The sequence below is a fragment of the Candidatus Manganitrophaceae bacterium genome (assembly GCA_016200325.1).
Lineage (GTDB): Bacteria > Nitrospirota > Nitrospiria > SBBL01 > Manganitrophaceae > Manganitrophus.
The window spans coordinates 230,297-286,674 of sequence record JACQEZ010000020.1 but is presented as its reverse complement, the minus strand read 5'-3'; the positions used below and the strand labels follow the sequence as shown (position 1 = coordinate 286,674).

57 protein-coding genes (1 of these 57 cut by a window edge) are annotated in these 56,378 nt (G+C 57.1%); 18 read left to right on the top strand and 39 right to left on the bottom strand.

What is annotated here, in order from left to right; all coding sequences use genetic code 11:
• Positions 1-92 precede the first annotated feature (92 nt).
• Positions 93-1,535 carry an HD-GYP domain-containing protein gene (locus HY282_18455; GenBank protein MBI3805738.1) on the bottom strand — a complete coding sequence of 481 codons (1,443 nt, stop codon included), beginning with the start codon at positions 1,533-1,535 and terminating at the stop codon, positions 93-95.
• Positions 1,536-1,549: 14 nt separating this feature from the next.
• Positions 1,550-3,286 carry a HEAT repeat domain-containing protein gene (locus tag HY282_18450; GenBank protein ID MBI3805737.1) on the bottom strand — a complete coding sequence of 579 codons (1,737 nt, stop codon included), beginning with the start codon at positions 3,284-3,286 and terminating at the stop codon, positions 1,550-1,552.
• Between the two features lie 98 nt (positions 3,287-3,384).
• Here HY282_18450 and HY282_18445 point away from each other — a divergent pair, with 98 nt between their 5' ends.
• From HY282_18445 to mtnA, 7 genes are all read left to right on the top strand, one after another.
• Positions 3,385-3,990: a DUF98 domain-containing protein gene (locus tag HY282_18445; protein MBI3805736.1), complete on the top strand. Its 606-nt coding sequence runs from the start codon at positions 3,385-3,387 to the stop codon at positions 3,988-3,990.
• 125 nt (positions 3,991-4,115) lie between these two features.
• Entirely contained in the window at positions 4,116-4,850 is a 735-nt protein-coding gene (locus HY282_18440; protein MBI3805735.1) for an SUMF1/EgtB/PvdO family nonheme iron enzyme, read from the top strand.
• 43 nt (positions 4,851-4,893) lie between these two features.
• A complete protein-coding gene (gene ubiA / locus HY282_18435; GenBank protein MBI3805734.1) occupies positions 4,894-5,784 on the top strand; it encodes a 4-hydroxybenzoate octaprenyltransferase in 891 nt (296 codons plus the stop codon).
• Between the two features lie 72 nt (positions 5,785-5,856).
• Positions 5,857-7,323, top strand: a complete 1,467-nt coding sequence (locus HY282_18430) for a menaquinone biosynthesis decarboxylase (protein ID MBI3805733.1) — start codon at positions 5,857-5,859, stop codon at positions 7,321-7,323.
• On the top strand, positions 7,320-8,384 hold the full coding sequence (locus HY282_18425) for an SUMF1/EgtB/PvdO family nonheme iron enzyme (GenBank protein ID MBI3805732.1): 1,065 nt from the start codon (positions 7,320-7,322) through the stop codon (positions 8,382-8,384). The genes HY282_18430 and HY282_18425 overlap by 4 nt, the downstream gene beginning before the upstream one ends.
• A 34-nt stretch (positions 8,385-8,418) precedes the next feature.
• Positions 8,419-9,204 carry an SUMF1/EgtB/PvdO family nonheme iron enzyme gene (locus tag HY282_18420; GenBank protein MBI3805731.1) on the top strand — a complete coding sequence of 262 codons (786 nt, stop codon included), beginning with the start codon at positions 8,419-8,421 and terminating at the stop codon, positions 9,202-9,204.
• Positions 9,205-9,277: 73 nt separating this feature from the next.
• On the top strand, positions 9,278-10,306 hold the full coding sequence (mtnA, locus tag HY282_18415) for an S-methyl-5-thioribose-1-phosphate isomerase (GenBank protein ID MBI3805730.1): 1,029 nt from the start codon (positions 9,278-9,280) through the stop codon (positions 10,304-10,306).
• Between the two features lie 174 nt (positions 10,307-10,480).
• On the opposite strand, the gene HY282_18410 is transcribed toward mtnA, so the two are convergent.
• The 11 genes from HY282_18410 to HY282_18360 form a co-directional block, all read right to left on the bottom strand.
• On the bottom strand, positions 10,481-10,693 hold the full coding sequence (locus HY282_18410; GenBank protein MBI3805729.1) for a PEP-CTERM sorting domain-containing protein: 213 nt from the start codon (positions 10,691-10,693) through the stop codon (positions 10,481-10,483).
• Between the two features lie 452 nt (positions 10,694-11,145).
• A complete protein-coding gene (gene nfi, locus HY282_18405; GenBank protein ID MBI3805728.1) occupies positions 11,146-11,835 on the bottom strand; it encodes a deoxyribonuclease V in 690 nt (229 codons plus the stop codon).
• On the bottom strand, positions 11,832-12,821 hold the full coding sequence (gene sucD, locus HY282_18400) for a succinate--CoA ligase subunit alpha (protein MBI3805727.1): 990 nt from the start codon (positions 12,819-12,821) through the stop codon (positions 11,832-11,834). Before sucD ends, nfi begins: the two co-directional genes overlap by 4 nt.
• Positions 12,822-12,943: 122 nt before the next feature.
• The gene (gene sucC / locus HY282_18395) at positions 12,944-14,104 is read right to left on the bottom strand and encodes an ADP-forming succinate--CoA ligase subunit beta (protein ID MBI3805726.1); all 1,161 of its coding nucleotides are present in this window, start codon (positions 14,102-14,104) and stop codon (positions 12,944-12,946) included.
• Between the two features lie 40 nt (positions 14,105-14,144).
• Positions 14,145-15,734 (bottom strand): FAD-binding protein, encoded by a 1,590-nt coding sequence (locus HY282_18390; GenBank protein MBI3805725.1) that lies wholly within the window; start codon positions 15,732-15,734, stop codon positions 14,145-14,147.
• A 69-nt stretch (positions 15,735-15,803) separates the two neighbouring features.
• Positions 15,804-16,508, bottom strand: a complete 705-nt coding sequence (locus HY282_18385; GenBank protein ID MBI3805724.1) for a (2Fe-2S)-binding protein — start codon at positions 16,506-16,508, stop codon at positions 15,804-15,806.
• A 35-nt stretch (positions 16,509-16,543) separates the two neighbouring features.
• The gene (locus HY282_18380) at positions 16,544-17,227 is read right to left on the bottom strand and encodes a (2Fe-2S)-binding protein (protein ID MBI3805723.1); all 684 of its coding nucleotides are present in this window, start codon (positions 17,225-17,227) and stop codon (positions 16,544-16,546) included.
• A gap of 60 nt (positions 17,228-17,287) precedes the next feature.
• A complete protein-coding gene (locus HY282_18375; GenBank protein MBI3805722.1) occupies positions 17,288-19,537 on the bottom strand; it encodes an aconitate hydratase in 2,250 nt (749 codons plus the stop codon).
• A gap of 128 nt (positions 19,538-19,665) precedes the next feature.
• A complete protein-coding gene (locus HY282_18370; GenBank protein ID MBI3805721.1) occupies positions 19,666-21,537 on the bottom strand; it encodes an ATP citrate lyase in 1,872 nt (623 codons plus the stop codon).
• Positions 21,534-22,760: an ATP citrate lyase gene (locus HY282_18365; protein ID MBI3805720.1), complete on the bottom strand. Its 1,227-nt coding sequence runs from the start codon at positions 22,758-22,760 to the stop codon at positions 21,534-21,536. Before HY282_18365 ends, HY282_18370 begins: the two co-directional genes overlap by 4 nt.
• A gap of 470 nt (positions 22,761-23,230) precedes the next feature.
• Positions 23,231-23,578 (bottom strand): hypothetical protein, encoded by a 348-nt coding sequence (locus HY282_18360; protein MBI3805719.1) that lies wholly within the window; start codon positions 23,576-23,578, stop codon positions 23,231-23,233.
• A gap of 396 nt (positions 23,579-23,974) precedes the next feature.
• On the opposite strand from HY282_18360, the gene HY282_18355 reads away from it, so the two are divergent.
• Positions 23,975-24,562, top strand: coding sequence for a molybdopterin-dependent oxidoreductase (locus tag HY282_18355; GenBank protein ID MBI3805718.1), 588 nt, complete (start codon positions 23,975-23,977; stop codon positions 24,560-24,562).
• 112 nt (positions 24,563-24,674) lie between these two features.
• Here the strand turns inward: HY282_18355 and HY282_18350 are convergent, their stop codons facing one another.
• The 9 genes from HY282_18350 to HY282_18310 form a co-directional block, all read right to left on the bottom strand.
• A complete protein-coding gene (locus HY282_18350; GenBank protein ID MBI3805717.1) occupies positions 24,675-25,277 on the bottom strand; it encodes a hypothetical protein in 603 nt (200 codons plus the stop codon).
• A complete protein-coding gene (locus tag HY282_18345; GenBank protein ID MBI3805716.1) occupies positions 25,274-26,143 on the bottom strand; it encodes a lysophospholipase in 870 nt (289 codons plus the stop codon). Before HY282_18345 ends, HY282_18350 begins: the two co-directional genes overlap by 4 nt.
• Complete coding sequence (gene miaB, locus HY282_18340; GenBank protein MBI3805715.1) at positions 26,121-27,392, bottom strand: tRNA (N6-isopentenyl adenosine(37)-C2)-methylthiotransferase MiaB; 1,272 nt, start codon at positions 27,390-27,392, stop codon at positions 26,121-26,123. Before miaB ends, HY282_18345 begins: the two co-directional genes overlap by 23 nt.
• Before the next feature lie 29 nt (positions 27,393-27,421).
• The gene (gene mtaB, locus HY282_18335) at positions 27,422-28,795 is read right to left on the bottom strand and encodes a tRNA (N(6)-L-threonylcarbamoyladenosine(37)-C(2))-methylthiotransferase MtaB (GenBank protein MBI3805714.1); all 1,374 of its coding nucleotides are present in this window, start codon (positions 28,793-28,795) and stop codon (positions 27,422-27,424) included.
• A gap of 87 nt (positions 28,796-28,882) precedes the next feature.
• Positions 28,883-29,212, bottom strand: coding sequence for a (2Fe-2S) ferredoxin domain-containing protein (locus tag HY282_18330; protein ID MBI3805713.1), 330 nt, complete (start codon positions 29,210-29,212; stop codon positions 28,883-28,885).
• Between the two features lie 4 nt (positions 29,213-29,216).
• Entirely contained in the window at positions 29,217-29,687 is a 471-nt protein-coding gene (locus HY282_18325; GenBank protein MBI3805712.1) for a hypothetical protein, read from the bottom strand.
• Positions 29,654-30,013, bottom strand: coding sequence for a sulfurtransferase (locus tag HY282_18320; protein MBI3805711.1), 360 nt, complete (start codon positions 30,011-30,013; stop codon positions 29,654-29,656). The genes HY282_18325 and HY282_18320 overlap by 34 nt, the downstream gene beginning before the upstream one ends.
• Positions 30,014-30,086: 73 nt before the next feature.
• The gene (locus tag HY282_18315; GenBank protein MBI3805710.1) at positions 30,087-31,115 is read right to left on the bottom strand and encodes a molybdopterin molybdotransferase MoeA; all 1,029 of its coding nucleotides are present in this window, start codon (positions 31,113-31,115) and stop codon (positions 30,087-30,089) included.
• 39 nt (positions 31,116-31,154) lie between these two features.
• Positions 31,155-31,373, bottom strand: a complete 219-nt coding sequence (locus tag HY282_18310; GenBank protein ID MBI3805709.1) for a hypothetical protein — start codon at positions 31,371-31,373, stop codon at positions 31,155-31,157.
• 211 nt (positions 31,374-31,584) lie between these two features.
• On the opposite strand from HY282_18310, the gene HY282_18305 reads away from it, so the two are divergent.
• From HY282_18305 to HY282_18290, 4 genes are all read left to right on the top strand, one after another.
• Positions 31,585-32,061 (top strand): MogA/MoaB family molybdenum cofactor biosynthesis protein, encoded by a 477-nt coding sequence (locus HY282_18305; protein ID MBI3805708.1) that lies wholly within the window; start codon positions 31,585-31,587, stop codon positions 32,059-32,061.
• A gap of 54 nt (positions 32,062-32,115) precedes the next feature.
• Positions 32,116-32,286, top strand: coding sequence for a hypothetical protein (locus HY282_18300; protein ID MBI3805707.1), 171 nt, complete (start codon positions 32,116-32,118; stop codon positions 32,284-32,286).
• A 67-nt stretch (positions 32,287-32,353) separates the two neighbouring features.
• Positions 32,354-33,010 carry a sulfite oxidase-like oxidoreductase gene (locus HY282_18295; protein ID MBI3805706.1) on the top strand — a complete coding sequence of 219 codons (657 nt, stop codon included), beginning with the start codon at positions 32,354-32,356 and terminating at the stop codon, positions 33,008-33,010.
• 79 nt (positions 33,011-33,089) lie between these two features.
• The gene (locus tag HY282_18290; GenBank protein ID MBI3805705.1) at positions 33,090-33,830 is read left to right on the top strand and encodes a hypothetical protein; all 741 of its coding nucleotides are present in this window, start codon (positions 33,090-33,092) and stop codon (positions 33,828-33,830) included.
• Positions 33,831-33,905: 75 nt separating this feature from the next.
• Here HY282_18290 and HY282_18285 read toward each other — a convergent pair whose 3' ends face one another.
• Both HY282_18285 and HY282_18280 read right to left on the bottom strand, forming a co-directional pair.
• A complete protein-coding gene (locus HY282_18285) occupies positions 33,906-34,286 on the bottom strand; it encodes a VOC family protein (GenBank protein ID MBI3805704.1) in 381 nt (126 codons plus the stop codon).
• A gap of 35 nt (positions 34,287-34,321) precedes the next feature.
• Positions 34,322-34,849, bottom strand: a complete 528-nt coding sequence (locus HY282_18280) for a VOC family protein (GenBank protein ID MBI3805703.1) — start codon at positions 34,847-34,849, stop codon at positions 34,322-34,324.
• A 220-nt stretch (positions 34,850-35,069) separates the two neighbouring features.
• Between HY282_18280 and HY282_18275 the strand changes: the two genes are divergently transcribed.
• Positions 35,070-35,837 (top strand): SUMF1/EgtB/PvdO family nonheme iron enzyme, encoded by a 768-nt coding sequence (locus tag HY282_18275; protein ID MBI3805702.1) that lies wholly within the window; start codon positions 35,070-35,072, stop codon positions 35,835-35,837.
• Positions 35,834-36,631: a sulfite exporter TauE/SafE family protein gene (locus HY282_18270; GenBank protein ID MBI3805701.1), complete on the top strand. Its 798-nt coding sequence runs from the start codon at positions 35,834-35,836 to the stop codon at positions 36,629-36,631. The genes HY282_18275 and HY282_18270 overlap by 4 nt, the downstream gene beginning before the upstream one ends.
• 195 nt (positions 36,632-36,826) lie before the next feature.
• Here the strand turns inward: HY282_18270 and HY282_18265 are convergent, their stop codons facing one another.
• The 3 genes from HY282_18265 to HY282_18255 all read right to left on the bottom strand — a co-directional run bounded on the left by HY282_18265 (position 36,827) and on the right by HY282_18255 (position 39,617).
• Positions 36,827-37,705 carry a multicopper oxidase domain-containing protein gene (locus HY282_18265; protein MBI3805700.1) on the bottom strand — a complete coding sequence of 293 codons (879 nt, stop codon included), beginning with the start codon at positions 37,703-37,705 and terminating at the stop codon, positions 36,827-36,829.
• 31 nt (positions 37,706-37,736) lie between these two features.
• On the bottom strand, positions 37,737-38,372 hold the full coding sequence (locus tag HY282_18260; GenBank protein ID MBI3805699.1) for a MarR family transcriptional regulator: 636 nt from the start codon (positions 38,370-38,372) through the stop codon (positions 37,737-37,739).
• Between the two features lie 354 nt (positions 38,373-38,726).
• Entirely contained in the window at positions 38,727-39,617 is an 891-nt protein-coding gene (locus HY282_18255) for a DMT family transporter (protein MBI3805698.1), read from the bottom strand.
• Positions 39,618-39,925: 308 nt separating this feature from the next.
• On the opposite strand from HY282_18255, the gene dinB reads away from it, so the two are divergent.
• Positions 39,926-41,134, top strand: a complete 1,209-nt coding sequence (dinB, locus tag HY282_18250; protein MBI3805697.1) for a DNA polymerase IV — start codon at positions 39,926-39,928, stop codon at positions 41,132-41,134.
• Between the two features lie 112 nt (positions 41,135-41,246).
• On the top strand, positions 41,247-42,026 hold the full coding sequence (locus HY282_18245) for a cytochrome b/b6 domain-containing protein (GenBank protein MBI3805696.1): 780 nt from the start codon (positions 41,247-41,249) through the stop codon (positions 42,024-42,026).
• 36 nt (positions 42,027-42,062) lie between these two features.
• On the opposite strand, the gene HY282_18240 is transcribed toward HY282_18245, so the two are convergent.
• The 10 genes from HY282_18240 to HY282_18195 form a co-directional block, all read right to left on the bottom strand.
• Complete coding sequence (locus HY282_18240; GenBank protein MBI3805695.1) at positions 42,063-42,302, bottom strand: glutaredoxin; 240 nt, start codon at positions 42,300-42,302, stop codon at positions 42,063-42,065.
• Between the two features lie 227 nt (positions 42,303-42,529).
• Entirely contained in the window at positions 42,530-42,946 is a 417-nt protein-coding gene (arr, locus tag HY282_18235) for an NAD(+)--rifampin ADP-ribosyltransferase (protein ID MBI3805694.1), read from the bottom strand.
• A gap of 414 nt (positions 42,947-43,360) precedes the next feature.
• A complete protein-coding gene (locus HY282_18230) occupies positions 43,361-43,837 on the bottom strand; it encodes a VOC family protein (GenBank protein MBI3805693.1) in 477 nt (158 codons plus the stop codon).
• Positions 43,838-43,964: 127 nt separating this feature from the next.
• Positions 43,965-44,390 carry a hypothetical protein gene (locus HY282_18225; GenBank protein MBI3805692.1) on the bottom strand — a complete coding sequence of 142 codons (426 nt, stop codon included), beginning with the start codon at positions 44,388-44,390 and terminating at the stop codon, positions 43,965-43,967.
• Between the two features lie 1,370 nt (positions 44,391-45,760).
• Positions 45,761-46,828: a zinc-binding dehydrogenase gene (locus HY282_18220; protein ID MBI3805691.1), complete on the bottom strand. Its 1,068-nt coding sequence runs from the start codon at positions 46,826-46,828 to the stop codon at positions 45,761-45,763.
• A 282-nt stretch (positions 46,829-47,110) separates the two neighbouring features.
• Positions 47,111-47,881: a hypothetical protein gene (locus tag HY282_18215; GenBank protein MBI3805690.1), complete on the bottom strand. Its 771-nt coding sequence runs from the start codon at positions 47,879-47,881 to the stop codon at positions 47,111-47,113.
• Positions 47,882-48,040: 159 nt separating this feature from the next.
• Positions 48,041-49,351 carry a hypothetical protein gene (locus HY282_18210; GenBank protein ID MBI3805689.1) on the bottom strand — a complete coding sequence of 437 codons (1,311 nt, stop codon included), beginning with the start codon at positions 49,349-49,351 and terminating at the stop codon, positions 48,041-48,043.
• Positions 49,352-49,753: 402 nt separating this feature from the next.
• On the bottom strand, positions 49,754-51,985 hold the full coding sequence (locus tag HY282_18205) for an NADP-dependent isocitrate dehydrogenase (GenBank protein ID MBI3805688.1): 2,232 nt from the start codon (positions 51,983-51,985) through the stop codon (positions 49,754-49,756).
• 561 nt (positions 51,986-52,546) lie between these two features.
• Positions 52,547-53,086 (bottom strand): hypothetical protein, encoded by a 540-nt coding sequence (locus HY282_18200; GenBank protein ID MBI3805687.1) that lies wholly within the window; start codon positions 53,084-53,086, stop codon positions 52,547-52,549.
• A 301-nt stretch (positions 53,087-53,387) separates the two neighbouring features.
• The gene (locus HY282_18195) at positions 53,388-53,741 is read right to left on the bottom strand and encodes a hypothetical protein (protein MBI3805686.1); all 354 of its coding nucleotides are present in this window, start codon (positions 53,739-53,741) and stop codon (positions 53,388-53,390) included.
• A 332-nt stretch (positions 53,742-54,073) separates the two neighbouring features.
• Here HY282_18195 and HY282_18190 point away from each other — a divergent pair, with 332 nt between their 5' ends.
• Complete coding sequence (locus HY282_18190) at positions 54,074-54,457, top strand: hypothetical protein (protein MBI3805685.1); 384 nt, start codon at positions 54,074-54,076, stop codon at positions 54,455-54,457.
• A gap of 83 nt (positions 54,458-54,540) precedes the next feature.
• Here HY282_18190 and HY282_18185 read toward each other — a convergent pair whose 3' ends face one another.
• Positions 54,541-54,996 (bottom strand): GNAT family N-acetyltransferase, encoded by a 456-nt coding sequence (locus tag HY282_18185; protein ID MBI3805684.1) that lies wholly within the window; start codon positions 54,994-54,996, stop codon positions 54,541-54,543.
• 63 nt (positions 54,997-55,059) lie between these two features.
• On the opposite strand from HY282_18185, the gene HY282_18180 reads away from it, so the two are divergent.
• The gene (locus HY282_18180) at positions 55,060-55,629 is read left to right on the top strand and encodes a DUF4124 domain-containing protein (GenBank protein MBI3805683.1); all 570 of its coding nucleotides are present in this window, start codon (positions 55,060-55,062) and stop codon (positions 55,627-55,629) included.
• Positions 55,630-55,633: 4 nt separating this feature from the next.
• On the opposite strand, the gene aroC is transcribed toward HY282_18180, so the two are convergent.
• Positions 55,634-56,378: the 3' portion of a chorismate synthase gene (gene aroC, locus HY282_18175; GenBank protein MBI3805682.1), read on the bottom strand. Its footprint extends 314 nt past the window's final position; only the last 745 of its 1,059 coding nucleotides appear in the window; its start codon lies off the right edge, out of view; it ends in the stop codon at positions 55,634-55,636.

Here is a 56,378-nt window from a genome sequence, read left to right as displayed (position 1 = left end):
GACGACCTCATTTTGTCTCTGTTCTTTATCGTAGAGGCATCAAAGGGGATTGTCAAGCAATGAAAAGGGGCAAACGGCGGTAAATAAAGGGGTTAGACGAAGTATCTTGCAACGTCGATTTTATACTGGGTCGCATCGATCATCTTTACAATCTCATACTTAAAATGGCCGTTCTCATCTTGTTCACAGAGATCAATTATTTCACCCTCCGTCTCGTTCCCGGAGGCGTCAATCACCCGCTTGATCTTGGGGCGATCGCCCCGCTCCGGATTGGGATTGGAGGAATAGACCACCCCCACCTCGCGGGTATTCAGGAGAACCAGCGTTCCGATTGGATAAACCCCGATGGCATTCACGAAAAGCTTCATCAAAATCGGATCGAACGCCTTTCCGCTCTTGCTCAGCATAAACCGGAGTGCTTTATCGGGAGCGAACGGCACCCGATTATAGACCCGTGAGGAGGTGAGCGCATCGTAACAATCGACGATACAGATGATCCGGCCGATGAGGCTTAAGTTTCGCTTGGTCGCCAGCTTCGGGTAGCCGGAGAGGTCGTAATTGAGGTGATGTTCGAAGGCGCCGATCATCACGCGGATCGCCATATCATTCACCCCTTTTAGCCGGACCAACTCTTTGACGGAAAAGATCGGATGACGTCGCATGATTTTCCACTCTTCTTCGGTGAAGTCGCTCGGCTTGTTTAAGACATCGAGGGGGATGCCGAATTTTCCGAGGTCATGAAAAAGGCCCGCCATTCCCAGTTCACAGAGCCGTTTTTTGCTGTATCCAAGCCGCTGCCCAATCGCCAGCGCCAGGATGCAAACGTTTACCGAGTGGTTATACGTATATTCATCGTGGCTTCTTAATGTCGTCAATCCCAACAAGGTCGAATCTTCCTGCAAAAGCAGATCAACCATCGATTGAACCACCCGCTTGGCCCGCTTGAGGCTGACCGCTTGGCGGAGCTTGACACTGTCCATCACCTCGCCGACCGCCGTCACCGTATTAAAATAGGTCTTTTTCGCCAGCTCTTTATTGTCCTTGAAGAGATCCTCACTTTGTTCTTTAAGTTCTTCGTTCTCCTCTTTCTCCTCCCAGAGGAGGATTTGAGGATTCTGAAGCGAGGCACGCTCCATCTCCTTCTGCAAGCGCTCAAACGGGTCGGGAAGCCGTGGGTCGAGGCAGGAAAAGAGCGAGGAAAACTTTCGAATCTCCCCCTCGCCGATTCCCCGTGAGAAAACCATTCCCCCTACTTCCCGTTTCTTCATCTCTTCACTGATCAACATGAAATTGGTGAAAACGTCAATATCGAGCTTCAGCTTCATGTCGCCCAGGTAGAGGGTATCCCCTTCAAGGTTGAGAGAGACCTCCGGGTCGTCGACAAAAAGATCGTCTAATGTTTTACAAAAATTTTCGGCCGGCTGTTTCAGAGCAATGTTCCCGGCATCATGGATCTGAGAAGTTTTAATTAAAATGGCCAGCTGATTGATCAAATGCTTCCCCAGCTGGGCGCGCTCTTCGTCATATGTCCGCACTGCCCTGTTTGCGCTCATCTCTTTCCGTCCCCCAACAGACCGAGGGATTTGATGCAAGCATCCCGGATCACCTTGCTTTTTGAGACACTCCCCTCTCGAAGCGCTTCCACCGCCGGCGGGGTTCCGATTCGTTGTAACGCAGAGGCCGCGCAAAGCCCCATCTCTTCGACATGCGCATTTTTAAATAAGCTCCATCCTGTTTTCAAAAACCGCTGCACGCGTGGAACCACTTCATCGCCGCCGATACGGGCAACGGCGTCAAAGATCTCTTTTTTTTCCTGAAGCTCTTTGACTTCGAATTCTTTGGAGGAGAGCATGCCGATCAGGGGCTCCAGCGCCGGTCGGGCTTTTCGCTTCGCCAGCGCGCGAACGGCAAAGAGCCGGTTTGAGAGCTCGGGGTCGGCCACCATCTTCAGCAAGAGGTCGGTGGTCTTCGGATCTTCAATTGTCTCGAGAACGTGGAGCAGCTCCTTCCTGATTTTTGCATCTTTGTGATGGATCAGCCGTGGAAAGCTTTTGAGCACCCGCCGGTCGCCGATTTTTCCCAAAATATAGATCAGGTTGCGCACCAGGTACCAGCGATCATCCTCCAATTTTGAGATGAGGAAATCGACTTGTCCTGCACCGATCTTAATGAGCGCTTCACAAAGGACCCGCCGCGGCTTCATTTTATTGAGCGTTCCCAAGAGCTCCACCAGAGGAGGGACCGCCTGCGGATCGAAAAGGAGGAGAAAGGAATAAAACGCCTCCAGACGCTCCGGCTCACATTCATCGAGCATCCCCTCAAGCGTCATTACTTTTTTCGAGCTCACCGCCTCGATTTTTGCTTTCTCAATCTGCTCGATCAACACCGGGGAAAGACCCTTCGACGGATCCCTCATCTCCTCAAAGAACTCCAGGATCGTCTGGGCATGGCGAAAGTCCCCCTTTATCAGAAGTCCCTCGAAGATCTGGTCGATGATCCCAAGGATCTCGGCGAAAAGAACCGGATCCCGCTCAATCCGCAAAATGTCGAAGAGGATTCCTTCCAGTTCCGCCACCACATCGAGATCTTCTTCCTCCTGCACTTCTCCTTTGATCTTCCGGATCTCTTCCTCCGTCAGTCGGAAGATGTGGAGCGAGGGGATCTCAACCCCCTTCGGAGCACTTAAAACCATCCGTGGAGAAACGGGGGCGGCCTCCTGGATAAAGACCTCCTTTAGCCGATCCGGGCTCGGAGCGACCGTTTGCATTTCCTTGCACTCCTCCGCCTGAAAATCCCCCTGAAGGTCGTCGACGACCAAATACTTTATATGGACAAGATGTCTTTCCCAAAGGAGGGTCACCACATCATCGTCTTTGGTCTCCTCTCCTCCCCGGTTTCCGATCACCTCCAGGAAGAGGATCACCTCCTCTTTCTCAATCCCGGGGTGGAATGACAGCTCTCTCAACCCGTCGATAAAGAGTTTAAAGGCAAGGCTCTCCAAGCGGTTTGCGTTTTCGTAGACCGGCTGCCCCGCCCAGAGCAGCTCAAACTGCTTGATGCGCAATCGGAGCATCCCGAAGGTGGAGAGATGCTGGCTGAGCCGGTCGAACAATTCACTGATGAATTTTTGATGGATTTGATTATTCGGAAGGTATATTTGAACGGTCTTAGACGTCTTGGTCAGAGATTGAATAATTTCTTTGACCGATTTGAGCTCCTCTTTGTCGAGCGCTCCCTCGTCATCGATTTCCTCATCGGCCATGCGCGTATCAACTGGATTATCCATGTTGCCCACCCTGAAAAAGGCATTGAAAGTATATCCGACGATGGTGATAAAGTCAAAAACTTGACATGAAATTTCGATTTGAGTAAGATTAAGATTTCATGAAAAATAAATGGATGAATCGGGAGGAATTTCGAACGCATTGTCGATCGCACTCCGTCGATCCGCTCCTTCGTCTTCTCCTCACGTCGGATGGAACGCTGATTCAGCATCTCGAGTCGCTTTTGCTCGGACCGATCGGAATCACGGTCGAAGCGCAGCGAGAAGTATCGATCGACACCGAGCCGGCCGCATCGATGGGGGTTCCGGCCGGTGAAAAAGGGATCGAGCGGACGGTTTGGTTAACATCGCGGGCGCCGTCAAAAGCGTCGGCCTCCGGCGCTGAGATCGGCGAATCGGTCTCCCCTGGAAAGGGTGAGCGGAAAATATTCGCGGTCTCCCTGTTCCCCCTCTCTAAATTGAAGCCCGACCTGTCTCAGGAAATCTTGCTCGGCCTAAAACCGATCGGTCGAATCCTCGAGATGCAGCGCCTTCCGACACGCCGGGATCAATTGGAAATCTCGCAGCTTGCCCTTCCCGAAGTCGCCGAAGGATTCGGGCTGCCGCGAAATGAGTTATTGTGGGCAAGACGTTACCGACTAAATATTTCCGACCAGGTCCTGGGGGTCCTCTCCGAGGTCTTCTCACCCTCGCTCTCTTCTTTTTAGCGATCGCTCTCCTTTCTTGCACGACCCAAGCCGGAAGGCCTTTCGAATCGGAACCTCGAAAGACGGACGAGCCGGTCACGGCGAGAAAGCCGGTTCAACTGGATCAGGAAACCGACCCTCCCGAAATGGCATGGATTCCGCCGGGCGAATTCATTTTCGGCTCGGATGAAGAGGACGAAAGCGGTGAAGCGATGCAGTTGGGATTTCCCCGGCCCTGGTTTGAAGACGAACATCCCCGGCAGAAGCTATCCCTTCCCGGTTTCCACATCGACCGGCAGGAGGTCACACAGGGGGAATACGCGCGGTTCGTCCAGGCGGCCGACCACCCCCCTCCCGACGACTGGCCTGGAGGACGCTTTGAAAGGGAAAAAGAGCGGCATCCCGTCACCCATGTCGACTGGTACGACGCAAACGACTACTGCCGCTGGGCCGGGAAGCGGCTGCCGACCGAAGCGGAGTGGGAGAAAGCGGCGCGCGGCACCGACGGCCGCCGCTATCCCTGGGGGGAATCATTCGATCCCAGCCGCGCCAATCTCTCCGCAGGTCCCGACGCCAACCAGACCGCCCGGCCGGTCGGAAGCTTTCCTTCCGGGAAGAGCCCCTACGGCATCGATGACCTGATCGGCAACGTTTGGGAGTGGACCGACAGCTGGTACCTTCCCTATCCGGGAAGCACCCTGAAGGGAAAAGACTTCGGAATGAAATCCCGTGTTGTTCGCGGGCTCTCTTTTCTCGGGTTGGGGCACTACCCGAAGGGGGCCTATCAGCGGGTCTTGGAAGTGTACGCCCGTGCGTCGGCCCGGGCCTATGACCCCCCGGGAGAAAAATTGGACGACCTCGGTTTTCGATGTGCGAAGTAAACCGGCCCAAGCAGACCCAACCCAACGGAGCCAGATCCATCTCATGAAAAATCTCTGGCAAAAGCGAAAAGAGATTTCGAACCTCATCCGGCTCGACAAGCAGTACGGCACCCTGCTCCTCCTCTTTCCGACCCTCTGGTCGCTCTTTGTCGCCTCCGAGGGAAAGCCGACCCCCCTTCATCTCGTCATTTTCGTCTTCGGCTCTTTTATGATGCGGAGCGCCGGCTGTGTAATGAACGACATGGCCGACCGAAAATTCGACGCGCAGGTCGAGCGGACGAAGGATCGGCCGCTGGCCCGAAACGGCCTGACACTGGTAGAAGCGATGACCGTCCTTTTTGTTCTATTGGCCCTCTCTTTCTTTTTGGTTCTCTTGCTCAACCCGCTGACGATCCTCCTGAGCTTCGCCGCGCTGCTGACGGCGGCCCTCTATCCCTTCGCAAAGCGATATACCTATCTGCCGCAAATTGTCTTGGGGGTCGCATTCAGCTGGGGGGTGATCCTGGCCTGGACGGCGGTCCGAAACGAGCTGGCGGCCACCCCCTTTTTGATACTGCTCGCCAACCTTTTCTGGGCGACCGGTTACGATACGGTCTACGCCTTGATGGATCGGGACGACGACCTCCGGATCGGCGTGAAGTCCACCGCCGTCCTCTTCGGCGCGCGAAGCTGGATCGCGATCGGAATTTTCTATGCCTTGGTCATTCTCTTTCTGAGCCTCGCCGGAAGAACGCTCCGGATGGAGCCGGTCTATTACATCGCCCTGACCGGGGCGGCCCTCTTGTTTTCAACGCAGGCGGTCCTCCTTCGCGGAGCGCCGTCGCGAGCCGCCCTCTTTACGATTTTCCGATCGCACGTCTGGATTGGATTGATTATTCTGGCGGGAATTGTATTAAATTATCATTTTAGAAGTTCGCTCAATAAGGGAGGTTAGCCGAGTTACAGGCGTGATACGCGTGATTAAGAGTGATACTAAACCGGTTCCGTAAAAAAGAGTGGAGGAGAGATGCCATATTACGATTTGCGCGAGTTCATGGAGATGCTCGAGAAAAGGGGGCTGCTCGTTCGGGTGAAGGCAGAGGTCGATGCCAAGCTCGAAATCACCGAGATCTACAATCGCCTCCTGGCGAAGCAGGGTCCCGCCGTCCTCTTCGAACGGGTCAAAGGATATTCCATGCCGGTCTTGATCAACCTCTATGGAACGATCGAGCGGGTCGCCTTGGGGCTCGATACCGATGAAGCCGGGTTGTTGGAAATCGGCGAGTTCCTCGCCTTCTTACAACACCCGGAACCGCCGAAAGGATTCATCGACGCCGTCAAACATCTCCCCTTCTATGGACGGATTCTGCATCTCTCTCCCAAGCGGGTCGGACGGGCCCCTTGTCAGGAGGTTGTCTGGGAAGGAGACCAGGTCGATCTCGACCGCATTCCGATCCTTCACTGCTGGCCCGACGACGCCGGACCGCAGGTCACCTGGCCTTTGGTGATCACCAAGCCGCCGTCCGGCGATGAGGGAAAATACAATATCGGAATTTATCGGATGCAGAAGATCGATAAGCGGACGACGATCATGCGCTGGCTCGCCCACCGGGGCGGCGCCAAGCACTGGCGGCAATGGATGGCGCTGGGGAAGACGATGCCGGTCGCGGTTGCGCTCGGCTGCGATCCGGCGATGACGATCGCCGCCGTCACCCCCGTCCCCGATCAGATCGGCGAATTCCACTTCGCGGGGCTTCTCCGCAAAAAGCCAGTCGAGCTCGTCCGCTGTCGGACGGTCGACCTCGAGGTGCCGGCGACCAGCGAGATCGTCATTGAAGGAGAGATCCACCCCGGCGAAATGACAGACGAAGGCCCGCACGGCGACCATACCGGCTTTTACAATTCGGTCGAGCCGTTTCCGATCTTTCGCATCAAATGCATCACCCATCGGCGCGACCCGATCTATCTCACCACGACGACCGGCCGGCCGCCCCGGGAAGACGCCGTCGTCGGCCTGGCGCTCAACCGGGTCTTCCTCCCCTTGTTGCGGCAAAATTTCTCCGAAATCGTCGATTTTCACCTGCCGATGGAGGCCTGCTCCTACCGGATCGCGGTCATATCGATGAAGAAAGAGTACCCAGGGCATGCCAAGCGGGTGATGATGGGTATCTGGGGCTTCCTAAAACAATTTCTTTATGTTAAATACATTATTGTGGTTGACTCTGATATTAACGTCCGAAAGTGGGAGGATGTCATCTGGGCGATCTCAACGCAGGTCGATCCGGCGCGCGATACCTTCACGATTGAAAATACGCCGATCGATTACCTCGATTTCGCCTCACCCGAATCGGGACTCGGCTCCAAAATGGGGATCGACGCCACCACGAAGATTCCCCCCGAGACGCATCGAGAATGGGGAAAGCGGATTGTCATGGATTCAAAGGTGGTCGAGCGGATCGACCGAATCTGGAACGATTTAGGAATTGACCGATGAAGCCGTTTTTTTCTTTGCTTGCAATCCTCTCGGCCCTCTTATCTCTTCTCTTTTTCGGTGCCCGGACGGCCCCCGCTCAAAATCTTTTCTCAGGGCCATCCTCTTTCTCCGAGAGCCCCACCCCCCGTGCGACTCCCCTCCCGGGTCATCGCGCGGTGACCGACCCTCGCTGCCTTCACTGCCACGCCAATCGCGCCGCCCTCCAGACCGACACCTCGAAGCCGGAGTGCCAAGAGTGCCACGGCAGCCACCCCAACTCGCCCCCTTATGATTTTAAACCGGCGCCGGTACAGGTTCAGATGCAAGAAGAAAAAATCACCGAGCAGCGGATGGTGCTGATCCCGGCGGGATCGTTCATCATGGGGAATAACGGCCGCCCGACCGGGGAAGGAGCAGGAGATGAGGACGAGCAGCCGGAGCACAAGGTCTTCGTAAAAGCTTTCTACATTGATGCCTATGAAACAACGAATGCACAGTATAAACGCTTCGTCGACGCCACCGGCGCGGAGCCGCCGGTCCATTGGCGCAACGGCAGCTATCCTCCCAACAAAGCAAACCATCCGGTGGTTTATGTCAGCTGGTACGATGCCGACGCCTATTGCCAATGGGCCGGGAAACGCCTCCTCACAGAAGAGGAGTGGGAGAAGGCGGCCCGCGGCACCGACGGCCGCCACTTTCCCTGGGGAAACCCGTTCGACTTCAAAAAGGCAAACACCCCGCAGTACTGGCTCTCCAAGGGAATTGATGTCTCCAAGGGGGACACGATGCCGGTCGGCAGCTTTGAGGAGGGAAAGAGCCCCTATGGTCTCTACGACATGGCGGGGAATGTCTATGAGTGGGTCAGCAATTGGTACCTTCCCTATCCCGGTAATCAAATTCCCAATATCCACTACGGAAACAAAAACAAAGTCTTAAGGGGAGGATCGTGGTATGATTGTCTCTCATACGGCTGCGGCCTCTCGGCTCCCTCTTACAATCGAAGCCGCTTCACCCCAGAAATCAGGAACAAAGGCTTCGGCTTCCGCTGCGGGAAAGATGCAAGCGGAAAAAACGTGAAATGAATCGGATAATAAAATTCTAGAGGTTTAAGCGCCAATGAGACCGTTCTCGAAGTCGAAATGGACACCGGCCCTCTTCTTTATTATCCTCCTGGCTTCCTTGATCACCCGCCGTCTCAAAAAAGAAGATCCCACGCCGTATGACATGGTGCAGGTTCCTGCCGGCGAATTCGTTATGGGAACCAACGAGACGAGCCATGAAATCAATCTCGCTTCGATCTTTCCGAACAAACCGCTCTTAACCGACGAGCGCCCGGCGCACACGATTTATCTCGATTCGTTCTATATCGATCGGGACAAGGTCCGCAACCGAGCGTATCAAAAATATGCAAAAGCGACCGGACGTCCCCTCCCCCTCAAGGTGGACAAGACCACCGCCGATCGGCCGGTCACCCATCTCACCTGGCAGGAGGCGTCCGACTACTGCCGCTCCCTCGGCAAGCGCCTTCCAACGGAAGAAGAGTGGGAGAAAGCGGCGCGCGGCACCGACGGCCGGATCTATCCCTGGGGAAATCAATTCGATCCCGAGCTTGAAAAAGCCGTTCAGGCGGCTTTACCTCCCAAACCGATCCTCTCCCCCTATGGGACGGAAGCGATGGTCGGCCATGGGTGGGAATGGACCGCCGACCGCTACCGCCCCTACCCCAATAACCCCTATCGCGCCGAGGCCTTCTGGAAGAATTTCCGCGTCATTCGCGGCGGCGCCGCCGGCGACCAACCGGGGGCGCTTCGCCTCCTCACCCGGACCACCACCCGTTTCTACGCTGATCCCGACAAGGGAGATCCGATCATCGGCTTCCGTTGTGCAAAGTCAGCCGAGTAAGAGATCCGCAAGTCTCTTCTTCAATCATCCAAATCAATTGACAATCCCTTCTCTCTTCCCCTACAATCGCCCCATGGTGAACGCTGTTGAATGGAAAGAAGGGGCGGTCCGGCTGCTCGATCAGACGAAGCTGCCGACCGAAGTCGTCTACATCGATTGCAAAGAGGTCGAGACGGTCGCGCGCGGGATCAAGGAGCTCTGGGTCCGCGGGGCGCCGGCGATCGGAATCACCGCCGCCTATGGGATTGCGCTGGCGGCGCAGAAGATCTCTGCAAAATCATTTGACGACTTCTACCAGCAGCTTCTTCCGAGCTGTGATCTGCTCGCCGCCACCCGTCCGACCGCGGTGAACCTCTTTTGGGCGATCGAGCGGATGAAGCAGACGGCACGCTCCCGCCGGAATGAATCGTCTGAGGCATTGAAGAAGATCTTGCTGGCCGAAGCGGATACCATCTTGCGCGAAGACATTGAGATGAATCGGAACATCGGGAAATTCGGCGCGACGTTGGTCCCCGCCAGCGCCGGGGTGCTGACCCACTGCAACGCGGGGGCGCTCGCCACCGGCGGCTATGGGACCGCGCTGGGGGTCATTCGAAGCGCCTGGGACAGGGATAAGAAGATCTCGGTTTTTGCCGACGAGACCCGGCCGGTTCTGCAGGGGGCGCGGCTCACCGCTTGGGAGCTGGCGCAAGATCAAATTCCAGTGACCCTCATTACCGACAACATGGCCGGCTTCTTCATGAAGCAAGGAAAGATCCAATGCTGCATCGTCGGCGCCGACCGGATCGCCTCCAACGGCGACACCGCCAACAAGATCGGCACCTACTCCGTTGCCATCCTGGCGAAGGAGCATGGGATCCCTTTCTATGTCGCCGCGCCGACCTCCACGATCGATTTTAGCATTGCGTCGGGCGATCAGATCCCGATTGAAGAGCGCAACCACAACGAAGTCACCCACATGGGGGGAAAGCAGATCGCCGCCTCCGGCATCTCCGTCGCCAACCCCGCCTTTGACGTCACCCCTGCCCGCTACATCAGCCGGATCATCACCGAAAAGGGGGCGTTCAAACCGGAAGAGATTAAAAACCTCTCCTCGAAATAACCTGCATCAAGCAAACATGGCTTCATCGAATTCCGGGTTTCTAAAAAGAAGACGCTGCATCCAGCAAATAAAAAAGGGGTGCAGACGAAAGCTGCACCCCTTCAAAATAACCTAAACAACCCAATGACATCTTCCTGTCGTTACAGACAGAAATAGCGTAACAACCTTATCTGCCTATTTCGGTCCCTGCCACTTTCTCCAGGCAGCGAACCCGACCAATCCCCCCCCGACCAATAAGAGGGTGGTCGGCTCCGGAACCTGCCTGACCCTCGAAGTTACGTTATTGATCAGATTTTGAACAGGCTGGGGTGGCGCAGCAGAAGCCATCCCCGTCCATGACGAGATAAACACCGCGATTAAAAACAAACCCATTCTTGTCGCTTTCATTTCTCCTCCTTGAGTAAAAGACATTCCATTCCTGGATAACAGCGGCACCCTTATAGACCGCTTTCCGCTCTAGCGACAGGCTAGATCGCATATTAAAAAGACAATGCTGTTTACGAGTGATAAACGATACGAACGTTTATAAATAACCAGGAGGAGAAGGAGGAGGACACCGCAGGATGTGTATATCCGAGTATAAAAGCAAAGGATATGCCAACGGAGGAAATCCTGACAAACACCCGATTTAGTTCAAAAATAAAATCGGCGCCTTGATCGGCCTCCGCCCACGTGTAAACTTTTCCGTCGCTCATCCTAGATGGCAAATATTGATAATCGTTTGAATACAATAAGTATACTCACCTTATTAAGATGATTCGGACGAAATAAACACGGAACAGGCGTCAAGTTTTCCGTCGCTGAATGAGAAGAATGCTTTGTTCGATCCGACTGAATCGCTATGCCGCGCGGCGCGCTTCGTTGACGAATTGGTGGGCCAACCGGGTCGGCTCCGGCAGGCGATACCGGATTTGGCAGGAGAGGACGAGTTCTAAAGCGCGGTCGAGCGTCATCCGATGACCTGGGGAAATATAGACCGGCGCGATCCCGGTGCGGGTCCGGAGCACGGCGCCGATCGTCTCCCCCCGATCGATGAGAGGGGACCAATCGCCGCGGGCCTGCCCCGGTTCGCGATGGAATCCGATCAGCCGCGACTTTCCGCAACCGATCGCGGGAAGATCGACGAGAAGACCGAGATGGGAGGCGATTCCAATCCGCCGCGGGTGGGCGATCCCCTGTCCGTCGACCATCAGGCAATCGGGCAAGATCTGCAGTTTTTCCCATGCTTTTAAAACGACCGGAATTTCTCGGAAGGAGAGGAGGCCGGGGACATAAGGGAAGTCGATTTCCAAGGAGGCGGTTGCCACCTCCAAAATTGAAAATCCCTTCGGCTGAAGATGTTCCAGATCGAGGACGACGATTGCGGCGAAGAGGAGGTTCGATCCGATCGCGTTGGAGACGTCGACGCCGGCGATCGTCCGAACTTCGTCCGGAGCGCGATCGAGGATCAGCGCGGTGCGGAGCCGGTTCTGAATCTCGATCGCCTCTTGGGGTGAAACGTCCCAGCGATGGAGATTCAGAGGATTCATCTCTTCGCCTTCGCCTTGGAAGTCGATTTCGCCTTGGCTTTCGGTTTTGTCTTCGGCTTTGCTTTGGCCTTGGGAGCCGCCTTCGCTTTCACCCGGCTCCCTGCACCGGCCGCTTTCTTTTTCAATCGCTTCTCGATCGCCTCGCCGATCAGGGCCGGATTTTGGACAACCGTCACCCCCGCCGCTTCCAGCGCCGCCATTTTATCGTTCGCCGTCCCCTTGCCGCCCGAGATGATTGCGCCGGCATGGCCCATCCGGCGGCCCGGAGGGGCCGTGATCCCGGCGATGAAGGCGACGACCGGCTTGCTTACATGCAGTTTGATGTATTCGGCCGCCCGTTCTTCGGCGTCTCCGCCGATCTCGCCGATCATGACGATCGCTTCGGTCTGCTTGTCTTTCTCGAACATTCCAAGAACGTCGACGAAGTGCGTTCCATTGATCGGATCGCCGCCGATGCCGACACAGGTCGACTGTCCCAGTCCGCGCTGCGTCAGCTGCCAGACCGCCTCATAGGTCAGGGTCCCGCTTCGGGAGACGACACCGACATTTCCCTTTTTGTGGATGAAGCCCGGCATGATCCCGATCTTCGCCTCTTCCGGCGTGATCACCCCCGGACAGTTCGGGCCGATCAACCGGACCGGCTTGTCGGCCAGAAAGCGCTTCACCCGCATCATATCCAACACCGGGATTCCTTCCGTGATGCAGATGATCAGCGGAACGCCGGCCTGCGCCGACTCCATGATCGCATCGGCGGCAAAGGGAGGGGGGACAAAAATCAACGAAACATCGGCGCCGGTTCTCTCAACGGCCTCTTCAACCGTATCGAAGACCGGGATCCCTTCGAACTCGGTTCCCCCTTTTCCAGGGGTGACTCCGGCAACGACCTTCGTCCCATACGCCTTACAGGCGGCGGCGTGGAAAGACCCTTCCTTCCCAGTAATCCCCTGCACCAAGATGCGCGAGTTCTTATTCACCAAAATACTCATTTAAGCTCCTATTTGTAGGTGGGGGCCTGTGCGGCAACGGAAGGAGAAAGGTCCTCCGATGCCCCTACACCCCACGCTTGCACCGGCAGTGCCGGCAGCTCGCTTATTTTCAGATACATCAATTATCTCACTTGCGCGACGATCTTTTGCGCGCCGTCCCAGAGCGTATCGGCGACGGTCAGGTTCAATCCCGATTCGGCGAGCATCTGCTTTGCCTCTTTTGCGTTGGTCCCTTCGAGACGAACGACAAGCGGGACGTTGATCGAAACCTCTTTCGCCGCATCGATGATCCCGCCGGCGATCCGCTCGCAGCGGACGATCCCGCCGAAGATGTTGACGAAGACCCCCTTCACATTCGGATCGGAGAGCAAAATTTGGAAGGCTTGCTTCACCGTCTCCTTCGAGGCACCGCCGCCGACGTCGAGAAAGTTCGCCGGCTCTCCGCCGGCCAGCTTAATCACATCCATCGTCGCCATCGCCAAGCCGGCGCCGTTGACCATGCAACCGATCGTCCCATCGAGCTTGACATAGTTGAGGCCGTGTTGTGTTGCGCGGGTCTCGAGCGGATCTTCTTCATCGAGATCGCGCAGCGCGCGGATGTCCTCACTTTTGATCAAGGCATTGTCATCGAAGTTCACCTTCGCATCGAGCGCCATCAGCTTGTGCTGTTTGGTGATGATCAGCGGGTTGATCTCGATCTGCGAGGCGTTCTTGTCGACAAAGAGGCGGTAGAGATTCCCGATCATCCCGACCCACTGGTTGACGACCTCTTTCGGGAGGCCGAGCTTAAATGCGATCGACCGGCCCTGATACGCCTGGTAGCCGAGGAGCGGATCGATCGGCAGCTTCACGATCTTCTCGGGAGAGTGCTCCGCGACCTCTTCGATCTCCATCCCCCCCTCGGTGCTTGCAATCAGGATGATCGACGCAGTTCCCCGGTCGGCAACCAAGCCGAGGTAGAGCTCCTTCGCGATCTCGACCCCCTCTTCGACCAGGAGCTTCTTCACCTCTTTTCCCTGCGGACCGGTCTGGTGGGTGACGAGGACCTTTCCGAGAAGCGCTCTTGCAAAGCTCGCAACCTCCGCCTTATTTTTTGCGAGCTTCACCCCCCCCGCCTTCCCGCGGCCGCCGGCGTGGATCTGCGCTTTGACCACCGCGAGGGAGCCGCTCAGCTCGTTCGCCGCCGCCTGTGCCTCTTCGGGGGTAAAGGCGACTCTGCCGTTCGGGACCGGAATCTGGTATTTCGAGAAAAGGGCCTTGGCCTGATATTCATGAATGTTCATCGATTCGTCCTTTGTCCATTGTCGTTAAAATAAAGACTCACTATTCATTTTTTTTGGCATAGTCCGGAAAGAGCATCGGCGAAACGGTCTGCGGAACAACCCCCGCTTTCTTTTGCGCGTCGTGAAAAAGATCGAGGTGGCGCAGCGTCGTCGACCCGAAAGAGATCTCCGTCGCCCGTTTTGAGGCCGCCCGCCCCGCCCGCCGACCGTAGACGATAATATCGAGGAGCGAGTTCCCCATCAATCGATTCCGACCGTGAATCCCGCCGGAGGCCTCCCCCGCCACAAAGAGATTTGGAACCGTTGATTCTCCGTCGACATTGATCTGAATCCCGCCGTTTTGGTAGTGGAGGGTCGGATAAACCAGCACCGGCTCTTTTTGGATGTCGATCTGATACCGGGAGAACTGCCGGAGCATGTTCGGAAAACGGTGGGCCAACGTCCCCTCGCCGTTGACGAGGTCGACCATCGGCATGTCGAGCCAGACCCCGCGGCGGCCGGCCGGTGTTTCGACCCCCCGTCCCTCCGCGCACTCCCGGATCACCGCCGAGGCGACCGCATCGCGCGTCTCCATTTCATTGATGAACCGCTCCCCCTTCACATTCACCAGTTGGGCCCCGACCGACCGGATCGCCTCGGTCACCAAGATCCCCGCCATCGGCTCCGGATAGACCGCCCCGGTCGGATGATATTGAAAGGTGTCCTGCAAGGTCAGCTTCGCCCCGGCCCGATAAGCGATCGGAAGGCCGTCGGCGGTGGCGCCGTAATGGTTGCTCGTCGGGAATCCTTGGATGTGAAGCCGACCGATGCCGCCGGTCGCCAGGAGGACCGACTTGGCCTGAACGACAATATATTGGTTGTTGTCGAGGTTCTTTAAGATGGCGCCGGTGCAGCTACCGGCGCCGTCGGTCAACAATTCAACAATCGGAGAAAACTCCAGCAGCTCAATCTGTTCGTTGAGGACGCAATCTTTCAAAACCCGCATCAATTCCAGCCCGGTATAGTCTTTACACCGGAGCAGGCGCGGCTTGCTGCTCCCGCCGCCCCCCCGGATGCTGAGGTTGCCGTCTTCCTCACGGTCGAAGAGAACGCCGAGGTCCATCAGCCATTTCGCCACCTCCGGTCCTTCTTCGACGAGGGTCTTCAGGAGCGCCGGATCATTTTTCATATAGCCGCCGCGGAGCGAATCGAGAAAGTGGCGCACCGGAGAGTCTTCGGCGGAGACCGCCACCTGCATTCCCCCTTCGGCCATGACGGTATTGGAATCACCCAAGCGGAGCTTGGTCGCCAAAAGCACCTTCGCCCCCGCCGCCTTTGCGGTTAATGCCGCCGTGGCGCCCGCCCCGCCGCCGCCGATGATCAGCAGATCGACCTGATGCTGCGGCGAGAGGGAAATCGCTTCAGCGGCGACCGGGCTTTCCCCCTCCAGCAGATTGGCGAGCTCATGAACGGTCTGCTCCCCCTGATTCGGACCGAGACGAATCGGCCGGTAGGCCTCTTTTCTGAAATCGGGATGATACCGACGGATCAGCGCATCTTTCTCCTCGGCTGAAAGGAGCGCCTGGGTCTCTTTCATCCGTGCCGCGCGGGCCTCGATCACAAGCGATTTCGATTCGTCCAAACGGCTCATTCAGTTGTCCTTATCATTTTTCTTATCATTCGAAATCCGCATTCTGAAATCCGCATTCCGCAATCGTCTTCAGCTTGCCAGCTTCTGAGCGGCTTCCTCAGAGCTGCAATACTTCGACAGCGCCGCATCGTCGGCCGAAAGGAGTTGATTCCAGGCCGATTCATATTTTCCCGACCGGACTTCCTCAATCCGTTGGAGCAGGCGGGTCGCCTCCTTTGGATAAAAGGCGCCGGTCAGCCGGCGGGCATACATCCCGACCCGGTGTGGCCGGATCTGGACTTCACAGACCGCGGCGCAAAGCCCGCACATCACGCAGCTGGTGAACTTCTCCGCGACGTTGGAGAGATCGCCGTTAATCGCCGCCCGCACCCCCCCCATCACGTCGATCTCCTGCGGGCAGACCGAGCTGCAGGCGCGGCAGGCGGTGCAGCGGCGGGTCTCCGGGTAATACTGAAAGAGGGTCTTCTGATTCGGCGGCGCTGCTGGAATCAGCGCAATGGCTTTTTTTGAACTGTCGGAGGGGATAAAGGTGATCGCCATCCCGTCGCGAACCGCCGTTTGGCAGGCGAGCGCCGTTTTTGAAGTAAGCTGATCGGGAAGGCGATAGGTGATTGGACAAGCGCCGCAGACGCCGCCGAGACAGCCGACGCCGTGAATCATCGGCCGCCCGATCTTCCACATCGCTTGAATAACGGTGATCCCTTCCGGAACGGGGTGCGCGGCGCCATCGACCTCGATGCGGACCAGGGGAGATTGGGGATCAGAATAGGACATCAAGCCGTTTTCCTAATATGTGGGGTGTCGGGTGATCAGGTGATCGGGCAGGTCTTGAGCTCCTCTTCGGACATCTTCATCAGCTTCTCCCAATCGGCCTCGTACTTGCCCCCTTGAATCTCTTCGATCCGGCTGGAGAGCTGAGGCGGCTTGGGGGTGAAGAAAGCGCCCTGAGCGCGCCGCACATAAAGGCCGACCTGGTTGGAAGAGATCTCCGCGATACAGACCGGAACACAGAGGCTGCACATCACGCAGGAGAGAAATAAATTCGATGCCTCTTGAAAATCGCCGAAGACCGCCTTCCAGATGCCGGTTCGGACGTCGATCCCTTGCGGACAGGCCTCGGTGCAGGCGTTGCAATTTCGACAGAGGGCCGCTTCCGGAAAATATTTGAAGAGGTCCTGTTTCGGATCGGTGATCTCTTCCATTTTGTAAATCGGCTTCTGAACCGGAAACGGCGCGGAGAGGGAGAACGACATCCCCTCTTCGACGATCAGCTGGCAGCCGAGCCCCTGCTTCAGTTCAAAGCTCCCTTTGGTCCGATAGAGGGTCGAGCAGGCGCCGCAGACGCCGCCGAGACAGCCGATCCCGCGGGTGATCTTGTGGCCGGTATGCCACATCGCCTGAATCAGCGTGATCCCCTGGGGAACCTGATACTTCTTCCCCATGATCTCTACGGTGACCCAGTTCGTCTTCTCTGTCGATTCCGTCGTCGGCATCATATTCCAAAAAAGCGAACGAGCAGGGGCACAGCAAGCTGTGCCCCTGCGATGACATCGTTAGGCGTTCAGCGCGTTGAGCGCCGATCCCGCTTTGAACCACTCGATCTGCTGCGCCGTCATGCTGTGATTCGCCTGGACCTTGATCTCCTTGCCGTCGGCTTTGTGAATCACCACATCGACCGCTTTGCCGGGGGCCAGTTGCGAGAGACCGGTAATGCTCACCCGGTCGTTCTGCTCGAAGCTCTCCCAATCTTTCGGGTTCGCAAAGGTGAGCGGCAAGATCCCTTGCTTCTTGAGGTTTGTCTCATGGATCCGGGCAAAGCTCTTGGTGATGACGACCTTCACCCCGAGGAATCGGGGCGACATCGCCGCATGCTCGCGGGAGCTTCCTTCGCCGTAATTTTCATCGCCGATCACGACCGATCCAACCCCTTTGGCCAGATACTGACGCGCCACCTGCGCCGGGGTGAGGTTCGATTCGCCGGTCAGAACATTGTTTGCCTTCCCCGCCTCCGTGGTAAAGGCGTTGTTGGCGCCGAGGAACATATTGTCGCTGATCTTATCGAGGTGCCCGCGGAACTTCAGCCAGGGACCGGCCGGTGAGATATGGTCGGTCGTACACTTTCCCTTCGCCTTAAGCAGGAGCGGGAGCTTGGAGAAATCTTTCCCGTCCCATTTGGGGAACGGCTGCAGAATCTGGAGCCGCTCGCTGGTCGGCGGAAGATCGACGGTGAGCTTGTCGCCGTTTTCCGCGGGAGCGATAAATCCTTCTTCCCCTTTCGCAAACCCCTTGGCAGGAAGCTCTTCACCCCGGGGCGGCTCGAACTGGATCCGGGTGCCGTCGGCGGCGGTCAATGTCCCCTTCACCGGGTCGAAGGTGAGGTCGCCGGCAAAGGCCATCGCCGTCACGATCTCCGGGCTGCTGAGGAAGGAGAGGGTCTCGGCGATTCCGTCGTTTCGGCCGTGAAAGTTCCGGTTGAAGGAAGAGATGATCGAATTCGACTCCCCTTTCTTCACATCTTCCCGCTTCCACTGGCCGATGCATGGTCCGCAGGCATTCGCCAGAACGGTCGCCCCCATCTCTTCGAAGGTCTGCATGAAGCCGTCCCGCTTCATCGTGTGATAGATCCGCTCGGAGCCGGGGGTGACGAGAAACTGCGCTTTGGCCTTGAGACCCGCTTTCAATCCCTGCTTGGCGATGTGGGCCGACCGGCTGATGTCTTCATACGAAGAGTTGGTGCAGCTGCCGATGAGAGCCGCTTTGAGCTGGATCGGATAGCCCTTCTCCTTCGCTTCGGCCGCCAACTTCGAAATCGGACGGGCGAGGTCGGGGGTGTGCGGGCCGACGACATGCGGCTCGAGCTCCGAGAGGTTGATCTCGATCACCTGGTCATAATATTTCTCCGGCGATTGGAGGACTTCCGGATCGGCGGTCAACAGCGCTTTATTCGCGTCGGCCAGCTTCGCCCACTCCTCCCGCTCGGTGATCTTCAGATAGGCCGCCATCTTCTGGTCATACGGGAAGATCGAGGTGGTCGCCCCAAGCTCGGCCCCCATGTTGGCGATCGTCCCCTTCCCGGTGGCGCTGATCGTTTCGACGCCCGGCCCGAAGTATTCGACGATTTTGTTGGTTCCACCCTTGGTCGTCAACAGACCGCAGAGGTAGAGGATCACATCTTTGGCCGAGGTCCACCCGGTGAGGCTCCCGGTCAGACGGACGCCGATCAGCTTCGGATGGAGCACTTCCCACGGAAGACCGGCCATCACCTCGCCGGCATCGGCCCCGCCGACACCGATCGCCATGGCGCCGAGTCCGCCGCCGTTCGGGGTGTGGGAATCGGTCCCGATGATCAAGGCGCCGGGAAACGCGTAATTCTCAAGGACGACCTGGTGGATGATCCCGGCCCCCGGCTTCCAGAACCCGATCCCGTACTTCTTCGCCGCCGATGCCAGGAAGTTATAAACCTCTTTATTCTCGTTGATGGCGCGATCGATGTCTTCTTTCGCCCCGCTCTGTGCCCGGATCAGATGATCGCAGTGAATCGTGCTCGGAACGGCCGCCGTCTTCTTCCCCGCCTGCATGAACTGCAGCATCGCCATCTGGGCGGTCGCATCTTGCATCGCGACCCGGTCGGGCCGGAGCGCCAACTGCGCCTTTCCCCGATCCCATGTCTGGGTCTCGAAATCATCGACGTGGGCGACCAGGATTTTTTCGGTGAGGGTCAGTGGGCGGCCGAACTTCTTGCGCGCCGCCGCCAGACGGTCCGGCATCGATTGGTATAGCGTTTTAATCATTTCGGTAGACATCATCGTCCTCCATCAACGTTAGGCCCGACCGCTTTGTCGCGCCTGCCGGCAGGTCCGGGATGACGCCCGAGCCTGCCGTGTTAAATTAAGAGACCTTCTATTCTATCAGAGCGCAGAGCGATTTTAAACTAAGACTTCAACACCTCTCCCCGGACCTCGACCTTTTTGGCAGGGGCTTCGAGCGGCGGGGCTTCCCTTCGCTTGGGGGAGGCGTAATTGACCACGTAATTGAACATCCGAATCAACCGGCTTCCGTTGCGGGTCTGGTCGACCCAGTGTCCGATCAGACCGATCGTCCGCGCCAGGATGAAGAAGCCGTTGAGCGACTCCACCGGCCAGCCGAGATCGACGAGCACCGCGGCAATCGTTCCATCGACATTCAAGATCAAGGTGTCTTTCTTCGCCGTGGTGATCTTTTCGACCGACAGGGCAAAATCGAGATGAGGCGTCGGAATGCCGGTCGACTTCACGAAGGAGACCAGCTCCTTGACCCGCTTGTCCGGGTTCTTCACACTCTTGACCCGATGCCCGATCCCCGGCACCGGCCCGACGTTTTTCTTCATATGCTCGAGGAAATCTTCCGGCGAGAGCTTCTTTTCGATCGCATACTTGAACCATTTTCCGGCATCGGTCACGGCGCCGCCGAAGCGGGGCCCGATCATGATCAGACCGGCTGCAACCGATTGCGCCATCTGAATCCCGGCGCAGGCGGCGATGATGGTGGCGAGCGCTCCCGAGACGCAAGGACCGTGGTCGGCGGAGAGCATGATGATCCGCTTGACGATCTCCGCTTCAACCGGCGTGATCAGCCGCTTGTCCCAGAGAAGCCCCATGACGTGAGGAATCTGGTATCCCTTGTTGATCAGGTCGGAGGCGGGGTAGCCGTAGTAGAGCGGCTCGTCTCCCCGATCGTCGCTGATGGTCGACTTGATCAGCGGCTCGACGAAGACATCGCCCGATTTCACCGCCTCTTCGACCGGCTTCGGCAGCTTCGGAAGGGCCGCGGCATCGCCATCCACCGCCGGCTTGACCAGACCTTTCGCAACGATCTCTTCGTAAACCTGCTTGATCGTCGGGCCGAGCCCGCCGAAGGTGGCGGGAACGATGGCGCCCGATTTTTTCAATGCATCGGCTTTGCTGCGCGCCGAGCCTTCGCCGTGTTGTCCTTCTTTCGCGCCGGCATGGCCGAATTTCATCCCCTTCGGGAGCTGCTCTTGGCAATACCCGGAAACGACGGCAATCAGCTTGATCCGCCGTTTCTGTGCGCCGAACCACTCCGCGGCCCGCTCTTCGAGATCTCCCCCCATCTCTCCGACGATGATCACCGCTTTCGTCTGCGGATCTTTCTCGAACATCTCGAGGTAGGTGACATAGTCGGAGCCGGGATAGGCGTCGCCGCCGATCCCGATCGCCGTCGTAATCCCATCGGCGAATTGACTGCAGATCCAGATGATCTCGTTCGAAAGCCCGCCCGACTTGGTGATGACGCCGAACGAGCCGGGCCGATGGAGCTTCGACAGAATCAGATTGTCGAACGCCCCGCCGATCACCCCGAGACGGCATTCGCCGGCCGAGATAATTCCGATCGCCGACGGTCCGTTGAAGACCTTGCCGAGCTTTTTCGCTTCGAGGCTCAGACGCTTGGAATCTTTTTCAGGAACCCCTTCGGTGATCATCGAGACGAGTTTGATTTTCGGATCGGCCAACGCTTCCATCGCCGCCTTAAACGCGCGATCAGGTCCGACGAAAATCAACGTCGTGTTTAAGGCGGGAAAAGCAGCCGTCGCCTCCGCCATGGTTTTGAAGATCGGAATCGAAACGAGCTCGCTTCCGAAGGGAACCTCGGCGGTCTTGCCGGCATCGGGCGGAAAAACGAACGCAAGGACATGGAGCGGCTGACGGGTCAGGTGGCAGAACTCGGCCATCCGGCGGGCGGCGTTGACCCCGGCCGGTCCGCCTTGAATCACAACGCGGGTCTCTTTATTGGCGACGATGCTCATTTTCCAACTCCTTCGGACGCAGTGTTCCTTCCTGTAATCGCGTAATCGATGATATCGGTCAGGGGGGTGTAGCGGTCGTAGACGTGAATGTTGAATCCTTCCGCCTCGAGCGCCTTCATCGCCGCCAGTCCTTCCTTCTCGAACGGACCGCCGCGCCGAACCCAGATCTCGACCCCTTCGAGCTTCCCTTCGGCCTTCGCCTTCCGGAAGCCGTTGATGATCCCGGCGAAGGTCTTCTTCACGTTGGTGAAGTTGGCGATCGCCCCGCCGACGATAATTCGCTTGATCCCTTTCAACGAGCAGACCTTCTCCGTGAGCGCTTCCACCGCCCAATCGGGGGGATCGCCCGAATATTCGGCATAGTTCGCGATCTTTCCGCCGAGCGCCAAAACGGCATCGGAATAATAGACGGAGGCCCCGCCCCCCGCCGGCAGAAGGGCGGTGTCGCCCCCCGGGATCTCGATGAATTTGACCGAGCCTTTGATCCGGGAGTCGATCTCCATGATCGCCCGCTCGTCGTTGGTATACGGACGGCCGAACTCGGAGGCGAAGGTGAAGTTCCAATCGGGATGGCGGAATCGGGCATCGGCGTCGACCATCGTCACCGCGTCGAGCGCGACCAGCTCGCCGTCCGACTCACGCGTCACCAACGGGTTGATCTCAATGTAGGTGCCGTCTTCCTGATCGTAGCATTGATAGAGCTTGAGGGCGAAATCGGCAACCTTTCCGGTGAGGTCTCCTTTAAAACCGGCCTCCTTGGCGAGCTTGATCAGCTGGTCCCGGCTCGGATCGGTCCCGAGGGGGATCGCGATCCGCTTGACCTTGTCCCAGTTCGACTCGACCTCGATGCCGCCGACGCTCGCCAGCAGCAGCTCGGCCCCTTCGCGGACCGACTTCACGGCAAGGTAGAACTCTTCTTTGTGCTGGATCATCTCAGAGATGATGACCTGAGAGATCGTCATCCCATTGAGATCTCTCCCCAACATCTCTGCGGCCGATTTTCTCGCCGCGTCGAGATCGAGGCCGACCTTCACCAGACCGAGCTTCATCCGGGAGCCGATCGCCTCATGCGCTTTGACGACCAACTTCGATTCACGAAGCCAAGGGTTGGCTTGCGCAAGACGGTCCAATTGATCGGCCGCTGTAATAACGACAAAATGGGGAACGGTCATCCCCCACTTCGAGAGGAGCCCCATCCCGGGGCCTTCCAACACCTTTGCCATGCAGAATCCTCCGTGAGTTTCTCTTTATGATTGAGTCAGTTAGCGTTCAAAACGCGGGACGCAACGCGACCCGGAAAGAATAACGACAAAATAGAAGACCGAACCGCAATAAGAGAATATAGGGGGCCGCCCTTCGCTTTGTCAAGAATTTTTTCACTTGTTTTCAGGAAATTGCGGGAGGAGGTTCGAAGCAAGATCGTTCGTTGGTGGAAGGAACCCTTTGAACCGGTTTTCCGGTTCTAAAACGCCTGTCGCGCGTGAAAGAAGGCATCCTTGCTCAGGCCCAACCGATATGAATGGATTAACCTAAAAATAATTACGTAGATATAACGGAGGCCAACCAACGCAACAGGAGTCCCTGGTCGTTGGTCGGCTCCCCTCAGATTAGATCGTGGATGAATCGGTTCATCTTGGTTTCGTGAACCTGTTCACTTTGGTTTAAGGATCGCAGTGAATGATTTTTGAACCGTTTAGGCGGCTCTCTTCTCTTCTTCCTCCTTGCGCTCCGGCTCGGAAGGGGCGGTCTGTTGCGATTGCGCTTCCTGAACAGCCGGTTCGGACGCCGCTTCCGCCGCACGGCGTCGGGCCGCTTGTCCTCCCTTTCGGCCGGCCTCCCGCGCCTCTTCGGGGGTGAATTCATGCGCGGTCCCTTTCTGATGGGCCGCCTGTCCCCCCTTTCGGCCTGCTTCTCGGGCCTCGTCCGGGGTAAATTCATGGGCCGTCCCCTTTTGATGGGCCGCCTTGCCCCCTTTTTTAGCAATTTCTCTCTGCTTTTCCGCGTCCATTGCAGCAAACCCTCGTGGGCTCTTCTCAGCCATCTTATTCCTCCATCAATTACAACTGTGGATCATTCGGACTTTCATGTTCCGTTAAATGACTTGTCCCTTCGAATCAGGGATAAGCTGGTTCCCTTCGGTTAGGTGTTACAACTTTTATGCCAACGCCTTTCCCAACCTGATGGCCCTCCGGTAATCGTTCGAATTCATCGCCCTACGGACCGTTTCCTTTTGGCCCGCATCGGTAAAAAGTGAAAAGTCGATCGTGCAATCTTTATACATAAAAATTTCTTTTTCTCTCTTGCTCATCAGACACGGAATGCTTGACCTAGAGGCGGCGTTTTGATAAACTACGGGTCGTTTTTACAGCGATATTCCTAGAAACAAGCATCCGTAATCCAGATTACCTTTTAGGGTTACTTTTAAGGAGGGGTCAGAATGGCAGCCAGTCGCAAATCGCTTATCACCGTTGAGGGGACTGTTCAGAAAAAGACCGAGTGGAGCTATGAAGACCTCTCCCACCTCTCTCAAGAGCATCAGATCGAGGATGTCAGTCGGCTTGTTTCGGGTATCGAAGGGGACGGCATTCGCGTAAAAGCGCTCATCAAGGAATCAAATCCGCTCGCCAAAGCCGATCATGTGACCTTTCATTCCCAGGATGGAAAGTTTGCCGCCAGCATCTCCCTCTCCGAAGCGTTGGAAAGGGGAATTCTGGTCTACAAAAAAGAAGGGAAGCCGCTTCCCGAGTCGAAGGGAGGACCCCTTCGTCTCGTCGTTCCGCACGGGGACAACGCCTGCAGCAACGTGAAATCGGTCTTTCGAATCGAGTTGACCGTCGGAAAGGGAAAAGACACCACCTGGGATCCCGACCACGACAACCCGGAGATCCATGGCCACTCTCATGACCATGATCACGACCACGACCATGGGGACGACCACGGTCATCACGATCACGCAGAGGACCATCACGATCATGGGCATGATCACTCCGACCATGGCCACGATCACCACGGTCACTCCCACTAAGCCGCCGATCATTAATAGAATAGATAAGCTGAGATAAAGATCCGCTTCAGCGGTGCGCTGTGTTTCCTATCCGCTTGCCGCCGGTCAATCGCTGCTCCGGGGAGACTCCGGACTACTTCGGTTTTTGATGCCCTTCCACCGGGGCCAGTGTCTCGACATCGGGCGGCCGCGGCGGCGCTTCGGACGCGGTGATCTTGTCCATCAAGGGGATATTCCAGAGAACCAGCGCGACATGGTCCGATGGGGTCGGATGCCGCGGGGAGACGGTGTGATAGGTCATCTCGATGTGGGTGACATTGTCTTCCCAGATCACCTTCGGACCGGGAAGCTGCTCTTTCGGCTTTCCATAAGAGCCGGTCCATTTCGGCAGGAGGGTCTCTATCTCGCCCGGCTTGTTGGCGTCTCGAAAACGGACGTGGATGATCGTCAATCCCCACTCCGGATGAAACCCCAAGCTGATCGATCGAACGTTCGGCTCGCCGAACGCCGTGCCGGAGACGGTCAGCTCCCCCGGCGCCGGGCCTTCAATCGCCCACGGGCCGGTGTCATCCATCCGCTTCGGCGGGCTCAATTGGATGTCGTACGCCGCCAAGAGCTCTTGCTCCGTCATCCCCCACCGCGCCTTGCCGAAACCGGTCGGAAGCGCCGCCGTCGCCACACCGGCGAGCCAGACGAATAAAAATAAGAGCCCACCCAATAGAGCGATCTTTTTCATTGAAAGATTTCCTTTAACCAATGGAGCAGATCGTCGACGACCCGCTCTCGGCCGACCTCGTTGAAGACTTCATGATAAAACCCTTCATACCAGTTCAACCTCTTTTTTTCGGAGCCGATCCGCGCCAACAAAGCCCGGGCCCCTGAAGGAAAAACGATCCGATCGGCGCTCCCCTGCAAGATCAGCGTCGGGAGGGCGATTCGCCCGGCCGATTGATGGAGAGAGACATTCATCCTCCTGAACTCGACATAGAACCGAGGGGTCCCCGCCCGCTGCACCAGCGGATCGTTCTGAAAGGCCAAGCCGACCGCCGGGTCGCGGCTCAACCAGCCGGGATTGCTCGGATAGCGAAGGGGACGCGACGGAAAAATCCGATTGAAGAGATAACCGAGCAGGTGGAGCCGGAAGGGAAGAAGCGGGACATCATAGGCCGGGGCCGACAAGACGAGCGCCTCGGCCTCGTTCGGGTGATCGATGCAAAACGTCGCGGCGACCGCCCCGCCGAAGCTGTGGCCGAGGAGGACGATCTTCTGGCCCGGATGCCCTTTCCGGACGAAGGCGACGACCCGATGGAGGTCGTCGATAAAATCGGTATATCGCTCCACATGGGTGCGCGAGCCGTCCGATTCCCCAAATCCCCGCTGGTCGTAGGCGTAAGAGGCGATGCCGGCCCGCGCCAAATCAAGTTGTAGAAGTTGATAGCGCCCCCGATGCTCGCTGAGGCCGTGGACGATGATCAGAACCGTCTGGAAAAACTCGGGGAGGAGGGCGGAATAGGAGAGGGCAAGGCCCGCGCTCGGAATCGTCCCGCTGATGCGGAGGACCCCCTGGAGCGAGTCGGTCTTATTCCCCGGTGAACCGGCCATACAGCGTACCCGTGGAAGCCTCTTCAATCTCGACGGAAATAAACCTCCCCTGCCCGAGGGGGGTCTTCGGAAAGACGACGGTGGTGTTTCCGTCGCTTTTCCCCATTTGATGGTTGAGCCGCTTCTCCGCCTCGCCATCGATTAAGACACGGACCTTCCGGCCGATCCTGGCCCGATTCTTCTCCAGAGAGATCGCCTTCTGCAGATCGAACAGCCGGACGATCCGCTCGGTCTTCACCTCGGGCGGAACATCGTCGGGGTACTCCCGCGCGGCGATCGTCCCCTTCCGCTCCGAGTATTTGAAGATGTAGGCATTGTCGAACCGGACCGTCTCCATCACCCGGAGCGTCTCCTGAAAGTCGGCGTCGCTCTCCGTCGGGAAGCCGACGATGAGATCGGTCGTCAGGGTGATCTCCGGAATCGTCTCACGGATCTGGCCAACCAGATCGAGATATTCCTTCTGTGTATAGGTCCGGCGCATCCGATCGAGCACCCGGTCGCTCCCCGCCTGCAGCGGGAGATGGACATGCTTGCAGATCTTCGGATGCGACGCGATCGCCTCGAGCAGCGGGCGGGGAAAATCTTTCGGATGGGGCGAGGTAAACCGGACCCGCGCGATCCCCGGAACGTCGGCGACCTGTTGGATCAAATCGGCAAAGCGCGCCTCTCCATCCCGGTATGAGTTGACGTTCTGGCCGAGGAGGGTCACCTGCGGGATCCCCTTCTCCGCCAGCGCGCGGACCTCGCCGAGAATATTTTCAACCGATCGGCTCCGCTCCCGCCCCCGCGTGTAGGGAACGACACAGAACGTGCAGAAGTTATCGCAGCCGCGCATGATCGCCACCCAGGCGTTGACCCCCTCGACCCGCATCGGGGCGATGTCGCTGTAGGTCTCGTATTCGGAGAGGTACGCCTCAATCTGCGGGCTGTCGGTCTCTGTGGCCTCTTCAATCAACTTCGGAAGGGTCCGGTAGCTGTCGGGCCCGACGACGAGATTGACGACCGGATGATCGAAGAGCGCGTCTTTGAGATTCTGCGCCATGCAGCCGAGGACGCCGACGATAAAATGCCTTTTCTCCTTCTTAAACGGGCGGAGCAGATCGAGCCGGCCGTAAATTTTCCGATGGGCGTTCTCGCGAATGGCGCAGGTATTGATCAGAACGACCTCCGCCTCTTCGACCGCCGCCGTCATCTCATGGCCGTGCGGTGCGAGAATCGACCGGATCAGCTCCGAGTCGTATTCGTTCATCTGGCAGCCGTAGGTTTCGAGATAAACCTTCACCCCGCCACCTCGAGCAGCTCTCCGTGCGCGAGGCCGTCGGAGACCGACGCAACCCGGACCCGGCCGATCTTTCCCGAGAGATCGCGGTCGCTCTCCACCCCGACCCGAATGTAATTCGGCGTCAGCCCGCAGAAACGTCCCGCCTCATTCCGGGTTTCGAAGAGAACCTCCACCGTCTCGCCGACCGCGTCGGCGTAAAAGAGCCGCCGCAGCCGTTTCGAGAGCTCGCAGAGCTGGCGCGACCGCGCCTTGATCTGCCGCGACGGCACCGGCGGCAGGTCCATTTTCGTCACCCGCGTCCCCTTTCGGCGCGAGAAGGGAAAGACATGGAGGTATGAAAAGGGGAGCGATTCGATCAACGACACGGTCTCCTCAAACGCCCCCTCCCCTTCCCCCGGAAAGCCGACCATCACGTCGGTCCCCAATCCCAGGCCGGGGACCCGCCGGATCGCCGTTTCGACGAAATCGATATACTCTGCTTGGGTATACCGCCGGCCCATCGCCTGCAGCACCGCATCGCTCCCGCTCTGGAGGGGAAGATGGAGATAGGGACAGAGCTTGCCGCCGCGCGCCATCTGATCGAGAATCCGGTCGGAGACGGTCGTCGGCTCGATCGACGAGATCCGGATGCGACGAAGCCCCTCTACCCCTTCCAAAGCATCGATCAGGTCGGCGAGATCGTGTCCCTCCGATCGGTACTCCCCGAGGTTCACCCCGGTGAGGACGACCTCGCGGTGTCCCCGCGCCACCCAGATCGACGTCTCCAACAGAATGTCGTCGAACCTCCGGCTCCGCTCCCGTCCCCGCGTCGTTGGGATGATGCAGAAGCTGCAGAAGAAGTCGCAGCCGTCCTGAATCTTGATGTTCGGCCGGGTCGCCTGATCGAAGGCGGCGTAGCTCTCGATCGTAAAATCGTCCCGGCTGATCTTCGGCGTATGAAAGACCATCGGCGCCGCCCGCTTCGTCGGCATCCGCCCCTCGAGCGTCTGCGCCACCAGTTTCGGAAGATCCATCTTGAACTCCGTCCCGGCGATCAGATCGATCCCCGGAATCTTCCGGAGCGCGTCGACGCCGACCTGCGCATAACAGCCGGTCACGGCGATGAAGGTCTGCGGGTTCTCCTTCAAGATCTTCCGGATGACGTTGCGGCACTTCGCCTCGGCCTGCTCCGTGACGGAACAGGTGTTGATCACGGCAAGGTCGGCCGCCCGCTCTTCCACGACCCGATAGCCGGACGAATAAAAGGCCGCACCGAGCGACGCGCTCTCAGCTTGATTTAACCGGCATCCGAGCGTTTGGAAAGAGACGGTCGGGGGTTGGAGCGTTTGGCTCGTTTCGGACGAAATCATTTGAAGAAGTCTGTGGGTCATGATTACTGCAGAAGTCAGGAGACAGCCGTCAGAATAAAGTCATTCCTTCTGGATCCTGAATTCTGACTTCCTTCTTTCTCCTTTAAGTTACCCCTTCGCCCACGACCGGGGCATCAGGAGCCGTTCGACGATCTCCCCTTTTTCGAGGTGCTTTTCAATGATCTCCAACGCATCCTCGCGGCTCTTGACGGTGTACCAGACCCCTTCCGGGTAGACCACGACCGACGGGCCGAACTCGCAGGTGTCGAGGCAGCCGGCCTGGTTCGCCCGGACCATCTTCTTGAGTCCCCGCTTGGCGACCTCTTCCTTGAAGAAGGAGCGGAGCTGTTCCGCCCCTTTCGTCGCACAACATCCCTTCGGATCGCCGTCGGGCCGCCGGTTGGTACAGATAAACAGATGGTGCTTGTATTTTGACATCGGACTATCCCTCTTTATCTTCTCGGTCTTCGAGTTCTCGGACGAATCGCCGGAGCGCTTCCTTGAGTTCGGGAATCTGCGGAAGATTGTTTCGAATCGCGCCCATGATGTTCTCGAGCCGCGCCCTCCGCTGCAGCTCGCGATCGGTGGAAATATGCCGGTCGAGCGTCTCATAGCCCTTTGGATGATGCCGCTCCAAGAGCGGCCGCGCCGCCAACAACGCCGCGATCAACACCGCCGGTTCCGGCTCGGAAGCGGCGACAATCAAAAAGGTCCCGTCCGAGAAGAGCAGCGCCCGGGCCGCTCCGATGGAGAGGACCCGCTCGACCGTCTTTCCTTCGGCGGCCGCCCAGTCCGTCAGGCGGCCGGGGAAGCCTTTCGCGAAGGCGACCTTTTCAGCATTCGCCCGCCACTTCTTCTCGACCTGCGTTCGCGCTTGGTCTACTTCTCGGTTGGAAGGCCCAGCCGTTTCCATCCCTCGAAGCCCCCCTCCATCGAAGCGACATTTTCATATCCCATCTTCTTCAGCATCTGGGCCGCCATGGCGCTTCGCCCGCCGGCGGCACAGTAAAGGACGATCGGCTTGGCCGGATCTTTGACGTTCCGCTCCATCGTCATCTCCAAGATGCCGCGGGGAACGTGCACGCTCTTCGGAAGCCGCCCCCCCTGGACCTCATCGGGCTCCCGGACATCGACCAGGATAAATTCTTCACCCGCGTCGAGCTTTTGTTGGACCTCTTTAATTTGGAGAAGCGGCACATCGCGCTTCGCATCGGCAACCAGATCTCTCCACATCTTCATGAAGCCTCTTCCTCCGTTTTCAATTCACGAACAGCTCAGCGTAATCGATTTTGGGACCTTTTTCAACTGGGTTTCAACCGGCCTGCGCGCCGGTTTTCTTCGGCTCAATCTCCGCCGTCTCCCCCAACAGACGTCCCAAGGCCGGGCGGCCGAAGAGGGTGAAGCCCCGCGCCGCTTCGGGCGGATGGCCGGCGACGCAGACGATCGGCTTGACGCCGGAGACGCCGAGGACGATCGGCTTTCCGGAGCGCATCGGAACCCCTTTGACCACCGCACCGGGCGCGCCGGCGGCGTTGACCAGATCGACGGTGAAATCTTTCCCACCGATTGCCGTCCCGCCGGAAATCAGAACCAGGTCGACTTCGGCAAGGCTCTCCTTCATCCGGGCCGAAAAGAGGGTAAAATCGTCTTTGACGATCCCCTTGAAAATCGGCACTCCCCCCGCCTCTTCGACCAAGGCGGAGAGGCCGTATTGGTTGCAATCCCAGATGGCGCCGACGCGAAACGGCTCGGTCGGCGGAATCACCTCGTTGCCGGAGGAGAAGAGGGCCACCCGCGGCCGCTTGGAGACGGTGACCTCCAGAATTCCCTGACCGGCGAGGACGAAGAGATCGGCCGAGGTGAGCCGGTGTCCCTGCTTGAAGAGCGCCGTCCCTTTCTTTCGATCGGCCCCTTGCGTCTCGATGTTTTCATTCGGCCGGACCGGTTTGGTCAGCCGAATCTTCCCCTCTTCCTGGAGGACATCCCACTGCTTCACCACGGCGTAATCGCCCGGGGGGATATAACTTCCGGTCGTCACCCGCAGCGCCTTGCCCGGTCCGATCCCTTTCGCTTCTCCGATTCCGACCGGGATCTCCCCGACCACCTGCAAAACCACCGGCCGCTCGTTCGAGGCGGCCGCCGCTTCCGACGCCGGAACAACATATCCCTCCATGATCGACCGGGCGTAGGGAGGGTCGTCCATCACCGCCGCCACATCGACCGCCAGGACGCGGCCCCGCGCCGCCAGGAGCGCCGCCTTTTCTCCCCCCAGCGGCCCGCGCGGGATCAGCGGCAGAAAACTTTCGAGGGCAGATTGAACCGGATCATCGATTGGACTCATCACAACTCCTTCATACGATTCTGATCGAATATGGGTTAGTCAAGACGAAAAGTGCCAGATCAGCCCCCCCAGCCCCCAGATCAGCGCCAGCAGGCCGTAGAAAAAAGGCCAATATCTCTTTCCTCGGACCGACGGGATGAGGTGAACCTGGGTGGTGAATCGAATGATCCATTTGAAAAAGGGATGGTAATCCTCCAAGGGATAGCTGAGGAAAAAAAGAAAAGAGATCCCAATCATGATCAGCGCCGACAGTAACATTTCATCCCTCTTGAATTAAGGCCCTCCATACATAACATGAACCCCTCGCCGATTCAAGATCTTTGCAACGTTCCTTTCGCAGTTGACCGATGTAATACCGACCTGCCGGTGAAAGCGGGCCTTCAGAGTGAACCGGTGGAGAGCGGAACAAAAACCAGTTGGTTTTTTGGTTCGATTCCTTTATATTTAGAAACGTTGACAAGGAGGAATCATGGGGTTTACGGCAGGCATTTTGTCGATCAAAGAGCGGGGGATCCTCCCCGGTGAAGACCGGGTGACCAATGAAATCGCCCGGATGATCACCGAAGGGGGGGGCGAGGTGGTGGTAAAAGAGGTTATTACGGCGGAGGAAGAGAAGGTCCGCGACAAGCTGATCGAGTGGAGCGACCAGATCAAGCCCGATGTGATCCTCACCGCCGGCGGCTCCGGCCTCGGCAAACAAGATCGAACCCCCGACGCGACCCGCGCCGCGATGGACCGGGAGGTGCCGGGGATCGCCGACATCATGCGGACCGAGGTCTTTCAGAAAAAAACCAAGAAGGCGATTATCTCTCGGGCCACCGCCGCCATCCGAAAGGACACCCTGATCATCAACCTTCCCGGCAGCGCCGGCCCCGCGCGGGAGAATCTTGAAGTCATTCTCGGAACCCTCCAGCATCTAATCGACATGGTCCATCCGAGAAGATAAACGAACGTCCTTACTGAGAGGTCGAATATGGGTGGTCCCCTCTTTTGGGCAACGATGTTCTCACTCGTTGCCGTCTGGGCGGTGCTCCTCGCGATTCCGACCCTGCGGCGTCCTCCGCCGGGGTTCGAGCCCCGTATCTGCCCTTCTTGTGACAGTACGAGCAAATATGATGCGACCCAATGCGAGAAGTGCGGCGCCAAGCTCGAGCCGCGAAAGCTCGGTTGATCGGTCCGGAGGGCGCCGGGACAACCACGAATTGCCGCGCATGATTTTATTTTAGGAGGAGTTCGCTTTGGAACGGGATGATCGTCCGGATGATCGTCTGATTGAGAAGAAAGAAGCGTGGGCCCGGACCGGCCGCGGCCTGACCGGGGCGCCTCAACCATCGGACCGACCGCGCCTGCCGCCTGGGCAACGACTCAACAAAGGATTCCCGGTCCTCGACCTCGGCATCCTCCCGGAGGTCGAGGAGGACGACTGGACCCTCTCGATTCAAGGGGAGATCGAACAACCGATCACCTGGACCTTTGATCAATTTGCGGCCTTGGCGACCGACTCGGCGGTCACCGACTTCCATTGCGTCACCACCTGGAGCATCTTCGACGCCCGCTGGGAAGGGCTTTTCTTCCGAAAGCTGATCGACCTCGTCCGTCCCCATCCTGATGCGAAGTTCGTCTACTTCACATCCTATGACGGCTACTCGACCAACCTCCCCCTCTCCGTCTGCGACGATGCCGATGTCCTGGTCGCCCTCAAGTGGAACGGTCAGCCGCTTTCCAAGGAACATGGCGGCCCGGCCCGGATGGTGGTCCCCAAACGGTATGCCTGGAAGAGCGCGAAGTGGATCAAGGAGATCCATTTTATGAAAGAAGACCGGCTCGGTTTCTGGGAGCTCCGCGGCTATTCCAACACCGCCGATCCCTGGACCGAGGACCGCTACGCGCAATAAGCGCCCGGACCTTTTTCCGGTTGATTTCACTTTAAGTCGGTTTAATTTAAATAACAGCTACGCACGCTTGCAAGGAAAGATGGTCGAGCAGCAGGGGAAAAACGCCGCGATTATCGTCATTGGAAATGAGATCCTTTCCGGCAAAGTGCAGGATATCAATTCATCTTACCTCACGCGCGAGCTGCGCCTCCTGGGGGTCGACGTTCAACGGATCACCGTCATCCCCGATCAGATCGACCTCATCGGGGAAGAGATCGCCTCCGCGCGTAAAAAATACGATCTGATTTTTACGAGCGGCGGGGTCGGCCCGACCCATGACGACGTCACGATGGAAGGGATTGCAAAGGGGGTTGGACGGCCGCTGATTCATCACCCGATTCTCGACCAGCTGCTCAAAAGCTTCTACCCCGGCGCGCTCAACCCGGCCCAATCGAAGCTCGCAGACGTCCCCGAGGGAATTGAACTGCTCCACGCCGAGGCGCTTCGCGTCCCGGTGCTTCGCTTCGAGAACATCTATATCTTCCCCGGTATTCCCGATCTTTTGGTCAAAAAATTCGAGGCGATCAAAGAGCGTTTTCGCGAGACGCCGTTTTACCTCCGCCGGATTTTTCTCATCGAAGAGGAATCGCTCTTCGCAGACCGGTTGAACGAAACGCTCCGCCGCTACCCGGCACTGCTCCTCGGATCGTATCCGATCCTTCATCATCCCGACTATAAAGTCATCTTGACGCTGGAATCCAAAGACAAGGCCTACCTCGATGAAGCGGCAGGGATCCTCCTGACGCTCCTTCCGACGGAGCTGGTTTTGAAGGTGGAATAACTTAATTTCGGAGTGCGGAGTGAAGTCCGAAAATACTTTCTATTTTCATTCCGAAATCCGCATTCCAAAATTGAATCAGCGCGGCCGCTCGATCAGTTCGATCTCATATCGATCGGGGGCTTCGATGAAGGCAAACCGGCTTCCGCTCGACGAGACGACCGGTCCCTCCGTGACGGGAACCCCTTTTGATTGGAGATAGACGAGCATCATATCGAGGTTGTCGACCTCGAAAGCGAGATGAACCAGATCCTCTTGCACCTGCACCGGTCCGCTCTGCTTGAACTCGCAGAGCTCGATCTCCTCCAGGCCCCCCGGGATGACGAGAAAAGCGAGCTTGGAGCCGCGCGGCGATTCATGGCGCTCGGCGATTTTGAGCCCCAGAATCTCTGTAAAAAAGCGAATCGTCTCATCTAAATCGGAAACGCGCAGTCGGGTATGCAGCAACCGTTTAATCATGAGTCACCTCCTGCCCGTCCGCGTGGGCGCGCCAGCTACTTGGATCGTGTTTTCACCGACGATTGCATCAAGCTGTCGGCCTGGTCGGGGTAGAACCCTTCATAGCCGTTTCGCTCCGTCAGCTCCAGAACGGAGAATGCCTCGCCGTTCCGGACCTCCGAGGCGGTGAAGATCTGCCGAAGACGGGTCCCCTTGTTGCCGACGACCGACCCGGAGAACTCGACCCCCCGCTTCTGAAGCGTCGCAACCACTTGGTCAATGTCGGCGACCCGGACGGCGACATGGTGGAGCAGCTGATCGCCGAACCGGGCGACCCATTGCGGGATGATGCTCTTCTTCCCCCGCGCATCGTCATAGGCCTGATCGACGAAGAGGGCCGGATAGCCTTCCCGCCGATAGACCTTGGCCCACCACCCCTGATCGGGATACTCGACCGTCTCCCCCTCAAAGCGATATCCGGTTTTTAGAAACGGCTCCGCCCGCCGATCGATGTTCTCGCAGCGGATCGTAATGTGGTCGATGAACAGCGGCCACCCTTCCTGCCGACAGGCCTCGGCATACATCCGGGCCGCTTCATTCTCTTGAAAAAAAGTTTCGATCAATTCCCGGACGACCGGGTCCTCATACTTTGGGAGAGTTTTTTGATCCATCCTGATTCTCCAGGTTGTGTTTCGATTATACGGCCTCCTTCCGACGATGTAAAGTTGGTCTCCTTCCATTGCCTTTTGATTGCCGACGAAACCCGGACTTGACACCCTCTGTGGTCCCCCTTACAATCGCCGGATGAAAACCGCCTGGCAAGTTCTGCTCCCGATTCTCCTTTCAATTGCCTTTATCGTTGATTGCGGCCCCGTCTTTTCCGCCCGGTCCGACGAGCCGTTGGGGATGGTTCTCATCCCGGCCGGCCCCTTCTCGATGGGAATCGACCAGCTCCCCCCCGACACCCCCTGGGGCCAAGACGACGCCAAACCAAAACACCAGGTGACCCTCCCCGCTTTCTACATCGACCGAACCGAGGTCACCTATGGCGATTATCAGAAGGTTGATCCGAAATTGAAGATACCGGGACGGACCGATACGTTCCCTGTCACCGATGTCACCTGGTTCCAGGCCGACAACTATTGCCAGGCGGTCGGCAAGCGGCTGCCGACCGAGGCGGAGTGGGAGAAGGCGGCGCGCGGCCCCGACGGCCGGGCCTATCCCTGGGGAAGCGGATTCGATCCGAAGAAGACAAACGTCGGCGCCTCGCCGATGCCGGTCGGCACCGTCCCGACCGACAAAAGCCCCTATGGCGTGATGGACATGTCGGGAAACGTCTCCGAGTGGACCGACAGCTGGTATCAACCCTACCCCGGCAACAAACACCCTTCGCCCGATTACGGCCTCTTACAAAAAGTCGTCCGCGGCGGCTCTTTTAATGTGAACCGCCACTATGCCGACGAGATGTTCGCCCAGGTCACCTTCCGAAATTACAACCGTCCCGATGCCTCCGGCCCCGACAACGGTTTCCGCTGCGCCCGCTCCGCCGAGAAGGACGCGAAGGGGAAATGACCGGCGCGCTGCTGCTTGCCGCATTCGGCGCCGTCGGCGGGGTGATGGCCGGCCTGCTCGGGATCGGCGGCGGCGTGGTCCTCGTTCCGGCGCTGATCTTCTATTTTCAGACCCACGGCGTCTCGCCGGAGGTCTCCACTCAACTGGCGATCGGAACGAGCCTCGCCGCCATCCTCTTCACCGGCTCAGCCAGCGCCTGGACCCATCACAAGAATGGCAATGTCGATTGGGGAGCGGTCCGTGGGATGTCGCTCTTTATCGTGATCGGCGCGCAGATCGGAGCGCTGCTGGCGGGGCTGCTCCCGGGGATTATTCTGCGGCGGCTGTTCGGAATTTTCGAATTTGTGATTGCCGCACGGATGCTGATCGTCACAACACCGCGACCCGGCGGCAAGCCGACCTCCCCCGTTCCGGCTTATACGCTTGGCGGGCTCATGATTGGGACCGTCTCCTCCCTCTTTGGTATCGGCGGCGGAACCCTCACCGTTCCCCTGCTCGTCTATCTGCTCGGCCGTCCGATCAAAGTGGCGATCGGGACGGCGAGCGCCCAAGGGGTCGTCATCGCGTTCTTCGGAACGCTCGGCTTTATCTATCAAGGATGGGGAAACCCGGCCCTTCCGGCCGACGCGTGGGGATTCGTCTCACCAAAGGCGGCCATCCTGATTGCGATCACCAGCACGCTGACGGCGCCGCTCGGCGCTTCTCTAACGCATCGGCTTCCACCGGCGCTCCTCAGCCGGGCCTTCGGGATTTTTTTGATTTTGGTTGGGATGAAGCTGGTGGGGTTCTTTTAAAAAGACCCACGACGCGCCGGCGAGATCTTCCCTCCTCCCGGAAAACAAAATCGGAGAAAGGAGAGAATCGGGCCGGCTTTCGATCCATAAAATAGAAACCTTCTCCGGATCTCCCATCAGACCTCCTCCCTCTAAATCAATTTTATCAACCGACGCTTTTCTCCCTTCCGGCCGGAGCGCGCCTATCGGAGTCCGTTAAGGTTTGACCTCTTCGCTCACCCGGATCAGCCCCAGGCCGCCATGAAGCGCGTCGGGAATGGAGTGGGTGACGAAGGGATAGGTCCCGGCTTCCGGGAAAGTAATGTCAAATGTCGCGCCGCCGCCGGGTGGGATCGTCCAGGTCTGGATGCCGCGGAGCACATTGGCGGGGTTCCCGCTCTCATAAACTTTATCGAAGATGCCGCCGATGACATGAAAGGCGGAGAAGAGACCCGGACCGGCATTCACGACATGGATCCGGACCAGCTCTCCGGGACGCGCCTGAAGCGGCTCGGCGACATGTTTATTAACGGCGCCGTTGAACATTAGATTTTTAGGCGTCTTGGCCATCATCGCGGCGACGTCGGTCGAAGAAGCATAAAGCTCCCCCTGAACCAAGACATATTCGCGGGCTTTGGGAAGGGGGTTTTTCGGCTCGACGATCAGCGCGCCATACATGCCGTTGGCGATATGCTGAACCATCGGCGGGGCGCCGCAGTGATAATAAAAGACGCCGGGATATTGCGCCTTCCAAGTATAGGTCAGCGACTTGCCGGGGGCGACAACGACATAATTTCGATCGGGCGCCGTCTGCGCCGCGTGAAAGTCCATCGAGTGAGGCATCGTCCCCTTGTTTTCCAGCGTGAACTCGACCGTGTCTCCCTCTTTCACCCGAAGGACCGGTCCGGGGATCGTCCCGTTGAAGGTCCAGGCCGCGTAAGTCTGATCGTCCGCGACCTTCACCTCCTTTTCAATTGCAACCAGGTGGATCTTTACCGTCTCGGCCAGGACCGGCAGCGGAACGGCCAATAAAACGAGGAAAAAGAAAAAGAGCGGGATCAAACCAAAACCGATTTGAAAATATTTTTTTGACATTCGTTCTCCTGGTTGAAAGTGGGATGCTTTACTATTTCGACGATGCTTCTGCTGGAATATGCTCCGGACAGTCGAGGCGCAACTCCGGCTCCCCAAAGGGGGCGTCGACGAAACCGCAGTGATGCGGCTTTTCCGAGCCGGGATAAGCGTTCGGCTTGAAGAACTCACAGCTGACGCACATCCGGGAGACGGAGATCAAGCCGTGGTCCTGCAGCCCCCGGGTCAGCTTGATCAGCACGGAGAGGAGGGTCGACTTCTCGTCGCCCGAAAGCCCGGCGATCACCTCCAGGAGCCGCGCCCGTTTCCCGTTTAAGCCGCGCGCCAACCGTTTCCCCTCCGATGTCAAAGAGAGCTGGACAACCCGGCTGTCCCCTTCGCTTCGCTTTTTATTCAGATAGGCTTTTTTCTCAAGGGTGCGGGTGGCGTCGCTCACCGTCGGCGCCGTCACCCCCATCTCGCGAGAGAGCGTTCCGACCGTATCGGGATGGTGCGGCTCGAGGAGCGAGAGAACAATTCTCATTTGCAGCGCGCTGAGGTTCTCCTTCCGGCTTTCGGTCTCAAAGAGAAGGGCAATCGCCTGACCGACCTGCTCCAGGCCGATGAGGATCTTTTGATCGAGGGGAAGATCATCATCGAACGGGTCTTTAGGAGGACGGGTGCTTTTCATTAGGACTCCTTACTATTAGGAGACCTAACTCTATATTGTTCTTTGGAATCGTGTCAAGAAAATATTTTTCCCCGGACAGGATCGATTTAAAAATCGATCGGGCTCGACACGCCCTTCCTACCGACGGCAACCACGATCGGAACCGCTGGATTCATCCGCAGGGAACAGAACGAGGCCGTGGCGGTGCAATACATCGGCAACGACAGCTTCGTCGTCATCGGCCATGAAGGGGCCTTGACCGTCAATCGACGGTCAAGGAGTCAAGATAGACCCGGATCCAAAAACAGAAGCCTGAGACAAACATCTACCTCAGGCTTCTGTTTTGTCGCGATTCGTTCCCTCAAATGACCTATCCTATTTCTTTTCCTGCGACACTATCTCGGTCCGGTTACAATTCGGCTTTTCCTCGGCGCGCTGCTTGACAAAAATAACCGATGCGACACCGCCGAGGATGGCGATCGAGGCGAGCAGCAGGCGGAGCGTGATCGGCTCTCCGAGGAAGAGAATGCCCCCCGCCGCCGCGATCACCGGGACGCTGAGCTGTACCGTGGCCGCGTTGGTTGCCTTCAACCCGGACAAGGCGGTGTACCAGATCGCATAGCCGACCCCCGAGGTCAATGCGCCCGACAACATCGCATAGACAAAACCGGAACGATCGGGCGAAGCCGATGGAAGCGTCGCGATGCTCAACCCCGCCGCCAGAGCGACGGCGCGCAAAAAGTTCCCCGCCGTCACCGAGGTCGGATCCCCCGCCCCTTTGCCGCGCAAGGAGTAGATCCCCCAAGCGGCGCCGGCGCCGAGCATCAGGAGCGCGCCCCGGAGCGGCGGCGCCGTGAGTCCCGGCAGCAACAGACCGATCAATCCGCCGAACGCGACGATTAGTCCCACAACCTGTCCTCCCGTCAGTCGCTCTCCACTCCAGAGCCCGTAGCCGATCATCGTCGCCTGCACCGCGCCGAAGAGGAGCAACGCGCCGGTCGCCGCCGGCAGCGTGACATAAGCAAACGAGAACCCGCCGGCATAGACAAAAAGGGCAACCGCAGAGGGCCAGTTGCCCGCTCCCCGCGCGCCGCCCCGCATCTTGACAATCATCCAAAGGGCGAGGGCGCCGGAAGCGATTCGAATGAAAGTGAAACTCGCCGGGTCGATCCCGGTCTGCTTCAGCGCCGATCGGCAGAGCAAGGAATTTCCCGCGAAGGCGATCATGGCGAGCAACGTCAGGACAAAGAGCCGCCTAGGCGACATCGGAATGACTCCCGGCGCGCCATGCGCTCCGCTCCCGTTCGCTGAATGCTGAAATCAACTTCATAGACCCAACCGATTAAAATGGACGATTTTGGATCGTAGCGAATCACATTCCAGATAGCAATCCCCTTTCCGCTTCATAGCGGATTGAAGGAAAGTGGGTCCGTTTAAACTTTGTCATGCCCGCGGATTCCTGATTAGACATTCGGGAATGACGGCTAAGAAATGAATCCCTCACCCAAAATGACCCACTATGGGGATTGAAGCGTTTTGGTTGACATCCGAATCTTGAGATCCTAAAATACCGAATGATCCTCCATGTCGATATGGACGCATTTTATGCTTCGATCGAAGAGCGGGAGCGGCCCGAGCTGAAGGGAAAGCCGGTCATCGTCGGCGGTAGCCCCGAGCGGCGCGGGGTGGTCGCCGCGGCGAACTACAAAGCCCGCGAATTCGGCGTCCACAGCGCAATGCCTTCTTCCAAAGCCTTCCGGCTCTGCCCCGCCGCCATCTTCCTGCCGTCGCGGATCGATTACTACGCGGCGGTCTCCGAGCAGATTCATCAGATCCTCCAGGCTTACACCCCGTTGATCGAGCCGATCTCTCTGGACGAGGCGTTTCTCGACATCACCGCGAGTGAAAAGCGCTATGGCGGCGCGGAGTCGATCGGAAAAGCGGTCAAGCAGAAAATCAAAGCAGAGCTCCGCCTGATCGCCTCGGTCGGAATCGCTCCGAACAAATTCGTGGCGAAGGTGGCGAGCGACCTCGGAAAACCGGACGGCTTCGTCGTCGTCCGACCGGAGGAGGTTCAGGCCTTTCTCGATCCCCTTCCGGTCGGCCGCCTCTGGGGGGTCGGGAAGGTGACCGGCCGATTACTGCAACAGAAAGGGATCGACACCATCCAGCAACTCCGGCAACAGCCGCCCCGCAAGCTCCACGACCTCCTCGGAAAATGGGGCGATCACCTTTGGGAGCTCGCCCACGGTCGGGACGACCGCGCCGTCCTCCCCGACCAGGAAGCAAAATCGATCTCCCACGAGACGACCTTCGAAACCGATCATCGTTCGTTCCCGCTCCTTCGCGCTTATCTTGTGGAGCTGACGGAGCAGGTGGCGCGCCGTCTCCGCCGTCACGGCCTGCGCGCCCGCACGGTGGAGGTTAAAATCCGCTTTGCCGATTTTAAAACGATCACCCGGTCGCATACTTTGCCAAAAGCGACGCAGACGACGCAAGATCTGGTGCAGGCCGCCGTCGATCTTCTGAAAGCCGGGCTTCCGGAAAAACAGGGCGGGGTTCGATTGATCGGGATGGGGGTCAGCCAGCTGGCGGTCGGCGAGCCGGCACAAGGAGAGCTTTTCTTAGACGAAGCGACGCAGAAACAGCGCCGCCTCGACGCGGCGGCCGATCTCATCGCGTCGAAATACGGAGAATCGGCCCTCAAGCGGGGCGGGGGAATGCCTGGTGAATCTGCTTCTCAATCACCGACCCCGAAAAATCAACAGGTCAAACTGATTTAACTCCGGATCGGATGGAACCGGATTCCTTTCGACGTTCGAGATCGGTTCTGGAATCGCTTTTGACAATCCGGAATCATCCGGAGTATCCTCACCTCTTATCAGAGGCCTTCGGATGGCGCGACGCGGTGAGAAGGATCAAGAGCGGGGCGAGATGGACGGACAAGACAATGTCTCTCCATCCATCACTGTCCCATCGAATCAAACCCCCTCCGAAGCCTCTTCTCCTCCCCCGTCCGGCCGGACGAAAACCGGATCGACCCAACCGGATCCCGGAACAGGGTATTTCCGCCATCCTCTCATCGTCCGCTTGACCCATTGGATCAATGCACTCTGCCTGTTGGTCTTGTCGATCAGCGGCCTTCAGATCTCTGCCGGCCGTTACTGGTTCGGACTCGGCCGATGGCACCACTACTTTTTTGCCTGGATCTTTGCCCTCAACGGACTCGTCTATACCGCCTATGCCGTCCGAACCGGGCACTTCAAAAATCTCCTTCCGGCCCGGTCGTATCTGCATATGATCGGCAAAGGCCTTGGGGACCTTCTCTTTCGCCGTCCGAACGGAGAGGAAGGCTTCCGGCAGATCGGTCTGCGCATTGCCAACATCCTTCAAAAGATGGGATATGCCGGGGTCGTTTTCGGGCTGGGGCCGCTGATCCTTCTGACCGGCTTGGTGAGCTCGCCACGGGGCGAAGCGTTCCTTCCCGCCCTGGCCGACCTCTTTGGGACAAGGCAAAGGGCGAAGGCGCTCCACTTCGACATCACCCTTCTCTTGATCGGCTATACGGTGGTCCATCTCGTTCTGCTGCTGTTGACGGGGTTCTGGAATAACGTCCGGTCGATGCTGACCGGGTGGTACCGGATTCGTCCTTCAGGAAAGGATAACGAGAAATAAGAGGATGGACTGAATGGAGGTATTTCAGAGAAAAAATTATCCTCTCTTCTTCTGCAACGCTTCGTGCACCTGCTCCACGCTGGCATCGGGAAGAATCTCCCCGTCAATATCCAACGTCGGGCTTTTACTCTGACCCGATTTCTTTTCAACTTCCTTTTTGAACTCGGGATTTTTCAGAATATCTCTTTCCTCATACGGTATCTCTTGCGCCTTGAGAAAAGCCGCCACCGCCGCCGCCCACGGGCAACCGGTCTTTTTATAAATGATAATATTCATCTCCCCAGTGCCTCCACAGGCTGTTCCTTGTCATGATAGCATGACTTGAAATTACTTCACCAGAGGCACCTTCGACCAGGCCTGGAAAATGGGCAGGGCCAAACAAAAAAACCTGAGGCGGAATCACTCCGCCTCAGGTTTTTTCTTGAAAACCTTCCGAGATCTATTTATTTAATCGCGTCGGCGATCGCGTTTAACGTCGGCTCGGACGCATTACCTTGCCGGATTCAGTCCTCGACTGCTTCAACGCCAAGTCGCCTAAGGTGCTCAAGGTGATCCTTCATGGCTTTGAGCTCTTCGGGAGAGTGCCCCTTCCAATCCGTAACCTCACCCGTGACCCGAAGCGGATCTCGGGAGCGGTATGACTTCGTCGGATTGCCCGGGTATTTCTTATCCGTCAGATTGGGGTCATCTGCAATCGGGCCGGTCGGTTCCACCGTGTATATTCTGCCGGGTCCTTCGCCGAGGGCCAGTTCGGCCCCCCAAGTGGCCGCGTCCAAGGTGGCGGTCAGATAGACGTAGGCCGCCTTCTTCCTCTTACCGTAGTTAGAGTTATTGCCGGGCTTGATCAGGTCCCCCGGCTTCAGGTCGGCCTTCGTACCATGGTAGAACCGCTGCGAACTCAGGCCGTCGATGGCAGCCATCGGTTTGTCCGTCATACTATTCGATTGCGCTGCTGCACGATGCTGTCCTCCGTTTGCATGTCTCGGGCCGATCTCGACGGGGAGTAAGTTGGCCTGAGACCTGGTTCCATCTAACGACGGAACTGAGCCGCCGCGAAAAGATGCGGCTTTAAAATGCGACGACTTTATGCGGTCGGCTCCGGTGAATTGTTAGAAACGCCCCGTGCGACCAGGACATCCCAAAAATGCAACAGCTCTTTCTGGAACTTCTTGTGCGCGTCTTCCGGCGCAAACCGGTTACGGCTTCCCCGCAACCCAGCCGGCTGAAGCTTCAACGAACTGAAATCGAAGCATCCAGTGTACCTTTCGACCCCAAAGAAAAAAGCGGTTTAACGTTAGCGCTGCGCGGCGGGTTAGACGCCAATGCTTGCGTTCTCAACGCTTACTTTTCATGGGGTTCGCTCTGGAAGTCTGCTGCCCGAGCTCCTGGGCGAGCCCGATGAGAATTCCTTCGGGACCCCGGATGTAGCAGAGCCGATACATGTCTTCATACTGGACCACTTCGCCGACGAGCTTCGCGCCGCGTTTGCCGAGCCGGGCGAGCGTATCGTCGATGTCCTCCACGGTGAACATGACGCGTAGGTAGCCGAGAGCATTCACTGGGGCGCTGCGGTGATCGGCGACCACGGGCGGCGCGAGGAAACGGGACATCTCGAGCCGACTGTGACCGTCCGGCGTACGCATCATGGCAATCTCGACGCGCATGCCGCGCAATCCAGTGACGCCATCTGCCCAGTCTCCTTCGACTGGGGCGCGCCCCTCGAACTCGAGACCCAGTTCGGTGAAGAACGCAATGGCGGCATCCATGTCTTCCACCACGATGCCGACGTTGTCCATACGCTTGACCGTCATGATGTCTCCTTGGCGTCTAATGGTGGCGCTAAGCGGCACGAGCGCGGGCAGTTTATGCTGCATCAGAGCGGAAACATCGCGCCGCGCCGTGCCCGCTTGAGCGAAGGGTTAGGCGGCCTCCCGGCCTCTACCGCGCGCCATCGGGCGCCATGCGACTGAGGGCCCGCTCGACCTCCGGCGCTGACAGGCCGAGCCAGGCACAAGCGGTGTCCATCATGTTGAACACGATCACGGTGGTCCCGTGCGGGGAGATGTACCGCTCGAACTGGACCGCCTCATAGAAGGCCACGCCCGCCACGATGGCGCACCTCAGCCGCGACATCTCGGGGGCGTCCCCGTAGGCGTTCGCCGCCTCCTTGAGGACCCCCGCGTCGATCGAGCGGTCGAGCGAGCCCGACCGGAGATCGACGAGGTGGGTGAGCTTCCGCGGGGGCCAGTCGGGGTCCGAGATCATGCGGCCGATGTGCGCTCGGAACTCCTCCGCCGTGGTAACGTCGAACCAGCGGGCGAGGGAGTACCCCCTCTCCCGGTCGATGTGATAGACGATCGGCATCGTTCCTCCTTGCGTCTGCTCGCCGGGAGGGTCAACGTGGTCCGGACCGCCCGGCCGGCTCCTCCCGGCGCGAAGGTACGACCACGAGAGCTAGGGTTGGCCAGGAGGACGAAGAGGCCCGTGTCCTTCCCTTGGAGTCTTGGCCGCCTGACATATAAATGGACAGAAATATTTCTGCCTTATTTTATGGAAATTTTTCTGTCTATCTCTTGTCGATCATTCCTAACATATTGAAATTATAAAGTAGTCAAGACCCAAACCGGAGATAAGCAGAAAATTTTGTACTCTAAAATTATGGTCGCCTGGGGTATATCACATGGAATTTCTAAAATCAATACAGTATGTGTAAACCCGTCGTGAGGGATTGATCGGTCAAAACATGAAATCCCCTCTTCTGACCCATGTGCAGCCCTCCGCTCCTCAACCGAAAAAGCTACTTGACCAGGTCCGGGAGATCATCCGCCTGAAACATTACTCCATCCGGACCGATTGGATGCCGGGTTAGGCAAGTCAACGCTGTACGACCTTCGCTGACTTATAAAGAAAAGAGGACGGATTATTTTCTATTTAATATGGTATTGTCTTGTTTCCTCAGTTGTCCTGTGTGTGAACATATTCTCAGCGATCTCTTACCTTCGACCTAACTGGCCCGCCTGCCGTGGCGGGTCCGGTTGAGCGAAGGGTTAGACCACACTGTTCAGTATCTCGCGTGCTTGGGACTCAACAAACTGAAGACGCTTGTCCACAACATCTCGCCACTGGGGATGCGTGAGAGCGCCCAAAAGGGGTCAAGCGCCCAAAAGGGATCAAGTCTTGTATTTTGAATTCCTTAATTATTCCTTATATCAAGATTAAAGACCTGACCCTGTTAAGATTTTCTCTGTTAAGATTTTCTTTATTTATTTATCGATTGTCTGCAGAATTTGGATCTGGAACTTACCTTCCAAAATAGATGTCGGCTGTTCCCAAAGAAGTATCACTCCAGGTCGAGTAGACATTATTATTGCGCGAAGTAATCTCAAAGAAGTCTCCGAATCCTTGAGGGTCCGGCACCCCGCCCTCGTCTGAATTAATGTCATTACCCGGAGGAGGAAAAGGGGACGGATTTATTTTCTCGCTAAAAGCCAAATTTCTAGGCTAGGCCCCTTTTCCTACTTTCGGAGGAAATGGGGCTCCAAGTAACTCGCCATGCGGTGAGATATTGTTCGTTCATTAACATCCGCGATCAGAATTTCAGCATCCGCTCTCAATCGCTGTTCAATTGCGTCATTTAATGCTGATTCGACAATCTCTCTCACGCGCTAAATTCCTTGTGGGTATAACATCCGGCATCAGCGGCGGCGCGAAGCACCGTCCGCTGCATGCCATTGTTACGCCGCTCCTGACTCAAGTGATGATACGTTGGACACGAGCACGATCTTGCCTACTATGCCTCCCTTCGCGAGCAATTCGTGCGCCTGTCTTGCCTCGGCAAGGGGAAATCGCTGCGCGATGAGCGGTTTGATTTTTTTCTGTTGAAGGAGGTCGAGCAGGAGGGTCAAATCCTGTCGAAACCATTCAGGTTTTAACCGTTTGAGAGTCTGGATGCTGTAGGGGAGCACCCGTTTCCGGCCCGGTAGAAGCCAGCCACCGGCGATATACATTGCGAAGATAGCGGTTCCACGAAAGCGTTGGCGACGACCTGGACGACTTGATGTCAATCCCTGACCACGTATCGAAGTAATGAGACCGTAGCCCACCACCCTCCCCCCAGGACGGAGGGCCTTGCGGGAATGCCAGAGATGAGCGCCACCGATGGGATCAAAGACGACGTCTACACCATCGGTCGTGAGACGGCGAATTTCCTTTACGAAATCCACATGCTGGTAATCAATCGGGATAGCGCCCAGGTCGGAAACGGCCGACGCCCCTCGCGATGAACAGGTTCCGTACATCTCCAGCCCGGCCAGGCGCCCAAGCTGCAAGAGTGCCGTGCCGACTCCGCCTGCCGCGCCATGAATCAACACGCGCTGGCCCGATTTGACGTGAGCCGAACGATGGAGCATCTGGTATCCCGTGATGTAGTTCAACGCCATACTGACCGTTTCGGCGGGATCTAATCCGGATGGCACTGGAACCAGTTCATCTTTAGGCAAGCAGACAAATTCTGCGTACGCACCATGGATCGGCATTGCGATAACCCGTTGTCCTGGTTCGATGCCATCGACACCGTCGCCGAGCCGATCCACGATGCCGACCAGATCCCATCCCGGGGTGAAGGGCACGGGGGGCGTTTCGGGATGAATGCCTTCACGCGCCATGATGTCAGGCAAGCCGACACCGGCGGCCAACACTTTAACACGCACTTCTCCATCTTTTGGTTCTGGGCACTCTTCTTCAACCACCTGAAGTGCATCGGGTCCGCCATAGTGAGTAACAATGATGCGAGTGTGTCTCATGGGCCTCTTCCTCTCTTGCCGGTCACCCGAACGAGTGCTGCCTACGACCAGCGCCCAAAAGGGGTCACCGCCCAAAAGGGGTCAAGTCTTGTATTTTGAATTCCTTAATTATTCCTTAGGTCATTAAAGACCTGACCCCTGTTAAGATTTTCCACAGCGCGCTCCTATGACGCCTAACGATAACAAGATCAGCTACAGGCGGAGCACGGCGCGGTAGCTGCGCGGCGGATCTGTGGGCAGCAGCTACCGTGACGCGCGGAGCCTGTTAGCTGCATCGTATGGTTAGGCGCTTAGTGTATCTACCATAAATTGTTGGGCACGCTGAAAGAATGTGACAATGGCTTGTGCTCCCCACAGGCGAACAATGTTGGGAATCTCCATATTGTTATCAGTCGCTCTCTCTGTAAGTTGGGTAGCAATAGGATTGAGCGGATTGCGTGTCTCCCAACCAAGTAAAATTATACGCGCGGCGTAGGCCAATAGAATCGGCTCGGATAGCTGCTTGTCGGCAAAAACGTCGCGAATCTCACGCTCGATCAAGTCCGAATTACTGTCGGCGAAAGCATGAAACGTCGCCTGCTGAATCGGCTCGCAAAGAATGGAACTCGTCACGCAAAATGCAAGCGATATGGCTCGCTCGGGGTCGTGTGTTCGCACGAACTTGCGGGACAGCCGTGTAAAAATTCCGAGCTTAATGCTAGATACGCCGCATTCAATAACTGGCATCTGCTGTGCATTCTCGATTTCAGCATGTGTGGGTTCGGTGGGCATTGTCATCGAGCGAACGAATGGATGCTTGGACTGCTCAAAAACTGACAACAAAGATTCTTCCGCATTTAAGAGGGCGATGGCGGTTTCGAGACATGGATTCGCCATGAATGGGCGCAGCACCTCAAGAAACTCTGTCTTATAGGCGTAATATCCACCTTGCTGCTTCGCCTCCTCTTCGGTCATCTGGAACATAAGAGCGATAGTTTCATGCACCCATTGGAAATCAGCGCCTTGGAGCTTGGCTGCCCAGTGTGATGATTTATCGTCGTCGCGTCGTCGCATGGTGTTTTCTTGTTGAGGAGTTGATCGGGGCCCATGAGAGTTGATCGGGGCCAGGTCTAGAAAATGGATATTTAAAGATGATTTCCTGCTAAAGTCAAATTTCTAAACCTGGCCCCTTTTCTTTATATATCGATTGTCTGCAGAATTTGGATCTGGAACTTACCTTCCAAAATAGATGTCGGCTGTTCCCAAAGAAGTATCACTCCAGGTCGAGTAGACATTGTTATTGCGCGAAGTAATCTCAAAGAAGTCTCCGAATCCTTGAGGGTCCGGCACCCCGCCCTCGTCTGAATTAATGTCATTACCCGGGGCAGCGACACTACTGACCATCGTTTGATTCGTCCAAGTAGACAAACCATCCGCACGATAGGCAGCCCACTTTGGATTGGATGTATCCAGCCCTGTTTCCCGACTGTCCATCCAGATCACATGGAAACCTGTCATATCGGCAACGATTGCAGGAAAGAAGCGGTAGGCTTTTACCGCGTCGCTATTTACTTTATTTAAGAAGGGGAAGCTCACGCCCTTATCCGCCGAAGCTTGGAAACAGATATCAAAATCTTCTCCGGAATCACAGGGCCATACGATGCCAACCACACCGGGAGAACCGGGGCTGGGCGGGTTGGGAGGGAGGACAGCAATACTCGCCATGTTCATTCGTTTATTCGCTGTTGAGAATGCAGCATATCCCGCTTGGTTTTCTATTGGGTTTACATTGGGCAGTTCCCGAAAATTCGCTAATGGAAATGTGTTTCCCCCATCATCACTTCGGGTTAAATAAACATGATGTTCCTGTATCGTAAGCGCCGCGCAATTATTCGATAGGTCGAAAACAAAACAATTCAGTAGCACATAAATCTCACCATTCGGGCCGACCGCGATCGGTCCCGAGGAACATCGATAATTATTCGATGCGATCGGAGCGGTTAATATCGTTTGTGGTTCCTGTGGTGTCGGATGCCAAGTCGCACCTAGATCGAGACTTTTTTTAAAGTAGATATCCGACTTATATGCGGACACTGAGCATGTATCCGGTGGGAAAGAATATCCCGCATAGGTCAGATACACCGCATCGGCAGGACCTATTTTAATCCAGGGCCGATCACTTCCACTAGGCGTTAAAGCCTGATTTACTAAAGGGAACGATAGCCCTTGGTTGTCGGTGCGGACAATCTTAACGGTATCGTTCAAGAAAGCAAAATAAAGCCTTCCACTCGAATCGGCCGCGAGAGTCGGGTCTGCACCGGGGATTCCGGGTGTCAGCTCAACCCAAGTTGTTCCTCCGTTTGTCGATCTGTTAAGGTGCACCGTCCCATCAACCGTATTGATATAACCGATAAAGATATTTCCGGTTGGAGTGACCGCAATGGAAGGTTCACGCTGACCCCCGTCAATCATCGAGTTCACTCGAACTTGCCCCCACGCCGTACCTGCAAATACGAAGAAAATAAAAAGCGATAATGTTTTCATGCCGCACCTCTCTTGTCGGTTGATCTTCGTTTGAAGCAATTGTCCATGAACACTTCATTGCTCAGACTAGAATGAAAGGCTTATTTTTAATTATTATTCAGTATGAGAATCTACCCTATAACTCTACCGGAAGTCAATTTCAGGACCACCCGGCATTCTAATGTGAGATTATTCCCGCGCGTGATCGGGAGCATCCATGAAAAAATCTGTCAAGGGTAAAAGGCTGGCGTTTGGGCCTGGGTCCATTTAGAGTCTCTTGGACGATGAAGTCAGTCACCTACATGTGCTTTAAAGCGCACACGATAACATTGGACACCGGCCGCGCAATCTACCCGGGCTGAAAACAAAAAAGCCTGAGGCAGAATCACTCCGCCTCAGGCTTTTTGTTAAAAATTACTAAATCTATTTAATCGCGTCAACAATCGCGTTCAACGTCGGGCTCGGACGCATCGCCTTGCTGGTCTTTTCCGCATCGGCGTGATAGTACCCGCCGAGATCGACCTTCTGTCCTTGCGCGGCCTTCAGCTCTTCCAGAATCTTCGCCTCGTTCTTCTCCATCTCCTGCGCGACTTTGGAGAAGCGGGCTTGAAGCTCTTTGTCCTGCGTCTGCTCGGCCAACGCCTGCGCCCAGTAGAAGCCGAGATAGAAATGGCTCCCCCGGTTGTCGAGCTCGCCGAGCTTGCGGCCGGGTGACTTGTTGGTGTCGAGGAACTTCCCGGTCGCCTTATCGAGCGTGTCGGCCAACAGCTGCGCTTTGGGATTGTTGCCGGCCTTGGCAAGATGCTCCAAAGAGGCGGCGAGCGCGAGGAATTCGCCGAGCGAATCCCACCGCAAGAACCCTTCTTCCTGAAGCTGCTGGACATGCTTGGGGGCCGATCCGCCGGCGCCGGTCTCGAAGAGGCCGCCGCCGTTCATCAGCGGAACGATCGAGAGCATTTTGGCGCTGGTTCCGATCTCCAGAATCGGGAAGAGGTCGGTGAGGTAGTCTCTCAGCACGTTTCCGGTCACCGAGATCGTATCTTTTCCCTCTTTGATCCGCTCCAGCGAAAGGCGCGTCGCCTCGGCCGGAGACATGATCCGGATGTCGAGGCCTTTCGTGTCATGGTTCTTCAGATATTTCTCGACTTTCTTGATCAGCTCCGCGTCGTGCGCCCGGCTCTTGTCGAGCCAGAAGATCGCCGGAGATCCGGTCGCTTTCGCCCGGTTGACGGCGAGCTTCACCCAGTCCTGAATCGCGGCGTCCTTCACCTGGCACATCCGCCAGATGTCCCCTTCTTCCACCGTATGCTCCAGCAACGTCTGGCCGGAAGTGGTCACCACCCGGATCGTTCCATTTCCGGAAGCCTTGAAGGTCTTGTCGTGCGAGCCGTACTCCTCGGCGGCTTGCGCCATGAGGCCGACGTTCGGGACGCTCCCCATCGTCTTCGGATCGAGGGCGCCGTTCTTTTTGCAGAACTCGACGACTTCCTTATAGACCGGGGCGTAGCTGCCGTCGGGGATGACCGCCTTGGTATCGTATGCCTTGCCGTCGGGGCCCCACATCTTTCCGGAGTCGCGGATGACCGGCGGCATGGAGGCGTCGATGATCACGTCGCTCGGGACATGGAGGTTGGTGATCCCCTTGTCGGAGTTCACCATCGCCAGCGGAGGGCGCTTTTTGTAAACTTCCTGAATATCGGCTTCGATGGCGGCGCGTTGATCGTCCGGCAGACTTTTGATCTTGGCATAGAGATCGCCGAGACCGTTGTCGGGATCGACGCCGAGCTTCTGGAAGGTCTCTTTGTATTTCTCAAAAACGTCTTTGAAGAAGACCGAGACGACATGGCCGAAGATCTTCGGATCGGAGACCTTCATCATCGTCGCTTTGAGGTGGACGGAGAACAACACCCCCTGCTTTTTGGCGTCGTCGATCTGCGCTTCGATGAATTCCCGGAGGGCCTTGCGGCTCATGAACGTGGCGTCGATCACCTCGCCCGCCTTCATCGTCACCTTCGGTTTCAGGACGGTGATCTTTCCATCTTGCCCGACAAACTCGATCCGCGCCTCGGTCGCCTCGGCCACCGTCGTCGATTTCTCGTTCGACCGGAAATCGCCCTTGGTCATATGGACGACATGGGTCTTGGAGTCGGCGCTCCAGGCGCCCATTTTATGTGGGTTCTTTTTGGCGTAGTTCTTAACGGAGAGGGGGGCGCGACGATCGGAGTTTCCTTCACGCAACACCGGGTTGACGGCGCTCCCGAGCACCTTGGCATATCGCGCCTTGATCTCTTTGTCCTGGTCGGTCTTCGGGTCTTCGGGATAGTCGGGGATCTTGTAGCCCTGCTCCTGCAACTCCTTGATGGCCGCTTTCAGCTGGGGAACCGAGGCGCTGACATTCGGCAGCTTGATGATGTTCGCCTCGGGGGTCTTGGCAAGCTCCCCGAGCTCGGCAAGATCGTCCGACTGTTTTTGGGCTGCGGTCAAATTTTCGGGAAAGGCGGCGACAATTCGGCCGGCGAGCGAGATGTCCCTCAGTTCGACCGAAACACCCGAGACCTTGGTAAATGCATTGACGATCGGAAGAAAAGAGTAAGTCGCCAGGGCAGGCGCTTCATCGGTTTTGGTCCAAAGAATTTTGGTGGCTTTTGATGTCATGGTTTTTTCCTCACTTGAAAGATTTCAGTTTCCCCAGAATTGATTCGCCCAATCGATTGAAGCCCCCCGCCGCGAAGAGCGGCGAGGCTTCGATACCAGTAGAGAAAACACGATTTCCTTGGTTTATATTGCGAGCGATGTCGAACTCTTTCGCCCCTTGCAATCTGCACGGTCGCGCAGGAAAGGCATCCTTATTAAACAACGCCAAACAGCGCGCGTGCGCATTGATAACCCTTTTGTTATTTCAGCATCAATCCGGCTCATTTAAATCCCTATTAAAAGCCAAAAAGAAACACCACGTCAAGTAAAATTTGTTGCATTTAAAATACGCAACCCCCCTCTTTGTCCTCATTTAAATAGATCAAACCCGGCAAGCAAAGGACGACCGAGGTGTTAGATGGAAACCTTACTCTGTTATTTTTAGATTAGCAAAGGTGAATGAGGGGGTATTTAGAAGCTTTTCTGTTTTGAGAGCCGCCACCCACAGAGTCTGCCTGCCGGCAGCGGCCCTCTTCATTTTAACTTTAACGCTCAATCATCACGCGACGCCGTCGAGGCTGTTTAACCCTTCCGATGAACATCTTTGACCAGTCCGTTTTGTTCATCAATCTCAATCGAAACCATCGACCCTTCCGGAACCGTCGCCATTTTAATGCCGGCCGGCGGAATCAGCCGATAGGTGTTCGTGCTCCCATCTTTGAGTTTGAGGGTCGCCTTCCGCTCCGCGGAATCAAATTTCACCAACTCGCCGCTGACGATCGGATTGACCCGATTTCCTGTAGCCTGATAATTCTCAAGGCGATCGATATAAATGATTGAGTTTCCTTCGTCGAGCCCAAGCACCAATCGATCGCCCACCTTTGGATTTTTGACATTCTCAAAATTCTCCAACACTTTCGTGCTGAAATTCCGGGTCGTATTTTCCTCGGTGGTAAAAGAGATCATGTCGGGGGAAACTTTTGTGACCGTCGCCTTCAAGGTCCGGTGGCCCTGTGTCTCCGAGGGGGAATCCGCGGAAGAGAGAAGCGGGGCGCTGAGAAGGAATAGACTCAAAATCGCTGTTGTGAAGATCGATCTATTGATGAATTTGTTTGCTCGCATTTAACTCTCCTTTTGTTTCGCTAAAGGGTGAAGGCCCGTTTATCCGACTCCCTAAACGGGAACTCCCTAAACCGTAACATCCAAAAGGAAAAGCGACTGTAAGATATATTACTCATCCAAAAGTAGATCTAAGATTCCGAAAGTTGATTATAACCAAGAAAGAAGGGCCTCATCGAATTCAGGGTGTCCTTCAAAAAAGAACCAGGGGCATTTCGGGGAGCAACAGGGAAGAGACGGTCGGAAGGCGTTGCCGGCCTGTTTCAAGAAGGAGCGCTTGAAGGGCTGCTCGAACGCTCGACGACTAGGCTTGGCCGCAGAACGGGGCATACAACGGATCGTGGGCGCAGGCCCGCTTTCTCTGCTCGATATCGACTTCGGACTCATACCCTTCCAGATATTCCACCGCCTGCTGGAGGCAATCAGAAGAGTAGGAGAGGGTCTGAAGAAAAGCGGGGATGTCCTCCGGCGTTGTCAGCGTCATATTCAAGAGGTCCAAGCGCCCCAGGACCTCGTTGACGACATCGTCTTCCGGATCCCAATTGTACGCCGCGTAGCGATCTTCCGCCCAGGCGTGAACCTCTTTCGCCGTGAGTTTTCCCTTCTGCCAACCGATTAAGACTTTTTGAATATCTTTGCGTCTGATCGTCTGAGCCATGGTCTCCCCGCTGAGGTAGGACTGAAACTGAGGTCCTGTTTAGTATATCCAAAATCGACGATTTTGGCGGGGGTACCATGAAAAAAATTTCGGGGCGATCTCCTGCTCTTATGATCCCGGGAGAGTTTTTTTTGACGCACTAGCGCACTGCCGGCCGATCCCCGAAACTGAGCAATTTTGACCAGACAGCAATGGATCATTACAGCATACTGTAGCCAGCCCAAACCGCCTGGCCGGAGGATGGATCAGGACCAGGAAGCCTAGAAGAAAAATAGGAAAGAGAACAAGAAGCGAACCGGTCAGAGAACGTTCTAATGAGGCAAAGGAGACAGATGAAGATAAAACAGTTCGGATCTCTTTTCGTGATTTTAATTGCGCTCTCCACACTCACCGCCTGTTATGGAAAGGCGGCTGTTTCAAAGATTCCCCATTTCAGCTCCCCGTCCGGATGGCCCAACGAAGAGGCCTCTGCAAAGAACAATGAGGGGGTCGACCACCTGCTTAAATCGCATTGGGATACGGCAGCGCCCTTCTTTAAAGAGTCGATCCGGCTCTCTCCCAGTTTTCCTGAACCCTATTTTAACTTGGGGGTTGCATTAGACGGGATGGGAAAACAGGAAGAGGCGACGGAGGCGTTCAAGAGTGCAAAATCACTCGGAACGGATGACCCGAGAATCATGAGCAGCGAAATCCTAAAGGCGCACATTAAATCGTAATATAAGGAGGGGGCAGGCGTTTCGTCGCGGCCATACGAGACGCGGACGAAATGGAGAGAAACGGCCGGTTTCTTTCGACCGTTCTATTTCGATCGCTTCGGTCGTTTCAAAACCATCTTTCGGTGGGGAATGCCGGCCTCGGAAAAACCATCCCCTTCCGTGACAAATCCAAGCCGCTCGTAGAAAGGGATGGCCGGGGCCTGCGCATGAAGATAAAGCCGGGCCAACCCCTTTTTCCGTGCGTCTGACTTAATAAAATCGATCAAAGCGGTTCCGACCCCTTTTCCTCGCCAATCTGGAGAGACCGCCATCCGGCCGATTTTCCCCGACCGACCCGACCTTCCCTTCACCACCAGCCGCGCCGTTCCGACGACTCTCTTGCCGGAAAGGGCGACGAAGTGAATTGCCCGGTCGTCCTCTCCGTCGAGCTCAATCTCGAGCGGAACCCGCTGCTCGATCACGAAGACCGCCTCCCGCAGGCGGATCAGCCCGAAGTAATCTTCCTGTGTTTTTGCAATCCGAATGACCTGCTTCATCATGAATTGACAGAATAATTGCAACCGGCTAGAGTAGAATCCATACCGTATGGAGGCCCGATTCGTTTGATCCGTTCAATTCTCTTTCTCTTCGCACTCCTGACCCTGTTCCTTCCCACCCCCGGTCGGGCCGATGTCTTCCGATACATCGACAAAAACGGCGCGGTGGCCTTTACCGACAACATCGAGAACGTTCCGCAGGAGCAACGGCCGGCGGTTCAGAAGATCGAGCCGACTCCGTCGCCCTCCGCCCCCACGCCGACCCCGGCCTTGTCTCACCCGCGTCCCACCTATGACCGCTGGATCGACAATCCCCTCTCTAAATATATGATGGTCTTCATTGCGCTCTCCATCGTCATGCTCTTCGTCCAGCACAAAACGGAGAGCTTTCTTCTGAAGATGGTGATGAAGCTTCTCTTCGTCGGTTTTCTCGGCGCCGCCATTTACAGCGTCGTCGTGATGCAAGACAACCCCCTCTCCCCGGCCGCCCTACAGAACGCGGCCGCGCCTTACCTCCCGACCCCCGCCCCGATCAACGAGGCGAAGAAAGCGGTCGGCAAGGTGGAGGCGGCACAGAAGCAACAAGAGGCGGAGATTGAGAAGATGATGCGGTCGGTCGACAATCCCAATCAGTAACGGATCAATTCAGTTTTGAAAGTTTATTCCGCAGAAAATGATCGACGAGGACCAGCGCCATCATCGCCTCGGCGATCGGGACGGCGCGAAGCCCCACGCACGGATCGTGGCGGCCTTTGGTGGCGATCTTCGCCGGGTTGCCATGGATATCGATCGTCTCCTGCTCGATGGCGATCGACGAGGTCGGTTTTACCGCCATCCGGACGACGATCTCATCACCGTTGGAGATCCCGCCGAGAATCCCGCCGGCATGATTTGATTTAAAGCCGGTCGGCGTAATCGGATCACAGTTCTCGCTCCCCCGCATCTCGACGACCTTAAACCCCGCTCCGATCTCCACCCCTTTCACCGCATTGATCGACATCATTGCCGCCGCGAGCGCGGCGTCGAGCTTGTCAAAAACCGGCTCGCCCCAACCGGCCGGAACCCCTTTCGCCACCACCTCGACCATCGCCCCAACCGAGTCTTTCGCCGACTGCGCCTCCTGAATCACCCGGATCATCTCCTCGACCGCGTCGAGGTCGGGACAAAAGAGCGGGTTTTGGTGAATTTGAGCGTAATCGATCTTCTTGATCCGCGCTGCGCCGACCTGGACGACATATCCGACGATCTCCACCCCCTCGCGGGCCAACAGCTTCCGGGCGATGCCGCCGGCCGCCACCCGCGCGACCGTTTCACGCGCCGACGACCGTCCGCCGCCGCGGTAATCCCGGAAGCCATATTTCTTGAAGTAGGTGTAGTCGGCGTGG

What these genes read in the sequence shown, in the direction of transcription:
- HY282_18440 (MBI3805735.1), top strand. Translation starts at nt 4,116, where the DNA reads ATGGCATGGATTCCGCCGGGCGAATTCATTTTCGGCTCGGATGAAGAG.
- mtaB (MBI3805714.1), bottom strand. Translation starts at nt 28,795, where the DNA reads ATGACCCACAGACTTCTTCAAATGATTTCGTCCGAAACGAGCCAAACG.
- HY282_18265 (MBI3805700.1), bottom strand. Translation starts at nt 37,705, where the DNA reads ATGTCAAAAAAATATTTTCAAATCGGTTTTGGTTTGATCCCGCTCTTT.
- HY282_18245 (MBI3805696.1), top strand. Translation starts at nt 41,247, where the DNA reads ATGGCGCGACGCGGTGAGAAGGATCAAGAGCGGGGCGAGATGGACGGA.
- arr (MBI3805694.1), bottom strand. Translation starts at nt 42,946, where the DNA reads ATGGCTGCCATCGACGGCCTGAGTTCGCAGCGGTTCTACCATGGTACG.
- HY282_18450 (MBI3805737.1), bottom strand. Translation starts at nt 3,286, where the DNA reads ATGGATAATCCAGTTGATACGCGCATGGCCGATGAGGAAATCGATGAC.
- HY282_18345 (MBI3805716.1), bottom strand. Translation starts at nt 26,143, where the DNA reads ATGGCCGGTTCACCGGGGAATAAGACCGACTCGCTCCAGGGGGTCCTC.
- HY282_18240 (MBI3805695.1), bottom strand. Translation starts at nt 42,302, where the DNA reads ATGAATATTATCATTTATAAAAAGACCGGTTGCCCGTGGGCGGCGGCG.
- HY282_18320 (MBI3805711.1), bottom strand. Translation starts at nt 30,013, where the DNA reads ATGAAGATGTGGAGAGATCTGGTTGCCGATGCGAAGCGCGATGTGCCG.
- HY282_18210 (MBI3805689.1), bottom strand. Translation starts at nt 49,351, where the DNA reads ATGAAAACATTATCGCTTTTTATTTTCTTCGTATTTGCAGGTACGGCG.
- HY282_18315 (MBI3805710.1), bottom strand. Translation starts at nt 31,115, where the DNA reads ATGAGTCCAATCGATGATCCGGTTCAATCTGCCCTCGAAAGTTTTCTG.
- HY282_18310 (MBI3805709.1), bottom strand. Translation starts at nt 31,373, where the DNA reads ATGTTACTGTCGGCGCTGATCATGATTGGGATCTCTTTTCTTTTTTTC.
- HY282_18445 (MBI3805736.1), top strand. Translation starts at nt 3,385, where the DNA reads ATGAAAAATAAATGGATGAATCGGGAGGAATTTCGAACGCATTGTCGA.
- HY282_18430 (MBI3805733.1), top strand. Translation starts at nt 5,857, where the DNA reads ATGCCATATTACGATTTGCGCGAGTTCATGGAGATGCTCGAGAAAAGG.
- HY282_18290 (MBI3805705.1), top strand. Translation starts at nt 33,090, where the DNA reads ATGGTCGAGCAGCAGGGGAAAAACGCCGCGATTATCGTCATTGGAAAT.
- HY282_18275 (MBI3805702.1), top strand. Translation starts at nt 35,070, where the DNA reads ATGAAAACCGCCTGGCAAGTTCTGCTCCCGATTCTCCTTTCAATTGCC.
- ubiA (MBI3805734.1), top strand. Translation starts at nt 4,894, where the DNA reads ATGAAAAATCTCTGGCAAAAGCGAAAAGAGATTTCGAACCTCATCCGG.
- HY282_18420 (MBI3805731.1), top strand. Translation starts at nt 8,419, where the DNA reads ATGAGACCGTTCTCGAAGTCGAAATGGACACCGGCCCTCTTCTTTATT.
- HY282_18350 (MBI3805717.1), bottom strand. Translation starts at nt 25,277, where the DNA reads ATGAAAAAGATCGCTCTATTGGGTGGGCTCTTATTTTTATTCGTCTGG.
- HY282_18370 (MBI3805721.1), bottom strand. Translation starts at nt 21,537, where the DNA reads ATGAGCATCGTCGCCAATAAAGAGACCCGCGTTGTGATTCAAGGCGGA.
- HY282_18220 (MBI3805691.1), bottom strand. Translation starts at nt 46,828, where the DNA reads ATGAGACACACTCGCATCATTGTTACTCACTATGGCGGACCCGATGCA.
- HY282_18285 (MBI3805704.1), bottom strand. Translation starts at nt 34,286, where the DNA reads ATGATTAAACGGTTGCTGCATACCCGACTGCGCGTTTCCGATTTAGAT.
- HY282_18215 (MBI3805690.1), bottom strand. Translation starts at nt 47,881, where the DNA reads ATGCGACGACGCGACGACGATAAATCATCACACTGGGCAGCCAAGCTC.
- HY282_18355 (MBI3805718.1), top strand. Translation starts at nt 23,975, where the DNA reads ATGGCAGCCAGTCGCAAATCGCTTATCACCGTTGAGGGGACTGTTCAG.
- HY282_18190 (MBI3805685.1), top strand. Translation starts at nt 54,074, where the DNA reads ATGAAGATAAAACAGTTCGGATCTCTTTTCGTGATTTTAATTGCGCTC.
- HY282_18385 (MBI3805724.1), bottom strand. Translation starts at nt 16,508, where the DNA reads ATGTCCTATTCTGATCCCCAATCTCCCCTGGTCCGCATCGAGGTCGAT.
- HY282_18365 (MBI3805720.1), bottom strand. Translation starts at nt 22,760, where the DNA reads ATGGCAAAGGTGTTGGAAGGCCCCGGGATGGGGCTCCTCTCGAAGTGG.
- dinB (MBI3805697.1), top strand. Translation starts at nt 39,926, where the DNA reads ATGATCCTCCATGTCGATATGGACGCATTTTATGCTTCGATCGAAGAG.
- HY282_18390 (MBI3805725.1), bottom strand. Translation starts at nt 15,734, where the DNA reads ATGAGCCGTTTGGACGAATCGAAATCGCTTGTGATCGAGGCCCGCGCG.
- HY282_18380 (MBI3805723.1), bottom strand. Translation starts at nt 17,227, where the DNA reads ATGCCGACGACGGAATCGACAGAGAAGACGAACTGGGTCACCGTAGAG.
- HY282_18260 (MBI3805699.1), bottom strand. Translation starts at nt 38,372, where the DNA reads ATGAAAAGCACCCGTCCTCCTAAAGACCCGTTCGATGATGATCTTCCC.
- HY282_18305 (MBI3805708.1), top strand. Translation starts at nt 31,585, where the DNA reads ATGGGGTTTACGGCAGGCATTTTGTCGATCAAAGAGCGGGGGATCCTC.
- HY282_18375 (MBI3805722.1), bottom strand. Translation starts at nt 19,537, where the DNA reads ATGTCTACCGAAATGATTAAAACGCTATACCAATCGATGCCGGACCGT.
- HY282_18360 (MBI3805719.1), bottom strand. Translation starts at nt 23,578, where the DNA reads ATGGCTGAGAAGAGCCCACGAGGGTTTGCTGCAATGGACGCGGAAAAG.
- nfi (MBI3805728.1), bottom strand. Translation starts at nt 11,835, where the DNA reads ATGAATCCTCTGAATCTCCATCGCTGGGACGTTTCACCCCAAGAGGCG.
- HY282_18280 (MBI3805703.1), bottom strand. Translation starts at nt 34,849, where the DNA reads ATGTATGCCGAGGCCTGTCGGCAGGAAGGGTGGCCGCTGTTCATCGAC.
- HY282_18425 (MBI3805732.1), top strand. Translation starts at nt 7,320, where the DNA reads ATGAAGCCGTTTTTTTCTTTGCTTGCAATCCTCTCGGCCCTCTTATCT.
- HY282_18185 (MBI3805684.1), bottom strand. Translation starts at nt 54,996, where the DNA reads ATGATGAAGCAGGTCATTCGGATTGCAAAAACACAGGAAGATTACTTC.
- HY282_18325 (MBI3805712.1), bottom strand. Translation starts at nt 29,687, where the DNA reads ATGGAAACGGCTGGGCCTTCCAACCGAGAAGTAGACCAAGCGCGAACG.
- HY282_18300 (MBI3805707.1), top strand. Translation starts at nt 32,116, where the DNA reads ATGTTCTCACTCGTTGCCGTCTGGGCGGTGCTCCTCGCGATTCCGACC.
- HY282_18255 (MBI3805698.1), bottom strand. Translation starts at nt 39,617, where the DNA reads ATGTCGCCTAGGCGGCTCTTTGTCCTGACGTTGCTCGCCATGATCGCC.
- HY282_18410 (MBI3805729.1), bottom strand. Translation starts at nt 10,693, where the DNA reads ATGAAAGCGACAAGAATGGGTTTGTTTTTAATCGCGGTGTTTATCTCG.
- miaB (MBI3805715.1), bottom strand. Translation starts at nt 27,392, where the DNA reads ATGAACGAATACGACTCGGAGCTGATCCGGTCGATTCTCGCACCGCAC.
- HY282_18225 (MBI3805692.1), bottom strand. Translation starts at nt 44,390, where the DNA reads ATGCCGATCGTCTATCACATCGACCGGGAGAGGGGGTACTCCCTCGCC.
- HY282_18330 (MBI3805713.1), bottom strand. Translation starts at nt 29,212, where the DNA reads ATGTCAAAATACAAGCACCATCTGTTTATCTGTACCAACCGGCGGCCC.
- HY282_18205 (MBI3805688.1), bottom strand. Translation starts at nt 51,985, where the DNA reads ATGACATCAAAAGCCACCAAAATTCTTTGGACCAAAACCGATGAAGCG.
- HY282_18200 (MBI3805687.1), bottom strand. Translation starts at nt 53,086, where the DNA reads ATGCGAGCAAACAAATTCATCAATAGATCGATCTTCACAACAGCGATT.
- sucC (MBI3805726.1), bottom strand. Translation starts at nt 14,104, where the DNA reads ATGAACATTCATGAATATCAGGCCAAGGCCCTTTTCTCGAAATACCAG.
- mtnA (MBI3805730.1), top strand. Translation starts at nt 9,278, where the DNA reads ATGGTGAACGCTGTTGAATGGAAAGAAGGGGCGGTCCGGCTGCTCGAT.
- HY282_18270 (MBI3805701.1), top strand. Translation starts at nt 35,834, where the DNA reads ATGACCGGCGCGCTGCTGCTTGCCGCATTCGGCGCCGTCGGCGGGGTG.
- sucD (MBI3805727.1), bottom strand. Translation starts at nt 12,821, where the DNA reads ATGAGTATTTTGGTGAATAAGAACTCGCGCATCTTGGTGCAGGGGATT.
- HY282_18230 (MBI3805693.1), bottom strand. Translation starts at nt 43,837, where the DNA reads ATGACGGTCAAGCGTATGGACAACGTCGGCATCGTGGTGGAAGACATG.
- HY282_18195 (MBI3805686.1), bottom strand. Translation starts at nt 53,741, where the DNA reads ATGGCTCAGACGATCAGACGCAAAGATATTCAAAAAGTCTTAATCGGT.